The 57,061-nt window shown below is 50.7% G+C and carries 55 protein-coding genes and 1 tRNA gene (2 of these 56 cut by a window edge); 30 read left to right on the forward strand and 26 right to left on the reverse strand.

Translation table 11 applies throughout. The features are described from left to right. The 5 genes from GBAG_RS06550 to rmf all read left to right on the forward strand — a co-directional run. Positions 1 to 810: the 3' portion of an ABC transporter ATP-binding protein gene (locus GBAG_RS06550; protein ID WP_034494352.1), read on the forward strand. 1,098 nt of this gene lie to the left of the window's left edge; only the last 810 of its 1,908 coding nucleotides appear in the window; the start codon falls outside the window, past its left edge; it ends in the stop codon at positions 808 to 810. Positions 811 to 826: 16 nt separating this feature from the next. Continuing rightward, positions 827 to 2,095 (forward strand): membrane integrity-associated transporter subunit PqiA, encoded by a 1,269-nt coding sequence (gene pqiA / locus GBAG_RS06555; protein WP_034494353.1) that lies wholly within the window; start codon positions 827 to 829, stop codon positions 2,093 to 2,095. Then, positions 2,085 to 3,725, forward strand: coding sequence for an intermembrane transport protein PqiB (gene pqiB / locus GBAG_RS06560; RefSeq protein WP_034494354.1), 1,641 nt, complete (start codon positions 2,085 to 2,087; stop codon positions 3,723 to 3,725). The genes pqiA and pqiB overlap by 11 nt, the downstream gene beginning before the upstream one ends. After that, positions 3,722 to 4,288, forward strand: coding sequence for a membrane integrity-associated transporter subunit PqiC (gene pqiC / locus GBAG_RS06565; RefSeq protein WP_034494355.1), 567 nt, complete (start codon positions 3,722 to 3,724; stop codon positions 4,286 to 4,288). The genes pqiB and pqiC overlap by 4 nt, the downstream gene beginning before the upstream one ends. Positions 4,289 to 4,545: 257 nt before the next feature. Then, entirely contained in the window at positions 4,546 to 4,713 is a 168-nt protein-coding gene (gene rmf / locus GBAG_RS22030) for a ribosome modulation factor (protein WP_034456319.1), read from the forward strand. 72 nt (positions 4,714 to 4,785) lie between these two features. Here rmf and fabA read toward each other — a convergent pair whose 3' ends face one another. Both fabA and GBAG_RS06575 read right to left on the reverse strand, forming a co-directional pair. Further along, entirely contained in the window at positions 4,786 to 5,304 is a 519-nt protein-coding gene (fabA, locus tag GBAG_RS06570; protein ID WP_034494356.1) for a bifunctional 3-hydroxydecanoyl-ACP dehydratase/trans-2-decenoyl-ACP isomerase, read from the reverse strand. A 68-nt stretch (positions 5,305 to 5,372) separates the two neighbouring features. Next, positions 5,373 to 7,127, reverse strand: coding sequence for an AAA family ATPase (locus GBAG_RS06575; protein ID WP_034494357.1), 1,755 nt, complete (start codon positions 7,125 to 7,127; stop codon positions 5,373 to 5,375). A gap of 175 nt (positions 7,128 to 7,302) precedes the next feature. Between GBAG_RS06575 and matP the strand changes: the two genes are divergently transcribed. Then, entirely contained in the window at positions 7,303 to 7,755 is a 453-nt protein-coding gene (gene matP, locus GBAG_RS06580) for a macrodomain Ter protein MatP (RefSeq protein WP_034494358.1), read from the forward strand. Between the two features lie 96 nt (positions 7,756 to 7,851). On the opposite strand, the gene ompA is transcribed toward matP, so the two are convergent. After that, positions 7,852 to 8,922 carry a porin OmpA gene (ompA, locus tag GBAG_RS06585; protein ID WP_156104860.1) on the reverse strand — a complete coding sequence of 357 codons (1,071 nt, stop codon included), beginning with the start codon at positions 8,920 to 8,922 and terminating at the stop codon, positions 7,852 to 7,854. A 360-nt stretch (positions 8,923 to 9,282) separates the two neighbouring features. After that, entirely contained in the window at positions 9,283 to 9,780 is a 498-nt protein-coding gene (gene sulA / locus GBAG_RS06590) for an SOS-induced cell division inhibitor SulA (protein WP_034494359.1), read from the reverse strand. 220 nt (positions 9,781 to 10,000) lie between these two features. On the opposite strand from sulA, the gene GBAG_RS06595 reads away from it, so the two are divergent. After that, on the forward strand, positions 10,001 to 10,615 hold the full coding sequence (locus tag GBAG_RS06595) for a TfoX/Sxy family DNA transformation protein (protein ID WP_034494613.1): 615 nt from the start codon (positions 10,001 to 10,003) through the stop codon (positions 10,613 to 10,615). On the opposite strand, the gene yccS is transcribed toward GBAG_RS06595, so the two are convergent. Both yccS and GBAG_RS06605 read right to left on the reverse strand, forming a co-directional pair. Next, the gene (yccS, locus tag GBAG_RS06600; RefSeq protein WP_034494360.1) at positions 10,612 to 12,747 is read right to left on the reverse strand and encodes a YccS family putative transporter; all 2,136 of its coding nucleotides are present in this window, start codon (positions 12,745 to 12,747) and stop codon (positions 10,612 to 10,614) included. The two genes, GBAG_RS06595 and yccS, sit on opposite strands and share 4 nt — an antisense overlap. Before the next feature lie 24 nt (positions 12,748 to 12,771). Then, a complete protein-coding gene (locus GBAG_RS06605) occupies positions 12,772 to 13,218 on the reverse strand; it encodes a YccF domain-containing protein (RefSeq protein ID WP_034494361.1) in 447 nt (148 codons plus the stop codon). A 124-nt stretch (positions 13,219 to 13,342) separates the two neighbouring features. On the opposite strand from GBAG_RS06605, the gene helD reads away from it, so the two are divergent. After that, positions 13,343 to 15,397 carry a DNA helicase IV gene (helD, locus tag GBAG_RS06610; protein ID WP_034494362.1) on the forward strand — a complete coding sequence of 685 codons (2,055 nt, stop codon included), beginning with the start codon at positions 13,343 to 13,345 and terminating at the stop codon, positions 15,395 to 15,397. Here helD and mgsA read toward each other — a convergent pair whose 3' ends face one another. Then, a complete protein-coding gene (mgsA, locus tag GBAG_RS06615) occupies positions 15,398 to 15,856 on the reverse strand; it encodes a methylglyoxal synthase (RefSeq protein ID WP_034494364.1) in 459 nt (152 codons plus the stop codon). A gap of 95 nt (positions 15,857 to 15,951) precedes the next feature. After that, positions 15,952 to 16,617, reverse strand: a complete 666-nt coding sequence (gene csgI / locus GBAG_RS06620; RefSeq protein ID WP_034494365.1) for a curli synthesis inhibitor — start codon at positions 16,615 to 16,617, stop codon at positions 15,952 to 15,954. 186 nt (positions 16,618 to 16,803) lie between these two features. Here csgI and GBAG_RS06625 point away from each other — a divergent pair, with 186 nt between their 5' ends. Further along, positions 16,804 to 17,217: a CoA-binding protein gene (locus GBAG_RS06625; RefSeq protein ID WP_034494366.1), complete on the forward strand. Its 414-nt coding sequence runs from the start codon at positions 16,804 to 16,806 to the stop codon at positions 17,215 to 17,217. A 36-nt stretch (positions 17,218 to 17,253) separates the two neighbouring features. On the opposite strand, the gene hspQ is transcribed toward GBAG_RS06625, so the two are convergent. Then, positions 17,254 to 17,571 carry a heat shock protein HspQ gene (gene hspQ / locus GBAG_RS06630; protein WP_034494367.1) on the reverse strand — a complete coding sequence of 106 codons (318 nt, stop codon included), beginning with the start codon at positions 17,569 to 17,571 and terminating at the stop codon, positions 17,254 to 17,256. Between the two features lie 60 nt (positions 17,572 to 17,631). Next, the gene (gene rlmI, locus GBAG_RS06635; protein ID WP_034494368.1) at positions 17,632 to 18,822 is read right to left on the reverse strand and encodes a 23S rRNA (cytosine(1962)-C(5))-methyltransferase RlmI; all 1,191 of its coding nucleotides are present in this window, start codon (positions 18,820 to 18,822) and stop codon (positions 17,632 to 17,634) included. A 90-nt stretch (positions 18,823 to 18,912) separates the two neighbouring features. Between rlmI and yccX the strand changes: the two genes are divergently transcribed. Beyond that, positions 18,913 to 19,194: an acylphosphatase gene (gene yccX / locus GBAG_RS06640; protein WP_034494369.1), complete on the forward strand. Its 282-nt coding sequence runs from the start codon at positions 18,913 to 18,915 to the stop codon at positions 19,192 to 19,194. Here the strand turns inward: yccX and tusE are convergent. After that, positions 19,191 to 19,520, reverse strand: coding sequence for a sulfurtransferase TusE (gene tusE / locus GBAG_RS06645; RefSeq protein ID WP_034494614.1), 330 nt, complete (start codon positions 19,518 to 19,520; stop codon positions 19,191 to 19,193). The two genes, yccX and tusE, sit on opposite strands and share 4 nt — an antisense overlap. 107 nt (positions 19,521 to 19,627) lie before the next feature. Beyond that, positions 19,628 to 20,287 carry an FtsH protease modulator YccA gene (gene yccA / locus GBAG_RS06650; RefSeq protein WP_034494370.1) on the reverse strand — a complete coding sequence of 220 codons (660 nt, stop codon included), beginning with the start codon at positions 20,285 to 20,287 and terminating at the stop codon, positions 19,628 to 19,630. Positions 20,288 to 20,537: 250 nt separating this feature from the next. Between yccA and GBAG_RS06655 the strand changes: the two genes are divergently transcribed. Together GBAG_RS06655 and GBAG_RS06660 are read left to right on the forward strand one after the other, a co-directional pair. Continuing rightward, on the forward strand, positions 20,538 to 22,139 hold the full coding sequence (locus GBAG_RS06655; RefSeq protein WP_246864860.1) for an ABC transporter substrate-binding protein: 1,602 nt from the start codon (positions 20,538 to 20,540) through the stop codon (positions 22,137 to 22,139). Positions 22,140 to 22,302: 163 nt separating this feature from the next. Continuing rightward, positions 22,303 to 22,390 (forward strand) — tRNA-Ser (locus tag GBAG_RS06660). A 44-nt stretch (positions 22,391 to 22,434) separates the two neighbouring features. Here GBAG_RS06660 and GBAG_RS06665 read toward each other — a convergent pair. Further along, positions 22,435 to 23,226 (reverse strand): SDR family NAD(P)-dependent oxidoreductase, encoded by a 792-nt coding sequence (locus GBAG_RS06665; protein ID WP_034494372.1) that lies wholly within the window; start codon positions 23,224 to 23,226, stop codon positions 22,435 to 22,437. Between the two features lie 172 nt (positions 23,227 to 23,398). Further along, the gene (locus tag GBAG_RS06670) at positions 23,399 to 23,854 is read right to left on the reverse strand and encodes a winged helix-turn-helix transcriptional regulator (protein WP_034494374.1); all 456 of its coding nucleotides are present in this window, start codon (positions 23,852 to 23,854) and stop codon (positions 23,399 to 23,401) included. Between the two features lie 168 nt (positions 23,855 to 24,022). On the opposite strand from GBAG_RS06670, the gene agp reads away from it, so the two are divergent. Continuing rightward, on the forward strand, positions 24,023 to 25,273 hold the full coding sequence (gene agp / locus GBAG_RS06675) for a bifunctional glucose-1-phosphatase/inositol phosphatase (protein ID WP_034494376.1): 1,251 nt from the start codon (positions 24,023 to 24,025) through the stop codon (positions 25,271 to 25,273). Positions 25,274 to 25,312: 39 nt separating this feature from the next. Here agp and GBAG_RS06680 read toward each other — a convergent pair whose 3' ends face one another. Then, a complete protein-coding gene (locus GBAG_RS06680; protein WP_034494378.1) occupies positions 25,313 to 25,540 on the reverse strand; it encodes a YccJ family protein in 228 nt (75 codons plus the stop codon). 19 nt (positions 25,541 to 25,559) lie between these two features. Beyond that, positions 25,560 to 26,156 (reverse strand): NAD(P)H:quinone oxidoreductase, encoded by a 597-nt coding sequence (gene wrbA, locus GBAG_RS06685; protein WP_034494379.1) that lies wholly within the window; start codon positions 26,154 to 26,156, stop codon positions 25,560 to 25,562. Between the two features lie 512 nt (positions 26,157 to 26,668). On the opposite strand from wrbA, the gene GBAG_RS06690 reads away from it, so the two are divergent. Together GBAG_RS06690 and GBAG_RS06695 are read left to right on the forward strand one after the other, a co-directional pair. Further along, positions 26,669 to 26,845, forward strand: a complete 177-nt coding sequence (locus GBAG_RS06690) for a con-10 family general stress protein (protein ID WP_034456279.1) — start codon at positions 26,669 to 26,671, stop codon at positions 26,843 to 26,845. 125 nt (positions 26,846 to 26,970) lie between these two features. Beyond that, positions 26,971 to 27,879, forward strand: coding sequence for a DMT family transporter (locus tag GBAG_RS06695; protein ID WP_034494381.1), 909 nt, complete (start codon positions 26,971 to 26,973; stop codon positions 27,877 to 27,879). A 91-nt stretch (positions 27,880 to 27,970) separates the two neighbouring features. Here GBAG_RS06695 and rutG read toward each other — a convergent pair whose 3' ends face one another. From rutG to rutA, 7 genes are read right to left on the reverse strand one after another with little or no spacing between them, the layout of a single operon-like run. Then, positions 27,971 to 29,290, reverse strand: a complete 1,320-nt coding sequence (gene rutG / locus GBAG_RS06700) for a pyrimidine utilization transport protein G (RefSeq protein ID WP_034494382.1) — start codon at positions 29,288 to 29,290, stop codon at positions 27,971 to 27,973. 28 nt (positions 29,291 to 29,318) lie between these two features. Further along, positions 29,319 to 29,807, reverse strand: coding sequence for an NADH-dependent FMN reductase RutF (gene rutF / locus GBAG_RS06705; RefSeq protein WP_034494384.1), 489 nt, complete (start codon positions 29,805 to 29,807; stop codon positions 29,319 to 29,321). 9 nt (positions 29,808 to 29,816) lie between these two features. Then, positions 29,817 to 30,407: a malonic semialdehyde reductase gene (locus GBAG_RS06710; RefSeq protein ID WP_034494385.1), complete on the reverse strand. Its 591-nt coding sequence runs from the start codon at positions 30,405 to 30,407 to the stop codon at positions 29,817 to 29,819. Continuing rightward, a complete protein-coding gene (gene rutD / locus GBAG_RS06715) occupies positions 30,404 to 31,216 on the reverse strand; it encodes a pyrimidine utilization protein D (protein WP_034494388.1) in 813 nt (270 codons plus the stop codon). Before rutD ends, GBAG_RS06710 begins: the two co-directional genes overlap by 4 nt. Positions 31,217 to 31,219: 3 nt before the next feature. Continuing rightward, entirely contained in the window at positions 31,220 to 31,606 is a 387-nt protein-coding gene (gene rutC / locus GBAG_RS06720; protein WP_034494390.1) for a pyrimidine utilization protein C, read from the reverse strand. A 14-nt stretch (positions 31,607 to 31,620) separates the two neighbouring features. After that, complete coding sequence (gene rutB, locus GBAG_RS06725) at positions 31,621 to 32,319, reverse strand: pyrimidine utilization protein B (RefSeq protein WP_034494391.1); 699 nt, start codon at positions 32,317 to 32,319, stop codon at positions 31,621 to 31,623. After that, positions 32,319 to 33,410 (reverse strand): pyrimidine utilization protein A, encoded by a 1,092-nt coding sequence (gene rutA, locus GBAG_RS06730; protein ID WP_034494392.1) that lies wholly within the window; start codon positions 33,408 to 33,410, stop codon positions 32,319 to 32,321. Before rutA ends, rutB begins: the two co-directional genes overlap by 1 nt. 255 nt (positions 33,411 to 33,665) lie before the next feature. Between rutA and rutR the strand changes: the two genes are divergently transcribed. Beyond that, a complete protein-coding gene (rutR, locus tag GBAG_RS06735; RefSeq protein WP_034494395.1) occupies positions 33,666 to 34,310 on the forward strand; it encodes an HTH-type transcriptional regulator RutR in 645 nt (214 codons plus the stop codon). On the opposite strand, the gene GBAG_RS06740 is transcribed toward rutR, so the two are convergent. Both GBAG_RS06740 and putA read right to left on the reverse strand, forming a co-directional pair. Further along, positions 34,307 to 34,705: a lysozyme inhibitor LprI family protein gene (locus GBAG_RS06740; protein ID WP_034494397.1), complete on the reverse strand. Its 399-nt coding sequence runs from the start codon at positions 34,703 to 34,705 to the stop codon at positions 34,307 to 34,309. The genes rutR and GBAG_RS06740 overlap by 4 nt on opposite strands. A 58-nt stretch (positions 34,706 to 34,763) precedes the next feature. Next, positions 34,764 to 38,726: a trifunctional transcriptional regulator/proline dehydrogenase/L-glutamate gamma-semialdehyde dehydrogenase gene (gene putA, locus GBAG_RS06745; protein ID WP_034494398.1), complete on the reverse strand. Its 3,963-nt coding sequence runs from the start codon at positions 38,724 to 38,726 to the stop codon at positions 34,764 to 34,766. 394 nt (positions 38,727 to 39,120) lie between these two features. Here putA and putP point away from each other — a divergent pair, with 394 nt between their 5' ends. The 11 genes from putP (at position 39,121) to chbG (ending at position 51,067) form a co-directional block, all read left to right on the forward strand. After that, complete coding sequence (gene putP / locus GBAG_RS06750; RefSeq protein ID WP_034494400.1) at positions 39,121 to 40,629, forward strand: sodium/proline symporter PutP; 1,509 nt, start codon at positions 39,121 to 39,123, stop codon at positions 40,627 to 40,629. A 174-nt stretch (positions 40,630 to 40,803) separates the two neighbouring features. Then, positions 40,804 to 41,637 (forward strand): iron uptake transporter permease EfeU, encoded by an 834-nt coding sequence (gene efeU / locus GBAG_RS06755; protein WP_034494401.1) that lies wholly within the window; start codon positions 40,804 to 40,806, stop codon positions 41,635 to 41,637. A gap of 33 nt (positions 41,638 to 41,670) precedes the next feature. After that, positions 41,671 to 42,795, forward strand: a complete 1,125-nt coding sequence (gene efeO, locus GBAG_RS06760) for an iron uptake system protein EfeO (RefSeq protein WP_034494403.1) — start codon at positions 41,671 to 41,673, stop codon at positions 42,793 to 42,795. Between the two features lie 18 nt (positions 42,796 to 42,813). After that, positions 42,814 to 44,097, forward strand: a complete 1,284-nt coding sequence (efeB, locus tag GBAG_RS06765) for an iron uptake transporter deferrochelatase/peroxidase subunit (protein WP_034494405.1) — start codon at positions 42,814 to 42,816, stop codon at positions 44,095 to 44,097. A gap of 625 nt (positions 44,098 to 44,722) precedes the next feature. After that, positions 44,723 to 45,511, forward strand: coding sequence for a phosphate starvation-inducible protein PhoH (gene phoH / locus GBAG_RS06770; RefSeq protein ID WP_034494406.1), 789 nt, complete (start codon positions 44,723 to 44,725; stop codon positions 45,509 to 45,511). Between the two features lie 262 nt (positions 45,512 to 45,773). Next, on the forward strand, positions 45,774 to 46,100 hold the full coding sequence (locus GBAG_RS06775) for a PTS sugar transporter subunit IIB (protein WP_034494407.1): 327 nt from the start codon (positions 45,774 to 45,776) through the stop codon (positions 46,098 to 46,100). Positions 46,101 to 46,186: 86 nt separating this feature from the next. After that, complete coding sequence (gene chbC, locus GBAG_RS06780) at positions 46,187 to 47,545, forward strand: PTS N,N'-diacetylchitobiose transporter subunit IIC (RefSeq protein ID WP_034456264.1); 1,359 nt, start codon at positions 46,187 to 46,189, stop codon at positions 47,543 to 47,545. A gap of 66 nt (positions 47,546 to 47,611) precedes the next feature. Beyond that, positions 47,612 to 47,959, forward strand: a complete 348-nt coding sequence (chbA, locus tag GBAG_RS06785; protein ID WP_034494408.1) for a PTS N,N'-diacetylchitobiose transporter subunit IIA — start codon at positions 47,612 to 47,614, stop codon at positions 47,957 to 47,959. Between the two features lie 12 nt (positions 47,960 to 47,971). Continuing rightward, a complete protein-coding gene (gene chbR / locus GBAG_RS06790; protein ID WP_034494409.1) occupies positions 47,972 to 48,808 on the forward strand; it encodes a transcriptional regulator ChbR in 837 nt (278 codons plus the stop codon). Between the two features lie 109 nt (positions 48,809 to 48,917). Next, the gene (locus GBAG_RS06795) at positions 48,918 to 50,261 is read left to right on the forward strand and encodes a 6-phospho-beta-glucosidase (RefSeq protein WP_034494411.1); all 1,344 of its coding nucleotides are present in this window, start codon (positions 48,918 to 48,920) and stop codon (positions 50,259 to 50,261) included. A 44-nt stretch (positions 50,262 to 50,305) separates the two neighbouring features. Continuing rightward, on the forward strand, positions 50,306 to 51,067 hold the full coding sequence (gene chbG / locus GBAG_RS06800) for a chitin disaccharide deacetylase (RefSeq protein ID WP_034494412.1): 762 nt from the start codon (positions 50,306 to 50,308) through the stop codon (positions 51,065 to 51,067). A 101-nt stretch (positions 51,068 to 51,168) separates the two neighbouring features. Here the strand turns inward: chbG and GBAG_RS06805 are convergent, their stop codons facing one another. Then, positions 51,169 to 51,786, reverse strand: a complete 618-nt coding sequence (locus GBAG_RS06805; RefSeq protein ID WP_034494413.1) for a TetR family transcriptional regulator — start codon at positions 51,784 to 51,786, stop codon at positions 51,169 to 51,171. Between the two features lie 239 nt (positions 51,787 to 52,025). Between GBAG_RS06805 and GBAG_RS06810 the strand changes: the two genes are divergently transcribed. The 3 genes from GBAG_RS06810 to GBAG_RS06820 form a co-directional block, all read left to right on the forward strand. Then, positions 52,026 to 55,136 (forward strand): efflux RND transporter permease subunit, encoded by a 3,111-nt coding sequence (locus tag GBAG_RS06810; RefSeq protein ID WP_034494414.1) that lies wholly within the window; start codon positions 52,026 to 52,028, stop codon positions 55,134 to 55,136. Positions 55,137 to 55,212: 76 nt separating this feature from the next. Next, the gene (locus tag GBAG_RS06815) at positions 55,213 to 56,367 is read left to right on the forward strand and encodes an efflux RND transporter periplasmic adaptor subunit (protein ID WP_034494415.1); all 1,155 of its coding nucleotides are present in this window, start codon (positions 55,213 to 55,215) and stop codon (positions 56,365 to 56,367) included. A 13-nt stretch (positions 56,368 to 56,380) separates the two neighbouring features. Next, a protein-coding gene (locus GBAG_RS06820) for an efflux RND transporter permease subunit (protein ID WP_034494417.1) crosses the window boundary here: on the forward strand, positions 56,381 to 57,061 show its start. Its footprint extends 2,433 nt past the window's final position; 681 of the gene's 3,114 nt are visible here — the first part of the coding sequence; it begins with the start codon at positions 56,381 to 56,383; the stop codon falls past the right edge of the window.

The raw sequence follows: 57,061 nt of genomic DNA on the forward strand, positions 1-57,061 counted from the left end.
GATCAGCTGAAAGCGGATAGCGGGCGCGTGCATTGCGGTACCAAGCTTGAAGTGGCGTACTTTGACCAGCACCGTGCTGAGCTTGATCCTGATCGTACGGTAATGGACAATCTGGCGGAAGGTAAGCAAGAAGTGATGGTGAATGGTAAGCCACGCCATGTACTGGGCTACTTGCAGGACTTCCTTTTCCACCCGAAACGCGCCATGACTCCGGTTCGTGCGTTGTCTGGTGGTGAGCGTAACCGCCTTTTACTGGCGAAGTTATTCCTAAAACCAAGCAACTTGATGATTCTCGATGAACCGACGAATGACCTGGATGTCGAAACGCTCGAATTACTTGAAGAGTTGATTGATGGTTACCAGGGAACGGTCATGTTGGTGAGCCACGATCGTCAATTCGTTGATAACACAGTGACCGAATGCTGGATTTTTGAAGGTGAAGGTAAAATCGGTCGCTATGTGGGCGGTTATCATGATGCTAAAGGTCAGCAAGCTTCTGCTCAATCTTTACGCCACTCTGTGGCAGATAAAGCGCAAAACAACCAGCCTGCTAAGGCGGAAGTTGTTAAACGCGCAAGTAGCAAGCTAAGCTATAACCTGCAACGTGAATTAGAGCAATTACCGCAACGTCTTGAACAACTTGAGGCGGAGCTGGAAGCCCTACAAGCGAAGGTCGGGGATGCTGAGTTCTTTAACCAGCCACACGATGTGACGCAAAAAACATTGAGTGATATGTCCAACGCAGAAAAAGCACTGGAAGAGGCTTTTGAGCGCTGGGAATATCTGGAAGCTCTGAAAAACGGCGCGTAACCCAAGGAGACCCGATATGTGTGCCACGCATCATCATCGTTCACACATATTGTGTTCACAATGTGACCTACTAGTTGCGCTACCGATATTGGAGGACGGCCATAAGGCCGTCTGTCCACGTTGCGGTACAACACTTCTCACTCAGTGGTCCTCACCACGCCAACGTCCTACAGCTTATGCGCTAGCAGCTCTGTTTATGTTGTTGCTCGCCAATCTATTTCCCTTCATCAACATGAAAGTAGCAGGACTCAGCAGTGAAGTTTCGCTGCTTGAAATTCCAGGCGTCATGTTCAACGAAGACTACGCAAGCCTTGGCACTTTCTTTATGGTCTTTGTGCAGGCAGTGCCTACGTTCTGTTTAATTACGATTTTGTTATTGGTTAATCAGGTGGCATTACCACTGACGTTTAAAAAGCGTCTGGCACGAATCCTGTTCCAGCTAAAGTCCTGGGGTATGGCCGAAATTTTTCTCGCGGGCGTTTTGGTCAGTTTCGTCAAATTAATGGCTTACGGCGACATTGGCGTCGGGAGCAGTTTTATTCCGTGGTGCTTGTTCTGTGTGTTGCAACTTCGGGCATTCCAGTGTGTGGACCGGCGTTGGCTTTGGGATGATATTGCGCCTGAACCGGCGATTTCGGTACCGCTTAAAGTCGGTGTATCAGGCCTTCACCAGGGGTTGCGTTCTTGTTCATGCTGCACAGCAATCGTGCCAGAGGAGCAGGAAATTTGTCCACGCTGTGAAACCAAAGGATATGTTCGTCGCCGTCATAGCTTGCAATGGACACTCGCTCTGCTGTTGACTTCAATTATGCTGTACCTACCCGCAAATATATTGCCCATCATGATAACCGAAGTGTTGGGCAGCAAAATCCCGTCGACGATTATTGCCGGGGTTATCTTGTTGTGGAGCGAAGGCTCTTATCCGGTTGCTGGCGTTATTTTTATCGCCAGTATTTTGGTTCCGACACTGAAAATGTTAGCGATTGCCTGGTTGTGCTGGGATGCTAAAGGCCACGGTCAGCGTGACAGTGAAAGAATGCATTTGATCTACGAGGTGGTCGAATTTGTCGGGCGTTGGTCAATGATCGATGTGTTCGTTATAGCGGTATTATCGGCCCTGGTGCGTATGGGAGGATTGATGAGTATCTACCCGGCGATCGGTGCCGTGATGTTTGCATTAGTAGTGATTTTGACAATGTTTGCAGCGATGACCTTTGACCCTCGCTTGTCCTGGGATCGCGCACCGGATTCAACTCATGAGGAGTCGTCTGAGCATGGAAAATAAAAGCGGGGAAGCAAAAGTCGCAAAGGTGAAAAATTGGTCCCCGGTATGGATTTTCCCTATCGTAACCGTGCTAATCGGCGCGTGGATCTTATTTTATCACTACAGCCATCAAGGCCCGGAAGTGACGCTGATTACCACGAATGCCGAAGGTATTGAAGGTGGGAAAACCATGATTAAAAGCCGAAGCGTTAATGTCGGTGTCGTGGAAAGCGCTGTCCTGTCCGATGATTTGCTGCATGTCGAAATTACGGCACGTTTAAATTCCGGTATGGAAAAACTTCTGCACAAAGACTCAGTGTTTTGGGTGGTGAAACCGCAGGTCGGCCGCGAAGGTATTTCTGGCCTGGGTACGTTACTCTCGGGTGCCTATATCGAACTGCAGCCGGGGACGAAAGGCTCAAAAGTGGAACGTTATGATTTACTGGATGCTCCGCCGCTGGCACCGCCGGATGCAAAAGGCATTCGTATTACGCTCGATAGCAATAAAGCAGGGCAGCTCTCTCCTGGCGACCCGGTTCTGTTCCGGGGTTATCGCGTCGGTTCAGTTGAAACCAGCACTTTCGATGCTGCAAAACGTAGTATCAGCTATCAGCTGTTTATCAGCGCGCCAAACGATCGTCTGGTCACCAGTAATGTGCGTTTCTGGAAAGACAGTGGGATCGCCGTGGATATGTCATCCCAGGGGATGCGTGTCGAAATGGGTTCTCTCACCACGCTGTTTAGCGGCGGTGTGAGTTTTGACGTGCCGGAAGGTTGGGATCTTGGCAAACCTGTGAAAGCAGGCAGCGAATTCAATCTGTTTGATGATCAGAAAAGTATTCAGGACTCCTTGTATACCGATCACATTGATTACCTGATGTTCTTTAAAGATTCCGTGCGTGGTCTGCAACCAGGGGCACCTGTTGAATTCCGTGGTATACGCCTCGGGACAGTGGCGAAAGTGCCATTCTTCACCGAAGGCATGCGTCAGAAAATCAACGATGATTTCCGTATCCCGGTTCTGATCCGTCTTGAACCTGAACGTTTGCAGAATCTTGTTGGTGATGACATCCATATTCAGGACAACATGACCTCGTTAATTAAACGTGGTTTGCGGGCTTCGATGAAAACCGGCAGCCTGGTGACTGGGGCACTGTTTATCGATCTTGATTTCAACCCTAAAGCACCGCCTGTTACCGATTTGCCGACCTTTAACGGTTATCCAATTATCCCAACGATGAGCGGAGGCCTGGCGCAAATCCAACAGCGCTTGCTGGAAACTCTGGATAAGATTAATAACTTGCCATTGAATCCGATGATTGAGCAAACCACCAATTCGCTTGCCGAAAGTCAGCGAACCATGAAGCACTTGCAGCAGACCCTCGATAATCTGAACAAGATTACGTCGAACAAGTCGATGCAATCATTGCCTGAGGATATGCAGTCAACGCTTCGTGAGCTCAATCGCAGCATGCAAGGCTTCCAGCCAGGCTCTGCTGCTTATAACAAGATGGTGGCGGATATGCAGCGTCTTGACCAGGTTCTGCGTGAATTGCAGCCGGTGCTACGAACGCTGAACGATAAGAGTAATTCGCTTATCTTTGAAGCGAAGGATAAAAAAGATCCCCAGCCGAAGAGGGCAAAAGAATGAAAAGATGGCTTCCATTGATTGCTGCATTAGCCTTAACGGCCTGTAGCAGCAGCGACGAAGGAAAAACGTATTACCAACTGCCTCAAAGCTCAACGCCTGCTGTGCAGGCTGTGAGCCAGCCTGGCACCCACTTGTTATGGGTGGAACAAGTGGCGGTTCCTGATTACCTCGCCGGAAACGGCGTGGTTTATCAAACCAGTGATGTTCAGTATGTCATCGCTACCAGCAACTTGTGGGCGAGTCCTTTAGATCAGCAACTACGTAATACGCTGGTGAGCAATCTGAGCAGTGCATTACCCGGTTGGGTGGTGGCTTCACAACCGTTGGGCAGCCTTCAGGATACTCTGAATGTTAATGTGACGGGTTTCCACGGACGCTATGACGGCAAGGTGATTGTGAGCGGTGAATGGTTGCTCAATCATCAGGGGCAATTGATTAAACGCCCGTTCCATGTGGAACTTAAGCAGCAAGAAGATGGTTATGATGCAATGGTGAAAACCTTAGCGCAGGCCTGGCAGCAAGAGGCGCAAAGCATTGCCAGCCAGTTAAACCGTATTAATTAATTTTCTTAAGTAGCACAAAAAAGCTGCGTCTTTCCGCTGTAAAGCGGGGCGCAGCTTTTCTTTTGGCATTAACCTATTACCCGACCCATCTCACATTTTTATCTCAAATATCATCACGTGTAGCTCACATTTATGACATTGGCGTGAATTTTGCGCATTGACGATGGCTGTTTTTGGAGGTATTCGTTATATGTGCTTGCACATTTTGCAGGCACTGTTTTCTTTCCACCAGATTAAAGAAATGAGGGAAACGAGGCATGAAGAGACAAAAACGAGATCGCCTGGAACGGGCTCATCAACGTGGTTATCAAGCAGGTATCGTCGGACGTTCCAAAGAGATGTGTCCTTATCAGACACTGAATCAAAGGTCGTACTGGATGGGAGGCTGGCGAGAAGCCATGGAAGACAGGGCGGTTACCGCGTAATCACTGTCTCTTTAGAAAAAGAAACCTCCGCATGGCGGAGGTTTCGCGTTTCAGAGCTTTATACAATCAGACTTAGAAAGCAGTAGTGTCTTTGAACAGACCTACTTTCAGATCGGTAGCGGTGTAAATTACACGGCCGTCAACCAACACTTCACCATCTGCCAGGCCCATAATCAGGCGGCGATTAATAACGCGTTTGAAGTGAATACGGTAGCTGACTTTTTTTGCAGTTGGCAGGATCTGACCCGCAAGTTTAACTTCACCCACGCCCAGCGCACGGCCTTTGCCTTCGCCGCCTAACCAGCCCAGATAGAAGCCTACCAACTGCCACATCGCATCCAGACCCAGGCAACCAGGCATTACCGGATCGCCGATAAAGTGGCAACCAAAGAACCACAGGTCAGGATTGATATCCAGTTCTGCTTCAACGTAACCTTTATCGAAGTTACCGCCGTCTTCAGTCATCTTGACTACGCGGTCCATCATCAGCATGGATGGCGCAGGCAAACGTGGGCCTTCAGCACCAAACAGTTCGCCACGACCAGAGGCAAGAAGATCTTCTTTTGTATAGGATTCGCGTTTATCTACCATGTTTACAGTAAGCCTTTTTATAATGAAGCACGCATGTTAGCTAACACGTGTACGCTCAACAAGTCCGATCAGTTTTGATTGAACCAGTTAAGCCAACGTAATGGCCATGGATAACGGTGCCGAATATCTTGCGCAGATGCCTGAGCGATTCGCTCTTGCACCGCACGCAACAGCGTATTTTGCCCTTCGCCATCCCAGGGCAGGTTTGTTAATAAGGGTAGTGCATCCGTGACATCGTCGATGGCCCAAATCGTGAATTGCCCTTGTTCTACGGCATCCAGAACATCCTGGTGCAGACAAAGGTGACGCACATTAGAAACCGGGATAATCACGCCTTGCTTGCCGTTAAACTCACGTTGCTGGCAAATACGGAAGAAGCCTTCGATTTTCTCATTCAGGCCACCAACAGGTTGCACACGACCAAACTGATCGACTGAACCTGTCACCGCGATATGCTGATAAATAGGCACATTAGCCAGCGCACTGATTAACGCGCACAGTTCGGCCATTGAAGCGCTATCACCGTCGACTTCGCTGTAAGACTGCTCGAAAGTCAGCGAGGCGGAGAAGGGGATTTGCTGATCAAGCTGCAATTCTGACATCAAAAATGCCTGCATGATCATCATGCCTTTCGCATGAATATTACCGCCCAACTCAGCTTTGCGCTCAACGTCGGTAAATTCACCATCACCCACATGCACAACACAACTAATGCGCGAAGGTTCGCCGAATGCACGTGGATGACCAGGGAATTCAATGACCGACAAGGCGTTTATCTGGCCAACCATTTCACCTTCTGTTTCGATCAGGATCTGCTCAAGCAGGATTTCGTCCTGCATGCGTTCAGCCAGATAACCTTCACGCCATTCGCGCTGCGCTAGCATTTGCGTCAGCTCTTCGGCACCAAAGCTTTCATTTTCAGTGAATGCGGCAACTTCACGTAGCTGGCGGCTAATCCATGACGGGCACAGCGGCAGAGTTTCCTGGTCGCCGGTATAACGCACGGCTTCACGGATGAGTGGCTGCCAGGCATCCGCTGCAGGAACTGGCAGGGATTTTGATTGCGCAACGGCATAAATCCACTGGCACCACAACGCCATATCATCGGCAGAGGCGATCTGCAGATTCTCTTCAAACTCGCTGTAAATGGCCGAAGTCGCCAGTTCAGGTTCCATGTCCTGGAAATCAGCCAACGATTCACGTTCACCCACCAGCACCAGTTTCAGGCTTAATGGCAGTGATGGAATGTTAACGGGCAATGGACGAGTTTCATCCTGGGAAATCCAGTCGAAACGGCCTTGAATGACCATTTGTTTAAGGCGCAACCACAGTAGCGGTTGTGCTAAAACACTGCGCAATGACAGCACCAGAATGCCACCATTTGCGCGGTGAACCAGACCCGGTGTCAGCGTGATTTCACCCGCGAACTGACGCACGCAACCGAAAAGTTGTTCCGCTTCAATCCAGTCAGCGGCAACGACTTCAGACTGGCCTGCAAAATTGTCTTCAGCTGTTTCGGCAGGGCGTAGCGTGATGCGCGAGCCTTCAATCAGGTAATGTCCGCCTGTCAGAGCGTTATCCTGCGACCAGCATTCACGTGCTGCTGCGGTAATGAGATTAAGGTACTCGGCTTCTTCAGCGGCTTTTACCAGCATCAGATCGGCCGAGGCTACCGGTTGGCTTAGCTGCACAAGTCCATAAGACAGACGAGGTTGTACAGCGGAGAAAGGGGCAGTTTCGGAATCATAAGGCTGTGCAAAGATTTCCTGATAGCTTTCGGTATCAGGTACAAGAGCACGCCATTCAAGTCGATTAGTCGTCAAAGTCGCTATTTATTAATTAGATGTCAAAGGCGCGATTATACAAGAATAGCCAGGGCAGCACACGGTTTATGCGGAGCGGCAAGTTTACTTAGCTCACAGCTTTCATTTTTCAGGTAAGCGAAAATAGAAAAAACTGTTATTCTGAAGTGAGTTACACGGTCACACTGAGACAACAATGAAATATCAACAGTTGGAAAATCTCGAGAGCGGCTGGAAGTGGAAGTATCTGGTTAAAAAACACCGCGAAGGCGAGCTAATCACACGTTATATCGAGGCGAGTGCAGCGAAAGAAGCTGTTGATGAGTTGTTACGCTTAGAGAATGAACCGGTGCGTGTGTTGAGCTGGATAGAGCAGCATATGAATCCAGAACTTCACAACCGCATGAAACAAACTATCCGTGCGCGTCGTAAACGGCACTTTAATGCCGAGCATCAGCATACGCGTAAAAAATCCATCGACCTGGAATATCTGGTCTGGCAGCGTTTAGCTGGCCTTGCTCATCGGCGTGGATGCACACTGTCGGAAACGATTGTACAGTTGATTGAAGATGCGGAGCGTAAAGAACAATACGCCAATCAGATGTCATCTCTCAAACAAGATCTGCAGGCATTGCTGGGCAAAGAATAAGAGCAGTTGTTGTGACGCTGTGCTTCTCTATTCCTGGTTACTTAGAATTCAGAAACAAAAAACCCCGCCGAAGCGGGGTTTTTTTATAACGGTAACTTATGCCGCAGGCTGAGTTACAACGTCTTTGATACCTTTAACTTCGATCTCAACGCGACGATCTGGAGCCAGGCAATCAATCAGTTTAGCTTTAGGAGCTACGTTATCACAGGTGTTGCCAGTAACTGGGTTAGATTCGCCCATACCGCGTGGGGAGATCTTGTTAGCTGGGATACCTTTAGAGATCAGGTAATCAACAACAGACTGTGCACGTTTGTCAGACAGTTTCTGGTTGTATTCATCAGAACCGATACGGTCTGTGAAGCCCAGAACAACTACTGAACCATCTTTCGGATCAAGGTTGCTCAGCTGAGTATACAGCTGATCCAGAGCTTGTTGACCTTCTGGCTTCAGAGTTGCTTTGTTGAAGTTGAACAGAACGTCAGACTTCAGGGTGAAGTGCTTGGTCTGTACTTCTGGAGCTGGAGCTGGAGCTGGAGCTACAACTGGAGCTGCATCGTACTGGCCGAAACGGTAAGAAACACCCAGGCTCAGCATGCCGTTGTCTGGACGAGTACCAACTGTTTGTGCGTCACCGATGTTGCTAACCCACTGGTAATCCAGACGAGTTGCGATATCACGGGTGATTGCGTATTCAAGACCAACTGCCGCCAACGGGGAAACACCAGTGTCGTGGTTGCTCACACGAGTAGTGCCGTTGTCGTAGTTGCCTTTGGAGTCTGCACGCCAAACCATACCACCCAGACGAGTGTAGATGTCCAGTTCGTCAGTGATTGGGTAGCTCAGTTTAGCAGCCAGTTGAACGCCTTGCGCTTTGAAAGCACCGTTATCAACGCTGCCGGTATAAGCCATACGGCCCAACCAGTCATAACCCATTTCCAGACCAACGTACGGGTTAACCTGGTAACCACCGAAGGCACCAGCACCCAGTTGGCTGTTGTGAGTTGAACCATTGTTGTTCTGATAGCCGTTTCCGTAGAAACCGGTGTCATGGAACTGGGACCAACCCAACTTACCACCTGCATACCAGGTGTTATCTTTCGGTGCGGCCTGCGCTACGGTAGCGAAGCCAGCCAGTGCCACTGCAATCGCGATAGCTGTCTTTTTCATTTTTTGCGCCTCATTATCATCCAAAAAGGCCATGAGCTTTAAAATCGCTCTAAAGCCCAGGGTTAAATCCTTCGCCCGAGTTTATGCTCACTTGTTACTCTACCGATCAATCGGTGTTATGGAAGAGCAACCCTGGCGAGCTAAAGTCTACAACGTAGTTGAAAACTTACAAGTGTGATGTCCGTCAGGCATATGAAAAAAAACGACTTGTGTACACATTTTCTAACAAGTTCGCGCAGAATTTATACTCAAAGATTTCTGGAGAATGCCGCTACAAGCGGCTTGAGACGCGGTTCCACTATGAATCATAAAGATTTGTCAGGAGCTGAAGAAAAGTTCCAGGATTTCTCTTAAATTTACTTAATGATACAAACTAGAATGAATTTTTAGGCCAGTTCGTGGTCGACACCCTGTTTTGGAGGTGTGCATCGGACGCATTATGAAGCCGATCGCATTACCCATTTCAGCTGCTGATGATAGCTGCAAATGTTCTTCATCTGTTAATTCTTTAGGCAACCAACCGATGACCACGCTGTAATTTCCAGTCTGCAATGCTTTTACCATAGCATCTACGGTGAAAAGTGGATCTAACTGGCTCACCTGCATGACTTTTGTAAGTGGAAGACCTGCCGATTTAACCCATTGACGACTCAATTTTTGCTGTGGCGTTAGCCAAAGCTGCCAACGTGACTGTTGACCAAGTTGCTGGAGCAGGGGCAACAGCACCAGTTGCGTAACCCATGGCTGATCTTCGCTATAGATCACTTCACTAATCAACCCTTTAGTATTGTTACCTGCTGATGACTGAGTCAAAGAAGAAAGAGGGGCAACGTGAGTTAGAACGTTATGTGATTGCATAGTTAATCCCGCCTGATGGGTTACTGTATGAATATACAGTAATGCCTGTCAGGCCAAAGATCAATCTAAATTTCGGAAAGCATATCGCAATTTCTTCACGTAAATCTGCGGAATGCGAAAATGTGATTGCCGTCTGTCATCAGGTTACCTATTTTCGTGTTACTGGAAACAGTAACAAGCCGCAATGATGTGTTATAGCATGATATTTAAGGATATATTCATGAAAAAGCGATCTTATACAAGGATTCATCAATCGAAAGAATGCTTATCCCCGCTAGGGGATATCAGCCATCGTTCATTATTTGGAGGCTATAGTCTGACGGTCGATAATGTCGTGTTTGCCATGGTTTCTGAAGGGGAACTTTACTTAAGAGCTTGTGAGCAGTCAGAGGTATATTTTGTTAAGAGGGCGGCAGCGCCATTGCTCTATAACAAACGTGGGCGGACGATTGAACTTAATTACTTCCGTGTTGATGAAGGGTTGTGGAACGATCAAGAAACGCTTTTAAAACTCTCATCGGATGCATTGTTTAGCGCCCGCCGTGAAAAATCCCGCCATAAATCTCATCAACGACTCAAGGATCTCCCGAATTTAACCCACAGTCTGGAGATGATGCTGTGGGAAGCCGGTATTGCGGATGTCAGAACGCTACATGCTTACGGTGCGAAGCGGTCATGGATAAAGTTGAGGAGCGTGAATAAAGGGCTGGGAGTCAGAGTACTACTGGCCCTGGCGGGGGCGATTTGCGGTATTCATGAAGCAGCACTCCCGGCGACGACGCGCCAGGAGTTAGTTGAGTGGGGGCAGCTATATGAACAACGGCAGGCGGGTTAATCGTACTGCTGTGTGACAAGCTGCTGGAGGCGCGAGATTTCTGGTAAAAGTGCAACCAACAGGCCAATTTGCTGAAGGACTAACGGCTCTTTGGTCTCTGGTTGCGGCTCCAGTGAAGTTATCCGCTCGGACAACCCTTGCAAGGCTTTTTGAACGCGTTCTTCATCGGCAGGCAGATGATGCAGTGCATCATCGACGTAACAGACGGCATCATCAAGCAGCAACAAAATATCTTCATTGGTCAGCATTTCGCGGTGCGCGCCCAACGCCGAAATATAACTGTTAAATGTATGATTGAGGCACAATAAGCGAAATGCCGTTTCTCGCGCTTCCGGCGTGACTCTGGGCTCTGAGGACATGTTCGATACCACAGATGCCAGCTCCGCATCCTTGTTGTGTGCATCCCGGCGCGCAATACGATACTCCAGTCGGTTATCACGGCCTTGATGATATTGCTCGAGAATGGCATCCAGATAGCGGCAATTGGCATTGAATGCCCGCTCTACAACTAATGGCAGCCGACGGAATCGCCAGTCAGGCCAGATGTAACTCACCGCCGCCCATGCGATCCCACATCCCAAAAGGGTGTCGAAAATTCGCGGCATTGCGACTTCAAAACCTTCGCCCAACAAGTTGAAACACAGCAACACCAGCAACGTGATGAACATAGTGGCGTGAGCGTATTGCACGTTGCGGAAGGCAAAAAACAGCACGCCGGTGATAACAATTAAAACCAGTTGCCCTTCGAGCGACGGCACAAAATAGAGAACCGGTAAACCAACTGCCACGCCGACTAACGTGCCAATTATACGAAGCGCTAAGCGGCGACGAGTGGCACTGTAGTTAGGCTGGCAAACAAACAGGCTGGTCAGAAGTATCCAGTAGCCATGTTTTAGCCCGGTTAACTGAATAAACGCGTAGCCTACGCACAGCACCACAGACATGCGTACCGCATGGCGGAATAAAGCAGACTCCGGCGTCAGATTTCGCTTCAGCCGTTGCCACATATCACCAAAGCCGGTCAAACGGTCATCAAGCAGGCGGTTTTCGATATTATTTTCCGGTGCTGCCAGCGCCTGCTCAGACTCAATTGTCGCCAGTTGAGCGTCAATTGCGCGCAAGTTACTCACCAGATAACCCAGTGCTTTTAATTCGCTCGCCAGCGCCGGGTCAGTTTTCAGCCTTTCAATCGCAGCGTCCAGATGTGTAAATGCACGCTCAAAGCGTGGATCGTGTTGGTATTTCAACCGCAGTAAAACAGATCGCGAGAGCTGCAAACAGGCTTGAGATTGCAGGGACAGCAGGCGTTGAAAGCGGAACATAATATCGCTGTAGCGGAATTTGTCGCGCAGCGCCTGGTATTGAATATGTGATGAACTTGCGCGTTCATGAATATCCTGGGCGACAAAATAGTAGTGCAGCGTTCGGCGTGTGCCGCGCTGCCCACGATCGCCACGTAAACGCGTCAATAAAGAACCTTTGGTCTGATTTAACGTTGTCACCAACTGGCTGTTAGCCATGGCAAGCTCAAGCATTGGAGCCTGGCTTTCTTCTTCGATATCGGGGTCAAAAAGCGTAGCTTTAACTTCCAGATAACGAGCGAGGCTTTCATAACAACGCGCCAAGTTATCTTGCAGCGGGCGGATGGGGAAAATCAGATGGCCTGCCAGAGTCAGCAAGTTGTACCAGATTGCACCTGCCAGCAGCAGAATCGGTTGTTGATACCAGTGGTCATATAAAGAAATACCCAACATGGTATAGATGGCAATGAGCAGCGCGCCAAAGGCGATGGTGGCATAACGCTGGCCTAAACCGCCCAGCAGAATAAATCCGCTGGTGGAAATCATCAATCCAATGCCAAACAGCAGCGGCCATGGGTACAGCAACTCCACAGACGCCGAAGCAATAAAGAAACTCACCAGGGTAATCAGAAGATTTCGCAAGCGCCCGGCCAGCCGGTCATCTAAATCGGCAAGGGCTGCGGCAACCACACCCAGGGTTAGTGGAATAGTGAGCTTAACTTCACCTAACCACCAGGGCAGGGCAGCAGTGCCAGTGAGCGCAATAAAAATGCGCAAGTTATACAGCCAGGCACTGTTCCAGGTATAACGACGCAGAATTGGACTAAGCATTAATACTCACTATTCTTGTCAGAATTACTGGAAACGACGGCGGGCGTTAGCTTCACGCGCAGCCTGTGCGACTTCGACAGAAACGACACGGCGGCCCACAGGCCAAAGCGCGATAACAGCGATTTTGAAATTAGCGATCCCCACAGGGATACCGATAATGGTGATGCATTGGGCAATACCAGTGGCGATATGAAGTAAGCATAACCACCAGCCGAAAAATATCAGCCAAATAATGTTCAGCAATGTGCCGCCGGTATTCAGAATGGCGCTTTTCCCTTGAGGGTTGAGTTCGTCGACATGCACCGCTTCGTTACCGTATGGTACGAAAGAGAGTTTAGTAATCTCCCAGCAGGATCGTGTCAGGGGCAACGTGAAAATAAAAATGATACTGACCAGAGTGGCCAGCAACCAGGATAGGGTGGTCAGAAAACCGCCGAGTACAAAGTTCAAGACATTTAGGACTGTACGCATAATCACTCTTATTTAGGGTGTAAATAAATAACCACAACAATTGTAACGCGTTTTTACTCTGGAGCGTCATTCCTTCGCCGGGTAAACTTAACCACAATCACCATTCTGGATCAGGCAAAGCGTAATGGAATTAAAAGCGACCTCTCTTGGCAAACATTTAGCACAGCACCCATACAATCGTGTGAAATTACTGGCTGCGGGTGTAGAGGTGAAAGGAGAACGTCACGAATACCTTATTCCATTCAATCAGTTAATTGCTATCAATTGCAAGCGTGGCCTGGTCTGGGGCGAGCTGGAATTTGTGTTGCCGGATGACAAAGTGGTGCGTTTGCATGGTACAGAATGGAATGAAACCCAGCGCTTTTATCATCATCTTGATCAGTTATGGCAGAGCTGGAGTGTCGAGATGAGTGAAGTTGCGGCGCAGGTGCTTCAACAGCAGTATGCCGAGATTACGCGCCGCATCCAGCAGGAAAAATGGTTCAAACGCAGCGATATGCAGGCATTGCAGCAAAATGTACGCGTCGCTTTTTCTGCATTGCCACTCCCGCAGGCAAGGCTGGAGGATTTCGATAATTGCCGCGAATTATGGATGCATTGCAAAGCCTGGCTTGAACAAGGTGAGACTCGTCGCCATCAGCGTAATACCGCGTATACCAATCATATGCTTGAAAAGCATGCTGATTTTTTCCAGAAAATAGAAAGCTCACCGCTCAATCATTCTCAGGCACGCGCAGTGGTCAACGGCGAAGACTCACTTTTGGTGTTAGCGGGAGCCGGGAGTGGCAAAACTTCGGTATTGGTGGCTCGTGCGGGGTGGTTACTGCAACGTGGCGAGGCCAGCGAAGATCAAATCTTGTTATTGGCATTTGGTCGCAAAGCCGCTCAGGAGATGGACGAGCGTATCGCTGAACGTCTCCATACCGACGCGATTTCAGCTCGTACCTTCCATGCTCTGGCGTTGCATATTATCCAGCAAGGCAGCAAAAAAGCGCCGCGCGTCAGCGAACTTGAATCCGATACCAACGCACGCCACCAACTACTGATTGAAAGCTGGCAGCAGCAATGTCGAGAGAAAAAAGCGCAGGCGAAAGGCTGGCGTGAATGGTTGCGCGACGAGTTGCAGTGGGACGTGCCGGAAGGCGAATACTGGAAAGACGAGCGTCTGGCGAAACGTCTGGCCAGTCGATTAGATCGTTGGCTTGGCCTTATGCGAATGCACGGCGGCTCGCAGGCTGACATGATTGCCTCAGCGCCAGAAGACATTCGAGATCTCTTCGCTAAACGCGTCAAGCTCATGGCGCCGTTATTAAAAACCTGGAAGACGGCACTGAAAGCCGAAGAGGCTGTCGATTTCTCAGGGCTGATTCATCAGGCCATTAATGTGCTGGAAAAAGGGCGATTTATCAGTCCGTGGAAGCATATTTTAGTTGATGAATTTCAGGATATTTCGCCTCAACGGGCAGCATTACTGGCGGCGCTGAGAAAACAAAACTCGCATACTTCGCTGTACGCGGTGGGCGATGACTGGCAGGCAATTTATCGTTTCAGCGGTGCAGAAATGTCGTTGACAACCGCATTCGCTCAAAACTTTGGCGATGCAGATCAATGTGCGCTGGATACGACGTACCGCTTCAATGATCGCATCGGCGAGATTGCTAATCGTTTTGTGCAGCAGAATCCACATCAACTTGCTAAGCCGCTGAACAGCCTGTCAAAAGGTGATAAAAAAGCCGTAACGTTATTGGCCGACGATCAACTCGAAGCGCTGCTCGACAAAATGAGTGGTTATGTTCAGCCTCAAGAACGCATTCTGGTGCTGGCGCGTTACCATCATTTACGCCCGGCGATTCTGGAAAAAGCCGCAACGCGTTGGCCTAAACTGGCCGTCGATTTTATGACGATTCATGCCAGCAAAGGGCAGCAAGCAGACTATGTTGTGGTTCTGGGATTGCAGCAGGGGAAAGATGGTTTCCCGGCAGTGGCACGCGAATCTGTCATGGAAGAGGCGTTGTTGCCGCAACCTGAAGACTATCCTGATGCGGAAGAGCGGCGGTTGTTGTACGTGGCGATGACGCGGGCCCGTCATCGTGTCTGGCTGTTATTCAACAAACACGAACCGTCCAGTTTTGTCGATATTCTTAAACAGCTTGGCGTGCCCGCAGCCAATCGACCGTAATTATTTCAGTCGATCTGCCAGATAGCGTGGGTAATCCGGGATTAGAATTTCAACTGACTGGTCAAAGCCTGGCGATTGAATAATAAAATCAGCGGTCGATAAATTGGTCGCAACCGGGATGTTCCACACTGTCGCCAGGCGCAGTAACGCTTTAACGTCCGGGTCATGTGGAACGGCGTTAAGCGGGTCCCAGAAGAAAATCAGCACATCAATTTTCCCTTCAGAGATCAGTGCCCCAACTTGCTGATCGCCGCCCATCGGGCCGCTTAGCATGGCGTTGACATCCAGACCGCTGCCACGCTGAATCAGATTTCCTGTGGTGCCGGTTGCGTACAACACATGATGGGTGAGAGTGGCTTTATGGCGCTCAACCCATTTCAGCAGCGCGTCTTTGCAGTGATCGTGCGCAACCAGCGCAATATGTTTTTGTTCCGCCAGCGTGCGGGTCGTTAATTCCATTGCTTAATCCTGATTGATTAAAATTGCCTACAGCTTACTGAAAGCCACTGATGCTGCAAGAGAAGGGTGTCAAAAATGCAGGATTAGCAAAGCAATTATTGCGTTGGGTTATCTTTTACCCATTGTAAGAAACGCTCACGAGTCGATTTGTCTGCCTGTAAAAACCAGTATCGCAGGCGTTGCTCCGTTAAGGTTTCTGACTGCCGGGGTGGAGTATCAAGCTCGGATGATTTCGAGAGCAACTCGCTATCATCCGCCATCATTGTAGCGAAACCTTTTATCGACGCCGTTTTTCCCGCCTTGTTGTAAAACTGAGTATCTCGCTCGTAATCAATTCCCTGAGATGTGGCTTTGATCGGCAAAATATCAATTTTCAAGGGGATCACGGCGGCGTCACCATCCAATAATTGCAGATGCGGAGCGTGGTCGAATTCATCACTTTCTTTATCATTCTCTAAACGGGGCAGATTAAAATTAACCTGGCTAACTTCTTTGGTATCGAAGCTCACTACCAACGGTGGCGAGATATAAAGCCGTTGTTCACGCGTGCTGGTACGAATATTTTTTTCAACCCGAAACACCAGTTGATGCGGGCCATTATCCAGCTCAAGACTATCCGCGCCTCGCAGTAAAGAACTGGAAACTTTTTTCCCATCAAGCACCAGCAAATCGATATCCGTAGACAAACGTAACGTTGTTGACCACGCTTCAGGCGGTAACATAAGCAAACAACATATCGCTATGAAGAACCAGGTTCTCATCAATGACTCCTGCCTCAAGTAAATTGGGCTATCCGTAGCTGAATGTATCAAAATTTTTCACATCGCCCGCTCATTAACATATAGACATATTTCCAGGATTTGCTCTACTACGTCCGTATGGGAAAGATGGTGAGTCAGGAAGGGATGGCATACACTTTTGATTACTGAGTCCCAGCGGAGAGTGTGATGAAACAGGCAGATATCGAAACTATTCTAAAAAGCACCCGAACAATTGCTCTGGTTGGGGCGAGTGATAAGCCCGACCGGCCAAGCTATCGCGTGATGGCGTATTTGCTCGACCAGGGTTATGAAGTGATTCCTGTGTCGCCGAAAGTGGCGGGTAAAACGCTTTTAGGCCAGCAGGGTTATGGCACGTTGGCTGAAATTCCTAAAAAAATCGATATGGTGGATGTATTCCGCAATTCTGAAGCTGCGTGGGAAGTGGCGCGAGAAGCGATTGCCATTGGCGCAAAAACGTTGTGGATGCAATTGGGCGTCATCAATGAACAAGCCGCCGTACTGGCGCAAGATGCTGGGCTGAACGTGGTCATGGATAAATGCCCGGCGATAGAAATTCCGAGATTGGGTCTGGCTAAATAATTAAATAATAAAAAACCCCACAGCGTGGGGTTTTTGCTAATTACGTAGGCGAGGTGCCTGAAGTTGCTGCCGTATCGAAGCCGCCAATTCATCCATCGACGGTTGTTCGGGATGCTCGTCTTGTGACTCCCCACTTAACTGGGCTTCAGCAAGATAGGTATGCACCGCCTGGCCATCATCATCTTCCATCACTACATGATACCAGGGGGCACTACGGAGGACATCGTTGTCGGCCAGATCATCTTCCGCAGGTTCATCCAGAGAATATTCCGGGTCGATATCGACCACCACCCCCAGATAACCCAGCAAAGAATGTCGTACTTGCTGGCCAATGCCGAATTTGCTGGCAATCATAGTCACCTCCTGAGAAACATTACCTGCCATTAATGTGCGGGCAACATTCCATTTTTCAAGTTACATGATGCGACAGGCAAACCCTTTCAGATACAGCCCTTCCGGGTAGGTCGCGATCACTGGGTGATCGGCGGCCTGGCGGAACTGCTCTATAAATTGTACATCACGCCCGGCATCAACGGCGGCATCAGCGATGATTTTCTGGAATAAATCTGTCGTCATCAGTCCAGAACAAGAGAACGTCATCAGAATGCCACCCGGATTCAACAGCTGGATGGCCAGCATGTTGATATCTTTATAGCCGCGGCAAGCACCCATCAATTGGCTCTTGTTTTCGACAAACTTCGGTGGGTCCATCACGATAACGTCGAACTTCTCACCCTGGTCGCGATACTTGCGCAGCAGTTTAAATACATCATCACGCAAGAACTCAGCTTTGCTCAAATCGAGTTTGTTCAGCTCAACGTTTTGCTTCGCAACATCAAGCGCATCCTGAGAGGTGTCCACGCTGACAACCTGGCTACATCCGCCCATCAAAGCAGAAACCGCAAAACCACCGGTATAAGAGAAACAGTTCAGCACACGCTTATCTTTCACATACTGGCGAGTGGCAAAACGGCTGTCACGCTGGTCAAGGTAGTAACCCGTTTTATGGCCGCCTTTGATATCGACCAGCAACTTCATGCCGTGCTCTTCAATTGGCAATAAATCAGGTGGCAGTTCACCGCTGACCGGGCCTTGCGTTAATTCCATACCTTCTTTCTTACGCACCGCTACGTCAGAACGGTCGTAAATCGCGCATTCTGGGTAGAGGTTTTGCAAAGCAGCAACCAGTGCCGGGCGCTGATATTCCGCACCGGCTGAAAGCAATTGCAGCACTAAAAAATTGCCGAAACGATCGATAGTGACGCCTGGCATTCCATCGGACTCGCCTGCAATCAGGCGATAGCTGTCCAGCCCGTCACGCGCGGCGAGCCATTCGCGCCAAAGTTGCGCCTGCTTTAAACGACGAATGAAGAATTCAATATCAATGCTTTCGTTGGCATCAAATGTCCAGACGCGAGCACGAATTTGCGACGATGGGGAATAAGCGGCGCGGGCTAACCATTTGCCCTGGCTATCCACGACATCAATCGTTTCACCAAGGTTGGCTTTGCCTTCCATGCGTGCAACGGCACCAGAAAACACCCACGGATGACGGCGCAATAACGATTTTTCGCGCCCTTTGGTTAACACTAAACGTACACTCATAATTTGCTATGCTTTCTTGCTAATAATTGGGCGTCATTTTCCGGCTTACACCGGCTAAATGCAACGCAAGAACCCGAAACGGAGGAAGTTATGGCCACAGTATGCACACTTGCCTGGGTCCACGGCCTGGTTCAGGGCGTCGGTTTTCGTTACAGCACCCAGCGCGAGGGGTTAAAACTGGGGTTAACCGGTTATGCCCGCAATATGGATGACGGTAGCGTTGAGGTATTGGCCTGCGGTGAAGCGCAACAGGTTGAGGCGCTCATCGCATGGCTAAAAGCTGGGGGGCCGCGCAGTGCCAGGGTGGATAAAGTGCTGACAGAACCTCACCAACCTGACCGCCAATGGACAGACTTTAGTATTCGCTACTAAATGCATTTCACCGGCTTTGGTAGGCCAGCAATTTTCGTTGCCTGCTTAGCCGGCCCTTTTGGAAACAATCGATACAGATAACGGCTATTGCCTTTTTCGTCTCCGAATTTGTTTGCCATGGCTTTAACCAGCATCCGAATTGCCGGGGAAGTATTAAATTCGAGATAAAACTCGCGCACGAATCTCACCACTTCCCAGTGCTCTACGGCAAGCGTAATGCCTTCTTTGGCGGCAATCGCTTCGGCAAGCGGTTCGCTCCACTCCTGGCTATTTTTAAGATAACCATCGGCATCGGTTTCTATCTCACGGCCTTCAAACATCAACATCATTATTCTTTGCTCCAGACAAACTGGGCGCAGTGTAGCAAATTTACCGGGCCAGAAAAAACAAAGCCCCGCAGATGCGAGGCTTGGGTGTGAGGTGCTCTGTGCGATTAATCGCGGCTTGCGAAGCCCAGAATGCTCAACAGGCTGATGAAGATATTGTACAGAGAAACGTACAAGCTCACCGTTGCGCGAATGTAGTTGGTTTCGCCACCACGGATGATATTGCTGGTTTCAAACAAAATCGCACCGGATGAAATCAGAATAAACACCGCGCTTATTGCCAGATGCAGAGCAGGCAATTGCAGGAAGATGTTTGCCACCATACCGATAAGCACGACAACCACGCCCGCCATCAGCATACCGCCGAGGAAGGACATGTCTTTTTTGGTGGTCAGCACATAAGCAGAGCAGCTGAAGAACACCAGTGCGGTGCCGCCCAGCGCCATGCCAATGACATCGCCCATACCGGCAGAGATGTAGGAATTCAGCATTGGCCCAAGGATATACCCCAGGAATCCCGTAAAGGCGAACGCAGCCAGAATACCGGTCGGCTTATCCGCCAGGCGATAGGTTAAAAACATCAGCCCATACATGCCGACCAGCGTCAGAATCAAACCTGGGGATGGCAGCATCAGCACGGTGCTGGCGGTTGCGGTAATCGCAGAAAACGCCAGCGTCAGGCTGAGCAGGAAATAGGTATTACGCAGTACCTTGTGGGTACTCAGCAGTGACGAACGGTCACGCGAGGAAGTAATTATGCGATCCATTCAGAAACTCTCTCTTATAGCAGTGGTTATAGTGAATGAGAGTAATGGCCTCCTTTATTGCAATAAAGTCCTTTTACCCATCTTTACCTTGCCGGGCATTATTTCACAGACCAGACCTCCGTCATAAAACTCACTTATATGTGGCTGAAATTTATTGCTTTATCTATTTCGGCTGCTAAGAGTGTTAACCGTACCGTCGTTAATAACTCAAATAAGGCGTGTTATGAAAACAAATAACCACATCACATTTATGAAATCGTTTATCGCAATTGGACTGGCTAGTGCAATTTCAGGTGCCTGGGCGGCTAACGTTCCAGCAGGAACCGAACTGGCTGCGAAACAGGAACTAGTACGCAACAATGGCAGCGAACCGGCTTCACTTGATCCTCATAAAGTAGAAAGTAGTGTGGAGTCGGCAATTATCAGTGATTTTTTTGAAGGGCTGGTAGAGGTACGCAACGATGGTTCCATCGAGCCAAGACTGGCCGACAAGTGGGAACAAAAAAGCAGCACGGAATGGGTTTTCCATCTTCGCCCAGGTATTAAATGGTCCAACGGTGAGCCGATCACTGCTGAAGATGTGGTCTGGAGTTGGCAGCGCCTTGTTGATCCTAAAATAGGATCACCTTATGCGAGCTATCTCGGCAATATGCATGTGGAAAATGCGGCGGATATTGCAGAGGGTAAAAAATCTCCTGATACGTTAGGTGTGAAAGCGTTAGATGCAACCACGCTACAAGTTACGCTGACTCAACCTACTGCCGCCTTCCTCGCAATGCTCGCTCACACCTCGCTGGTGGTGGTTGATAAAGCCGTCGTTGAGAAGTTTGGCGACAAATGGACGCAACCGGCCAATTTTGTCAGCAGTGGGCCATACACACTTTCTGATTGGGTAGTAAACGAAAAAGTTATCGGGGTGCGTAATAAAAACTATTGGGACGATAGCCACACCGTAATTAACAAAGTGACTTATTTACCCATTGCTTCTGAAACCTCAGACATCAACCGCTATAAAGCCGGTGAAATTGATATTGTTTTGACTGTGCCGCAAACGCTGTACGCTTCACTGAAGAAATCTATACCCGATCAAGTCCATGTGACGCCTAAGCTTGCGACCTACTACTACCAATTTAATACCACTAAAGCGCCATTTAACGACCCGCGTGTGCGGCGTGCGCTGAACATGGCACTGGATAAAGACATCATCGCTGAAAAAGTGCTGGGGCAGGGGCAAATCCCGGCCTGGGTCATCAGCCAGAAAGATATTGGTGGTGTTGAACTCAAATCACCTGATTACGCCAGTTGGAGCCATGAGAAGCGTGTAGCGGAAGCGAAAAAGCTTCTGGAAGAAGCGGGGTTTAATGCCACCCATCCGTTGAAATTCAATCTGTTGTACAACACCTCTGAATCGCATCAACGCATTGCCATTGCCGCCAGTTCAATGTGGAGCAAAAACCTGGGAGTTGAAGCGAAACTGCAAAACCAGGAATGGAAAACCATGCTTGATACGATGCACAGCGGGACATTTGACGTGGTGCGTTATGCATGGATTGCTGATTACGACGATGCAGCGACATTCCTGAATAACTTCCGCACTGGCGATAGCGAAAATACCTCGGAGTACAGCAATGCCGCTTTTGATGACGCACTAAAAAATGCAGCCAAAGCAGACAATGTGGAACAGCGCGGTAAGTTCTACCAACAAGCCGAAGATAAACTGGCGGAAGATGTGCCAGCCATTCCGGTTTATCACTATGTGCTGGTCCAGTTAGTGAAACCTTATGTCGGCGGATACGCGCCAAACAACCTTGGTTTCTACTACACCAAAGATATGTACATCAAAAAACATTGATAGTCGGCGCGTTGCAGGCGGCAAAACTTGCAACAAATTCTGATGTTAAATTACTCAAGTTGTTGGCGTTTCACTCAAACAGCGCGAGTTTGGTGATTTATCAGGCGAACGAACAAAATCGTGCTTTACAGGAAGTATGGGGATGTTTATAGTTCGCCTCGTTGGAAGCGTGGCCGAGTGGTTGAAGGCACCGGTCTTGAAAACCGGCGATCCGAAAGGGTTCTAGAGTTCGAATCTCTACGCTTCCACCAACATTCAAGCCCTAGCTTAGAAATAAGCTGGGGCTTTTTCGTTTTTACTTCTGGTAACGCGGTGCCGGAACGCCCGTCAGGCAGCTTTCAAAAACAGCCAGTCGCGCTGATTCATAGGCTTCCCATTTCGCCAGGTCATGCAGAGGCGGAATCGTCACCGCTTCGCCTTGATCCAGGCCCGCTAACGCCGCATCGACCAGATTCTCCGTGGTCATGATGGCGGCGGGTGGCAGATTTTCCATAGAAACACCGGACACCTCCCAGATTTCTGTCGCCGTCATGGCGGGCAATACCGCCTGAATCTTCACGTTGGTACCCGCCACTTCCTCCTGCAAACCTCTTGTGAAATTCAGCACATAACCCTTGGTGCCGCTGTACACCGAACTTCCTGCGCGCGCATGCAGCGAAACGACCGAGGCAACGTTAATCAGCGTGCCGCTGTTTTGTGCCTGAAAACGGGTGAGGGCGGCAAGGCTCAGGCGTGTCAGCGCGGTGATATTAAGCGCTATATCGGCCTGATGTAACTCAGCGCTGCCTGCCGTAAATGGCGCAAGGTGTGCGACACCGGCATTATTGACCAACACACTTATCCGTTCATTGCTGCGAAGTGACTTTTCCACCGCCTGCATGCCGCTCTCCTTTGCGAGATCGGCGGTTAATGTCTGAACGTTGATACCGTGCAGAGATTCCAGTTTTGCTGCCAGTTCACGCAGGCGATCTTCGCGACGTGCAACCAACAGCAGATCGTATCCGCGAGCGGCGAAGCGCTCTGCATAAACCGCGCCAATGCCTGAAGATGCGCCGGTAATTACTGCAACAGAAGGGGAAGTGGTCATGGCAAAGCCTCGTGGGTGAAAGTAAATTTTAGGTTTCATTATGAAACTAAATTAAAAATAGATTTAATGGTTTTATAATGCAACCAAATTATGCGGAATTTTTTCTTTCTGCGTTTGTTGGAGAGGAATGGATGGGGCGGATAAATAGAACTTTTATCCACCCTTCAACAGGTTACTCGACGGGAATAGCTGGGATTTGTGCGACCACTTCTTCAGGGGCGAGAGTGCGTCCATCCTGTGCTTGTAGCGTGAGTTTACGCAGAGGTTGATGCAGTTCGTCGTCAACCAACACGCTGCATTTTTCGTGGCTATCAAACAGATAATCGCCACCCCATTGCGCCAGCGCAACCAGCACTGTTTGCAGGGCGCGGCCTTTTTCAGTTAACACATATTCATTCCATGCGCTGCCGTCGGTTGCGGGGCGAACCGTCAAAATGTCTTGCTCAACCAGTTGTTTTAAGCGCTGAGTCAGCATGTTTTTGGCGATGCCGAGGTTTTTTTGGAACTCACCAAAACGCGTCAGGCCGTTCAGTGCATCGCGCACAATCAGCAACGACCACCAGTCACCGATGATATCAAGCGACCGGGCTACCGGGCAGATACTGCCTTCCATACTTTTGCGTTTCATTTGACCTCCACAGCACATCATTTGGTTTTATTATAAAACCCATTATCCATATTGAATAGTTTTCCTTCTTCCTCTGTTTTTGCGACAGGCTCAAAAGGCGGTTGCGCTATTTTCTGCCAAACTGAATGCGGCACTTCATTCGTGCCATAACATCTTGAGGATAAAGGGATGAATAAAAAAACGATTGCAACATTACTGGCTATGGCTTACTTCGCACCTGCACTGGCGCACGCCGAAACCGCGCCACAGGGTTACAAACTTGAACAAGTGTTGCTGATGAGTCGCCATAACTTGCGCGCCCCACTGGCTAACAATGGCAGCGTGCTGGAACAATCCACGGCTCAGTCATGGCCTGAATGGGATGTGCCGGGTGGGCAGCTCACCACTAAAGGCGGCGTGCTGGAAGTGTATATGGGCCATTACTTACGTGAATGGCTTGCCGAACAAGGGCTGGTCAAAAGTGGTGAATGCCCAACGCCACAAAGCGTTTACGCCTACGCTAACAGCTTGCAACGCACCGTCGCTACGGCGCAGTTTTTTATCACCGGGGCGTTTCCTGGATGTGATGTTCCTGTCCATCATCAGGAAAAAATGGGCACCATGGACCCAACCTTCAACCCGGTCATCACCAATGATTCGCCTGAGTTTAAGCAAGCCGCTCTGAAGGCGATGGAAACCCAGCGCGAGCACTTCAAACTGGACGACAGCTACCAGCTACTGGAGCAAATTGTCGCATTCAAAGATTCGCCAGGTTGCAAAGAAAAACAGGTGTGTGACCTGACCGCGCAGAAAGACAAATTTAGCGCCAATGCCACAGAAGAACCTGGCGTGAGTGGCCCACTCAAAGTCGGTAACTCGCTGGTAGATGCGTTTACGCTGCAATATTACGAAGGCTTCCCGGTAGATAACGTCGCCTGGGGGAAAATCAAAACCGACCAGCAGTGGAAGGTATTATCCCAGCTGAAAAATAGTTATCAGGACACGCTGTTTACCTCGCCACAAGTGGCGCGAAATGTCGCCGCACCGCTGATCAAATACATTCAGAAAGCGTTGGCGGGCAATGATAATAAAGGGCCAAAAATCACGTTGCTGGTTGGGCATGACTCCAACATTGCGTCGCTGCTGACGGCACTGGATTTCAAACCTTATCAATTGCCTGAGCAATATGAACGTACGCCAATTGGCGGGAAAATCATGTTCCAGCGTTGGCATGATGCGGATAACAATCGTGAATTGATGAAGGTGGAGTACGTCTATCAAAGCACCGAGCAGTTGCGTAAAGCGGATGTATTAAGCCTGCAACAACCTCCGCAGCGTGTGACGCTCCAGCTTAACGGTTGTCCGACCGATGCGAATGGTTTTTGCCCGTGGGATAAATTTACCGAAGTGTTAGCGCAATCGGTGAGTCAGGCGAAGTAAAAGAAAGGGGATCCCCCGCCGTGAGCGGGGGAAATCGGACTACACGTTTTTCCGCTCGATGGTTTGCTCGCCCCAAAATAGCGAATCTTTATCCGTTTTTTCAAATGCCAACGTTAAGACTTCGTCGTTGCCATCTTCCCAAATTTTCTCAGCTAATTTTTCGTCGTATTTTGCCACTTCAAAAATAGCCTCTGCTATTTCAGGAGAAGTGTTTCTCAAACTCGCCCATTCACCAACATGATGAACTTTTGATTGTTGATTCTGCATGCTCTCCTCCGTAATGAATTTAACCGTTCAGTTTAACCGCCAGTCGCGCGACGTGTTCGCCCTGGAAGCGCGCAATCGACAGCTCTTCCTGGCTCGGCTGGCGCGAACCGTCTGCTCCGGCAATCGTTGTTGCACCGTAAGGCGTCCCACCACGAACCTGTGAAACATCAAACAATTCTTGTGCCGCGTAACCGATAGGGACAATCACCATGCCGTGGTGGGCAAGTGTGGTCCAGGTTGAAGAGATGGTATGTTCCTGGCCGCCGCCAGTGCCGGTTGAACTAAACACGCTGGCAAGTTTGCCGTGTAAAGCGCCAGATGCCCATAAGCCACCCGTTTGATCGAGGAAGGTGCGCATCTGCCCGGACATATTGCCAAAGCGGGTTGGAGTGCCAAAAATAATCGCGTCGTAATCGGCAAGCTCTTGTGGTGTGGCTTGCGGGGCATTTTGCGTCTTACCCCCGGCTTTTAAGAATGCATCGGCGGGCATGGTTTCCGGGACGCGTTTCACCGTTACCTCTACGCCATCAACCTTCTGTGCACCTTCTGCCACAGCGTGTGCCATGGTTTCGATGTGTCCGTACATTGAATAATAAAGCACCAGAACTTTAGCCATTTCGCTTCACTCCTTACCTGTGTCGCAGCGTTTGCTGCCGTACTTTAAAGATAAGTGCTGTGGCTCAGACTGCAACCTTGAGTGCCGATTCCTTGATCCTTCACAATATGGCAGGCATTTGAGGGGAAATGTCGCATTACGTCACATTTTCCTGAGGTGACTATTTCACTAAAAATAAGAAAGTCTTATGGATTAAGCGGCGAAAAAATCACCCATTCTGGCGATTACATGTTGCAAGATATTACGATTAACTGGTCAATTACCCTCACTGCACTAAGCTTACTTCCACGCGGCAACGTTAATACTCGTCATATTTCAAGCCGCAGGGGTGTTGGCTTCACTCACTTACCCGAATCACTTACTTATGTAAGCTCATCGGGATTAGTTCCCTTGCCGCCTTCCTGCGACTCGAATTATTTAGAGTATGTTTTGTTCGCGCGGTGAAAGAATCTTCTTTGACCGAATGCAATATGATCTCTTAACTATTTCGCAATCCAATCTGGAGGTTAGAAATGGCAAACCATCGTGGTGGGTCAGGTAATTTCGCTGAAGACCGTGAAAGAGCATCAGAAGCAGGTCGCAAAGGTGGCCAGCATAGTGGCGGGAACTTCAAAAATGACCCGCAACGTGCCTCAGAAGCAGGCCAGAAAGGGGGCAAAAATAGCCACGGCAAAGGTAGCAGTAAGTAATCATACGCAGCCTGGTTAACCCCAACCGCCGGTGAAAGCCGGCGGTTTTATTTTGTCTGTCCCATTGCGCGGCCCCCCGTCGCACAGCACACTATCCGGCTTGCTTATTCCGCTTCGGTATTTCCATGTCAGCCCTATTGCGCCGTTACCAATTTGCCATAAAACCCCAGGAAGCCATCCTGATCCTCATTACCATGTTTTGGGGTGGGACATTCCTTGCCGTGTCATATGCGATGACGATGAGCGGGCCGTTCTTTTTCGTCGGATTACGCTTTGCCACCGCCGCGCTGGCGGTTGGTTTGCTGTCACTAAAAACACTGCGCGGCCTGACCTGGCTTGAGGTCAAAGCTGGTGTGTTTATCGGGGTGTCGATTGCGATAGGTTACAGCATGCAAACCTGGGGTCTACAGACCATTCCCAGCAGCAAATCCGCATTTATTACCGCGATGTACGTGCCGCTGGTGCCCGTTCTGCAATGGATTTGTCTGGGCAGAATGCCGGGTGTGATGTCCTGGATTGGCGTAGCACTTGCGTTTATCGGCCTGATTTTTCTTGCCGGGCCGGACGGCACCTCGTTAACGCTTGGCGCGGGTGAAATTATCACGCTGATTAGCGCCCTGGCGATTGCCGCAGAAATCATTCTTATCAGCGCCTGGGCGGGGAAAGTGGATATTAAACGCGTCACGATTGTGCAGCTTGCAACCGCCTCGATTGTTGCGTTTGCCACCATGATTCCGGCTGGCGAAAGTGTTCCTGCATTTACTCCTGATTTGCTGGCTATTGCGTTAGGTCTTGGGATTTTCAGCGCCATTATTCAAGTGACGATGAACTGGGCGCAACGCAGCGTTTCCCCGACGCGAGCGACGGTGATTTATACCGGTGAACCGGTTTGGGCAGGTATTTTCGGGCGTATTGCCGGAGAACGATTACCCGTTTTGGCACTACTGGGTGGCGCGTTGATTGTGCTGGGCGTGTTGGTCAGCGAGCTAAAACTCAAACGCAAAAAGAAGCAGGAATCACTCTCAGCATTGTAGAGACCGGATATGTCTGTTTTGTCGGGGGTCGCTACGCTAGCCCGACCTACAACGACTTACTGTAGGTCGGATAAGCGAAGCGTCATCCGACTTATGGAACGACTGCGCCGTCGGCAATAACCACCGGGCGGCGGCTCAAAATAGCGTTCAGTATAATCGCGCCAAAAGTAGCCGTCCCAATCCCGCCGAGCGTGAAACCACCGATCGTTAAGGCGAAATCACCCGCCCCCAATACCAGCGTTACCGCCACCATAATCAGGTTGCCGTTCTGGCTTAAATCAACATTGTGCTGCACCCAAATCCGTGCCCCCGCTACGGCTATCAAGCCAAACACCACAATAGATGCGCCGCCAATCACTGGCCCCGGAATAGTATGGATAAGCGCGCCAAATTTTGGTGAAAAACCCAATAACATAGCGATGCCGGAGGCGGCGACAAACACGAGTGTTGAATAGACTTTTGTCACCGCCATCACACCGATATTTTCCGCGTAAGTCGTCACGCCGCTGCCGCCGACCGAGCCTGAAAGCATGGTTGCCAGGCCATCGCCGACAAACGCTTTGCCGATGTACGGGTCCATATTTTTACCCGTCATCCCGGCAACGGCTTTTAAATGTCCGAGGTTTTCTGCCACCAGAATCACCGCCACGGGCGCTATCAGCATCATCGCCTGCACGTTAAACGTCGGTGAAGTCATTTGCGGAATACCGAACCATGCCGCAGCACCAATCAGCGCAAAATCCACCGGTTTACCGAAGCCAAAACCATTTGCCAGCACCGCGTAAATGGCGCAGGCGAGAATGAGGCCAATCAGAATTAACAAGCGTTGGATCATGCCTCGGGTAAACACCGCAACCAGCCCGATACACATCACCGTCATGACCGCCATCCAGCTATCGAAGCTGCTGGCGGAAACGCCCCGCACCGCAATGGGTGCCAGATTCAGGCCGATGGCCATCACCACTGCACCGGTCACTACGGGAGGCATCAGCCGTTCAATCCAGCGCGTTCCGGCCTTCATCACCACAAACCCAATCAGCGTATACACCAGGCCACAGGCGATAATTCCGCCGAGCGCCACGCTTAAATGCGGGTTTAAGCCTTGCCCGTTAAAGCCGGTCACTGCAATCACCACGCCGACAAACGCGGCACTCGAGCCTAAGTAACTCGGTACGCGCCCTCCGGTGACCAGGAAGAATAGCAGCGTCCCAACCCCCGACATTAATATCGACAAATTAGGATCAAGCCCCATCAAAAGCGGCATCAGTACCGTTGCGCCAAACATTGCCACCGCATGCTGCACGCCCATCACCAGCGTTTGACCGAGCGGCAGCGTTTCATCCGGGGCGATGACTCCGCCTTCCGTTATCGCAGATTTTTTACGCCATTGTGGAAACCAGGAATTCGCCATACTCATCTCCAGAGGGAACACGTTTCGGCTAACAGGCAGGCCGCATCAGTTGGTGATAGCCACGGTCAAACCACACCAGACCGTGGGACTCGTCGTTACGTTCAAGAGCCACTAATTCACAGAATAAAATGTCATGCGTGCCCACACTGACGACCTGGCTGATACGGCAATCAAAAGAGACAATGGCCCCTTCAAGTTGCGGACAACCTGTCGCACCGTTTCGCCAGCGCGCGGCGGAAAAGCGCTCGGTCATGGCGGTTTTTCCGCCAAACAGATTGGATAACGCTTCGTGTCCGGCGGCCAGAGTGTTGACACATAGCGCCTCGTTGCGGTTAAAAATCGGCCACACCGAAGCGCTACGATTCAGGCAAACCAGCAGGGTTGGCGGGTCATCTGTGACGCTGCACACCGCTGATGCGGTAAAGCCCGCGCGTCCGGCAGGGCCGTCGGTGGTGACGATATTCACCGCCGCCCCCAGGCACGACATCGCATCGCGGAAGATTTGTTTCTCAATCATCTTTGCTCCTTAAGCCACGCGGCAAGCGGCTTCAAACGCTAAACGTGGCAGACGCGTATGGGCTTTTGCCGGGTCGCCATAACCGATGTTTATCAGCAAATTACTTTTCCAGCCGTTGGCGCTGAAAAACTCCGTATCGACTTTTTCACGGTCAAACCCGGACATCGGCCCGGTGTCGAAACCGAGCGCCCGACAGGCCGCAATCAGATAGGCCGCTTGCATGGAGCTGTTGCGAAATGCCGTTTCTTCTGCCAGCTCCGGGCTTGAGGTAAACCAGGCGCGGGCGTCGGCGTAAGGGAACAACGTCGGCAATTGTTCAAAGAAAGCAGGATCCCAGGCCACGATGGCGGTCACAGGCGCGCTCATGGTTTTGTCGATATTGCCTGATGACAGCGCGGATTTAAGACGTGCTTTTGCCTCCGGGCTGCGGATAAATAAAAAGCGTGCAGGCGAACAGTTGGCGGAGGTTGGGCCAAGGCGCATCAGGTTATAAATCTCGGCAAGCTGGGTATCACTCACCGGTTTATCCAGCCACGCGCTGTGGGTTCGAGCGCCGGTAAACAGCGTTTCCAGCGCCTCGCTTGAGAGGGCATGACTCATACATTTTCCTTCTGAAAAGAGGGTTCGATTTGCTGCAAAGCGCTCATTGCGCTCAGAAACCGTTGATTAAAATTGTTCGCGTCAGTGACGTTGCAGGCGTGTCCACCCCACGGCATCACTTCAAGCGTGCTTTCAGGCAGCGCTTCATGTAATTCCACAGAACAATTCCACGGCACCAGAAGATCGTCGCGGGAGCAAATCAGCAGCACCGGCTGGTGAATATGTGCGGCTGTGTCGTGGAAATCAGCCGCTTTCAGCGCATTCAGGCGGCGAGTCAGATTTTCAGCTCCCTGAAAGTGCGCATTGTGCATCGCTTCTTCGGCCTCGAGGCACGGCTGATTCGCCGCCATCCAGTCTGCCGGGTAGAGAAAAAGCGGTTGAGCCTGCAAATAGGCGGTTGGGCCACTATCGCGCAGCAGCGTTTCACGCACCGCAAAACAGCGCCGTGTATGGGCATTGAGCTGCAACCAGCCATTAATTATCGCAATGCGATCAATAGACGCCGGGTAGTCCAACGCCAGTTGCAGGGCGACCAGCCCGCCGAGCGCATGTCCGAGCACGCTGTAATGCGTAATGCCCTGTTGCAACACGGCGCTGTGGATTTCATAAGCCATATCGGCAAGCGAGTAATCATTGGGTAGCGGCTCGCGGTTCACGCCAGTTCCGCGCTGGTCGTACACCACCAGTTGGTAATGTTCGCTCAGTGCCGCTCGTTGTGGCAGCCAGTAATTGCCAGTTCCTCCAAGCCCCGCAATCAAGAGCAGAACGGGGGCGTCGGGGAAGGGCGCTGGAGTCAGCTCAATTTGCATAAGCTATTTCCCGATATGAGCGACGCTGGCGATTTCAACCAACGCATCGGGTTTTACCAGCCCGCACTGAATGCAGAAGCGGGCCGGTTTTTCACCGGGGAAAAACTCGGCGTACACTTCGTTGATGGCGGCGTAGTTGCTCCAGTCGGTGATGAAAATTGAGTTAAACGTCACGTCATCCAGGGTGCCGCCTGCGGTTTCAATCACCGATTTTATGGTTTCCAGCACATGGCGCGTCTGGGCTTTGGCGTCTCCGACATACACCACATTGTTTTGCTTATCGAACGGCAACGTGCCGGAGACATACACCACGCCATCGGCCAGCGTGCCCGGTACAAATGGCGCAATAGGGGTTGTGGTTCCCGGCGGAATAATCACAGTTTTCGGCATCGGCATTCTCCTGTTCAGGCAATTCGGGCAAGGGATGGCGGCTGTAACGCCTGGCAAAACGTGCCGACGTCGCTCACCCAACCAAAGAAGGTTTCAATATTGAAAAGTGCGGCTTGCTGCGCAAACGCAGGCCCGGCCTGATGCGTGGCGTCGGCTAAAACCACGCCAAAATATTCGAGGAAAAAGCCATCGCGTAGTGTCGATTCCACGCAAACGTTGGTGGCGATACCGGTAAACACCAGGTGGCGAATACCCCGCGACCGCAAAATGCTATCCAGCGGCGTGTTAAAGAAACCGCTGTAACGAGGTTTGGGCAGCACGATATCACCCGGCTGCGGCACCAGTTCGTCCACCAGTTGGTAATCCCAGCTGCCTTTTGCCAGCAGTTTTCCCTGTAATTCCGGCTGCTTGCGCATGGTTTTGAGAGCGTTGGACTTGTGGAAATTCGGCGAACCTGGCCCGCCAGCTTCGACATAATCGCTGTCCCAACCGTTCTGGAACCAGACAATCAACATGCCAGCTTCCCTAGCGGCGGCCACCGCTGTTTTAATGTTTTCGATAACCGGTTTGGTTGCTGAAACATCAAAGCCCGCAAGGTCCAGATAACCGCCCTGGCTTGCGTAAGCATTTTGCATATCGACGACGATCAGCGCCGTTTGTTCAGCGGCAAAAGTGATGGCTTCGGGGCGAGCATCAAGAGTGATTTGTTTCATCACGCCACCTCGCGAGCAGAAGGGGAAAGATGCGTACGCGACTGCATCAGCGGTTGGATTTTTTCGCCGAAAGCTTCAATGCCAGCGAGGAAATCATCAAAGGTGAGCAGTACGCCTTCGGCACCGGGAACGGTGGCGACTTCATCCAGTAGACGGGCGACGGTGGCGTAAGAGCCCACCAGGGTGCCCATGTTGATATTCACGGCTGAAGTGGGGTCTGCCATCTGGCGCACGTTGGTATCGGAACCGGAACGCGTGTCTTTTTGACTTTGTTCGGTCAACCACGCCAGCGCTTCTTCATCGGCACCCGCTTTGTAGTGCTCCCATTTGGCCCGGGCGGCCTCGTCGGTTTCATCGGCGATAATCATAAACAGTACGTAGGAACCGACATCGCGCCCGGTTATTTGCGCCGCTTCAACCATGCGCGCGGCAGTGGGAGCGAAGGCGGTTGGCGTATTTACACCTTTGCCAAAGCAGAAGTTGTAGTCGGCATATTCGGCAGAAAATGCCATGCCAGCGTCGCTCTGCCCAGCGCAAATCATTTTTACTGGCTGAGAGGGACGCGGGCTTAAGCGGCAATCGTTCATGGTGAAAAACTCACCTTTTAAATCACTTTGCCCGGTTCCCCACAAATCGCGCAGTACCGTGGCGTATTCAGAAAGGTAGTCGTAGCGACGAGCGAAATATTCATCGCCCGGCCAGATGCCCATTTGCTCGTATTCCGGCTTCTGCCAGCCGGTCACCAGATTCACCCCAAAGCGCCCCGGTGCGATGGAATCAATGGTCGACGCCATTCGCGCCACGATGGCAGGCGGCAATGTGAGCGTGGCCGCTGTCGCGTAGATCTTAATTTTGGATGTCACCGCCGCAAGCCCTGCCATCAGACTGAATGACTCGAGGTTATGATCCCAAAATTCAGTTTTGCCGCCAAAGCCGCGCAGTTTGATCATCGAGAGGGCAAAGTCGAAATCGTAATATTCGGCTTTTTGCACAATCGCTTTGTTCAGCTCAAACGTGGGCATGTATTGCGGCGCGTTAGTAGAAATTAACCAGCCGTTGTTGCCGATAGGAACAAATACGCCAATTTTCATCACAAGCCTCTCTGGAAATGGTTGCTTTCAGTTGAGTCTTTGCAAGCCGGATGCCAGGTTGGAAAACTGGTTTGTTATCATCATGTTGATAATTGGTTTCTATTTTTGATGTATTAAAATCAGACTGTTTGGTCAAAATTAGTGCACAAAAAACAGGCGTCAGTGCGCGTTCAGGGTGCAAAGGGGCGCAAACAGATCGTTGTCGCAAGGCGCTTTTGCTATGCTGTTGGGCAAAACCGAATAAAGAGAAATGGCATGGCACAAGGTGGCGCAGCAACCAAAGAAACCGGACGGCGCGTGCGTGCGGTCGCAGCGAAAAAGCAGGCAATTCTGGCTGCGGGACTGGAGTTTTTCTCCCAGTTTGGCATTCACGGCACCAGCATCGAGCAGGTCGCTGAGCGTGCCGAAGTGTCGAAAACCAATCTTCTCTATTATTACCCTTCCAAAGAAGCGCTCTACGTCGCGGTGCTCAAACAAATTCTGGATATCTGGCTGGCGCCGTTGCGTGCTTTTCGTGAAGATTTACAGCCGCTGGTGGCGATAGGCGAATACATCCGTTTGAAACTTGAAGTTTCACGTGATTACCCGCAGGCCTCGCGCTTGTTCTGCCTCGAAATGCTGCAAGGCGCACCGTTGCTGAAAGAAGAATTAACCGGGGATTTAAAAACGCTGGTGGATGAAAAATCGGCCATTATTGCCGGTTGGGTCGAGAGCGGAAAACTGGCGGCGGTAGACCCGCACCATTTGATTTTTATGCTGTGGGCAACCACTCAGCACTACGCTGACTTCGCAAGCCAGGTTGAAGCGGTGGCGGGCAGCAATCTTCAGGACGAGGCGTTTTTCCGCCGCACGGTTGAAAACGTGCAGCGGATGATTATCGAAGGTATTCGGGTGCGTTAATTTGAGCCTGGATGGAAAACACAGCTTACGTCGCCTTCTTCGCAATTGAGCGTGCTTTTCAGCAGCTCCGTGCGCTCACGGGTTTTGTCTGTCATACATTGTGCGTGCACCATTGGGGCGACGGATGCGCCGTCAGCGCCAGAGGTTAAGAATGCACAGTCGGCATCGCGAAAAGCAATCCACGCATTTTGCGCCGCTTTGAGCTGGGTTTTCTGAGTATCCGTGGCGAGCTTCATTGCCTTCTGATAAGTCTGATTGAGCAAATCATCCTGCTTTTTATATTCTTTGCCGTAACACTCATTCAGTCCAGCCTGCGATGTCTCGTTATCGCAACTGTCGGCAAGCACATTGGCGCTTAATAACAGGCAAGAAATAAGTAAACAAACGCGTTTCATCATCATTCCTCGAAGAAAAAAGGCTCCCAAAATGGAGCCTTTTTAGCGTAGTGAAAACTTAGCCGATTGTCATCAAACTGGCGTTGCCGCCTGCGGCTGCGGTGTTCACACTCAGCGAACGCTCAACGTACAAACGCTCTAACAACAGGTTGGTTTCACCGCGAGCAAAGCCCTGCACCGAAACAATCGCACCGTCGCGTGCCGCCACTTTCTCGCACAGCAAACGTAGCTGGTCGGAATCACCGTGGTAAATCACCGCATCAAACGACTGGCTTAACAGCGCATCTTCTTTGGCGAAGTCGATGTGTTTTTGTACCAGTGTCGGCAGCGATTTTGCCAGTTCACGATGCAGTTTATCGTCAGCCCACAGCGCACGGCTGCCAACACTAGTGACTGCCGCCAGTTGCACCAGCGCGTCTTGCTCGTTATCGGCGATACATAACACGCGTTCACGCGGCATTAACGCGTAGGTATTGCGCTCGCCCGTTGGCCCCGGTAGTTGGCGTAAAGTGCCGCTTTGTGCCAGCTGTGCGAAACGTTCGCAAATTGCAGATAATTCGCCTTTCTTCACTGACCACTGCGTCAGCGCCTGGTGGGCTTCCTGGAGGCGGGCTTTCAGCGTGGTATCCACAGGCAGCTCCGCATCCTGACGGCTAAAGGTGGTTTGCAGCGCGCTATCCGGGCGGTTAGCCAGCAGGCGATACAAATACAGCGGGCCACCGGCTTTCGGACCTGTACCGGATAAACCTTCACCGCCAAACGGCTGCACGCCGACGACTGCACCAACCATATTGCGGTTCACGTACATATTGCCGACGTGCGCCGAACCGGTCACTTGCGCGATGGTCTCGTCGATACGGGTATGTACACCCAGCGTCAGGCCGTACCCGGCGGCGTTGATTTGATTAATCAATGCTTCCAGGTTGTTGCGGTTGTAGCGCACCACGTGCAGCACCGGGCCAAACACCTCTTTTTGCATTTCATCGAAGCTTTCCAGCTCAATCAGCGTCGGTGCGACAAAAGTGCCACTCTGCCACTCTTTTGCATCCACGCTGTTTTCACGCGCGGCCTGGAATACTTTGCGGCCTTTACCACGCAGCGTCTGGATGTGTTTCTCGATATTCTCTTTGGCCTCGCTGTCAATCACCGGGCCGATGTCTGTTGTCAGGCGGCCTGGGTTGCCCATGCGGCATTCCGCCATCGCGCCGCGCAGCATTTGCAGCGTGTGCTCGGCGACATCTTCCTGAATACACAGGACGCGCAGGGCAGAACAACGCTGGCCCGCGCTATCAAAGGCGGAGGCAAGCACATCAACTACCACTTGTTCGGTGAGCGCGGAAGAATCGACGATCATCGCGTTCAGACCACCCGTTTCGGCAATCAGCGGAGTCGGGCGGCCTTGCGCGTCAAGACGGTCAGCGATATTGCGTTGCAGTAAAGTGGCGACCTCGGTGGAGCCGGTAAACATCACGCCACGCACGCGGGCATCACCGGTCAGCTGCGCGCCGACGGTTTCACCCCGGCCAGGCAGCAGTTGCAGCACGCCCGCAGGCACACCAGCTTCGAGCAAAATAGCGATACCCTGCGCGGCAATCAGCGGAGTTTGTTCGGCCGGTTTTGCCAGCACGCTGTTACCCGCAGCAAGGGCGGCGGCAATTTGGCCGCTAAAGATAGCCAGCGGGAAGTTCCACGGGCTGATACACACTACCGGGCCGAGCGGGCGATGGGTTTCGTTATCGAAATCATCGCGTACCTGGCCTGCGTAGTAATGCAGGAAATCGACCGCTTCACGCACTTCGGCAATCGCATTGCTGAAGGTTTTACCGGCTTCGCGCACCAGAATGCCAATCAACTGCTGCATCTGACCTTCCATGATCACCGCTGCACGCTCAAGAATCGCGGCGCGTTCTTGCGGCGGCGTGGCGAACCAGATTGGCGCGTTGTTTACCGCGCTTTCCAGCGCCTTTGAAACTTCATCGGCTGTCGCTTCACGGGTAAAGCCCACGATATCGGTGGGTTCCGCCGGGTTCTTCACCGCAACCATATCGCCTGGTGCAACAGGGTTTTCCAGAATCGGCAGCGCCTGCCATTTTTGTGCCGCACTGTTCAGCAGAGCAGAAGAGAGCGAGGCCAGGCGGTGTTCGTTCGCCAGATCCAGCCCGCCGGAGTTGGTTCGACCGCTGCCGTATAGCTCTTTTGGCAAGGGGATTTTTGGATGTGGCAGGCCAAGTTGACCTTCTTTGCCTGCAATGCCTTCGATGGCGGTGACAGGGTCAGCGACTAATTCGTCGAGCGGTAGCGTGTTATCGGCGATACGGTTAACAAACGAGGTGTTCGCGCCGTTTTCCAGCAGGCGGCGCACCAGGTACGCCAGTAACGTTTCATGGGTGCCGACCGGGGCATAAATGCGGCAAGGGCGGTTCAGTTTTCCGTCGGCAATTTTGCCCACCACTTGATCATAAAGCGGCTCGCCCATGCCGTGCAGGCACTGGAATTCGTACTGGCCCGGGTAGTAGTTTTGCCCGGCGAGGTTGTAAATGGCCGCCAGCGTGTGGGCGTTGTGGGTCGCAAACTGCGGGTAAATCAGGTTCGGTACGGCCAGCAGTTTTTTGGCGCAGGCCAGATATGAGATATCGGTGTATACCTTGCGTGTGTAAACCGGGTAGCCTTCCAGGCCGTCCATTTGCGCACGTTTGATTTCACTGTCCCAATATGCACCTTTCACCAGGCGAATCATCAGGCGGCGACGACTGCGGGAGGCGAGGTCAACCAGGTAATCAATCACGAACGGGCAGCGTTTTTGGTACGCCTGAATCACGAAGCCAATACCGTTCCAGCCCGCCAGTTCTGGCTCAAAGCAGAGTTTTTCCAGCAGATCGAGGGAGATCTCCAGGCGATCGGCTTCTTCGGCGTCAATGTTGATGCCCACGTCGTACTGGCGTGCCAGCAGCGTCAAAGATTTCAGGCGCGGATATAACTCTTCCATCACGCGGTCGTACTGCGCGCGGCTGTAACGCGGATGCAGCGCAGAAAGTTTAATGGAAATGCCTGGGCCTTCGTAAATACCGCGCCCGTTTGAGGCTTTACCAATCGCGTGAATTGCCTGCTGATAAGAAACCATGTACGCCTGCGCGTCGGCGGCGGTCAGTGCCGCTTCACCCAGCATATCGTAGGAGTAGCGGAAACCTTTTTCTTCCAGTTTGCGGGCGTTGGCGAGCGCCTCGGCGATGGTTTCGCCGGTCACAAACTGCTCGCCCATCAGGCGCATTGCCATATCCACGCCTTTGCGGATTAACGGCTCGCCACTCTTGCTGATTATACGGTTTAGCGAGTGGGACAAACTGGCTTCGTTGTGGGTGGAAACCAGACGGCCAGTAAACAACAAGCCCCAGGTCGCTGCGTTCACAAATAGCGACGGGCTGCGGCCAATATGCGAGTGCCAGTTGCCGTTGCTGATCTTGTCGCGGATTAACGCATCACGCGTCGCTTTGTCCGGAATGCGCAATAAAGCTTCGGCGAGACACATTAATGCCACACCTTCTTGCGAAGAAAGTGAAAATTCCTGCAATAAACCCTGTACCATGCCCGCCCGGCCTGTTGCGCTCTTCTGATTACGCAATTTATCGGCGAGCTGATAAGCCAGTTTGTGGGTTTGTTCGGCGATCACCGGGGAGAGGCGAGCTTGCTCGAGGATCATGGGCACCGCGTCGGTTTCCGGGCGACGCCAGGCGGCGGTAATTGCGGCGCGCGTGACCGACTGCGGAAGAATTTGCTCAGCGAAATCAAGGAACGGCTGGTGCGTTTCTTCAACGTGCGGTACGGCTTCTTCACTTTCGTTGGCGGCACCCGCCAGCAGAGCCGGGAGTTCTGGCAATTCGTCGTTGTTTTCCAGGCGTTCAAGATAGTTAAAAATCGCCTGTTTAATTAGCCAGTGCGGTGTGCGGTCAATGCGTGAAGCGGCTTCTTTAATGCGCTCGCGAGTCGATTCGTCGAGCTTAACACCCATGGTAGTGCTGCCCATGCCTGTCACTCCTTTATACCCGTTGTCCTTCAAGCCGAAGGAAGGGAATTAAATGGGGGGATTGATAAAAGTTACCCGGCAATATCTACCATGTTGCAACTTTGTGCAACCTTGTTAAATGTGAGCTGGATAGCAAGCTGGGAAATAGATTGAATTGTTAAATTTGGCCTAAGAAAGCGAGCGGGCTAATTATTCGCAGACAGGGTGAATTTACCGACACAGTTAACAGTTTAAGAGGGTGCAACCGTGAAAAGCGTGAGCGAGTGCAACCTCCAGGAAAAAGCTATTTTTTGTACGGTGAATTTATTGTGAATAACGTGTTAAAACGCTTGCGAGATGAAATTAATAAAAACCTGTGCTGCGTTCCGGCATGGCAAAAATCTGGAGAACTTGCATGACTATGAGTACACCAATGCTGGTGACTTTCTTTATCTACATCTTCGGCATGATATTGATAGGGTTTATCGCCTGGCGTTCAACCAAAAACTTCGATGACTATATTCTGGGCGGTCGCAGCCTGGGAAGTCTGGTCACCGCATTATCAGCAGGCGCATCCGACATGAGCGGCTGGTTGCTGATGGGCTTGCCCGGCGCGATCTTCCTTTCCGGTATATCGGAAAGCTGGATTGCCATCGGCCTGACCGTGGGCGCCTACATCAACTGGAAACTGGTTGCGGGCCGTCTGCGCGTTCACACTGAAGTGAACAACAATGCGCTGACGCTGCCGGATTATTTCACCGGGCGTTTTGAAGATAAGAGTCGCATCCTGCGTATTATCTCGGCGTTGGTGATTTTGCTGTTCTTCACCATCTATTGTGCGTCTGGCATCGTGGCGGGGGCGCGTCTGTTCGAAAGCACCTTTGGCATGAGCTACGAAACCGCACTGTGGGCGGGTGCTGCAGCCACAATCATTTATACCTTCGTTGGCGGGTTCCTGGCGGTGAGCTGGACCGACACAGTACAAGCAAGCCTGATGATTTTCGCCCTGATCCTGACTCCAATCATGGTAGTGATTGCCGTCGGCGGGTTTGACGATTCCATGGCGGTTATCAAGCAAAAAAGCATCGAAAACGTTGATATGCTTAAGGGCCTGAACTTCGTGGCGATTATCTCGCTGATGGGCTGGGGGCTGGGCTACTTTGGTCAGCCGCATATTCTGGCGCGTTTCATGGCGGCAGACTCGCATCACACCATCGTTAAAGCGCGTCGCATCAGTATGACGTGGATGGTTTTGTGCCTGGCGGGCGCGTGTGCCGTGGGCTTCTTCGGTATCGCGTATTTCAACAACAACCCGGCGCTTGCGGGCGCGGTGAACCAGAATGGCGAGCGAGTGTTCATTGAACTGGCGCAGCTGCTGTTCAACCCGTGGATAGCTGGCATCTTGCTGTCGGCCATTCTGGCGGCGGTAATGTCCACTCTGAGCTGCCAGTTACTGGTGTGTTCAAGTGCAATCACTGAGGACTTGTACAAAGCCTTCTTCCGCAAAGACGCGGGGCAGAAAGAGTTGGTGTGGGTAGGGCGTTTCATGGTGTTGGTGGTAGCGCTGATCGCCATCGCGCTGGCGGCAAACCCTGAAAACCGTGTGCTGGGCCTGGTGAGCTATGCCTGGGCAGGCTTTGGTGCCGCGTTTGGCCCGGTTGTGCTGTTCTCGGTAATGTGGTCACGCATGACGCGCAACGGCGCACTGGCGGGGATGATCATCGGGGCAGTGACGGTCATCGTCTGGAAACAGTTCGGTTGGTTGGGTCTGTACGAAATCATCCCTGGTTTCGTCTTCGGCAGCATCGGCATTGTGGTTGTTAGCCTGCTGGGTAAAGCGCCAAGTGCCACCATGCAAAAACGCTTTGAACAAGCGGATGAGATTTACCACACCGCGCCACCAACAAAGTTACAGCCTGAGTAAAATTCAGGGACTGCACATTCTCTCAAAGGCCGCATTCAGCGGCCTTTTTTACAAGTGTACATAAATAACCAAATTATCTTCTTGTGTTTATTTTTGCCGTAATGATAATCACAATCGTTTTGGTTTACTTTTCTTTACGTCTTTTGACCTGAGTTCACAGTTGGGGTGTCAGGAATGTTTGTTCCGTTTCTCATAATGTTACGCGAAGGCCTGGAGGCCGCGCTGATTGTTAGCTTGATTGCAAGCTATCTCAAGCGTACACAACGCGGCCAGTGGATTGGTGTGATGTGGATTGGCGTTGTGGCGGCAGCCGCGCTCTGCCTGGGCCTGGGTATTTTCATTAATGAAACCACCGGTGAATTTCCGCAAAAAGAACAGGAGCTGTTCGAAGGCATCGTGGCGGTTATCGCTGTCTTCATTTTGACCTGGATGGTGTTCTGGATGCGCAAAGTGTCGCGCAATGTGAAAGGGCAGCTAGAACAGAAAGTTGACGAAGCACTGCACAGCAAAGGCAACCACGGCTGGGCGCTGATTTTAATGGTGTTCTTCGCCGTCGCCCGTGAAGGCCTCGAGTCTGTATTCTTCTTGCTGGCAGCGTTCCAGCAGGATGTCGGCATCATGCCGCCGCTTGGCGCAATGCTCGGTTTGGGCACCGCTATCGTGCTGGGTTTCTTGCTTTACTGGGGCGGTATTCGCCTGAATCTGGCCGTGTTCTTTAAATGGACGAGCCTGTTTATTTTGCTGGTGGCAGCAGGGCTTGCGGCGGGAGCGGTTCGTGCGTTCCACGAAGCGGGGCTCTGGAACCACTTCCAGGATATTGCATTTGATCTCAGTAATGTTCTTTCAACGCATTCCCTGACCGGAACGCTGCTCGAAGGTATTTTTGGTTACCAGGAGACGCCGACAGTTAGCGAAGTGGCGATGTACTTTATTTACCTGATTCCGGCGCTGGTGCTGTTCTGCATTCCTCCACGCATGAATACTCAGGCGACAAATAACGTTCGTTAGTTACAACATACTAATTTTTGAAAGGGATTGGCCATGACTACACATTTTCGCCTTAAAGCCTTGCACGCAGCGCTGTTCGCGTTCGCTTCTTCTACTTTCGCGGTACAAGCCGCTGATGTTCCTCAGGTAAAAGTGACTGTCACCGATAAACAGTGCGAACCGATGAACATTACGGTTAATGCCGGGAAAACCCAGTTCATCATTCAGAACAACAGCCAGAAAGCGCTGGAGTGGGAAATCCTGAAAGGTGTGATGGTGGTTGAAGAGCGCGAAAACATCGCCCCTGGTTTCTCGCAGAAAATGACCGCTAACCTGCAAGCGGGCGAATACGATATGACCTGCGGCTTGTTAAGCAACCCGAAAGGCAAACTTATTGTTAAAGCGGCAGGGGAGCAGACAGCACCGAAGAACGATCTGATGGCACTGGCTGGCCCGATCACCGAATACAAAGCGTATGTCACCGCACAAGTTGCCGAGCTAGTGAAAGGCACCAAAGCGTTTACTGACGCAGTAAAAGCGGGCGATGTCGAAAAAGCCAAATCCTTGTATGCGCCAACGCGCCAGTACTACGAGCGTATCGAACCGATTGCAGAACTGTTCTCTGACCTCGACGGCAGCATTGACGCCCGTGAAGATGATTACGAGCAGAAAGCCAATGATCCAAAATTCACCGGTTTCCACCGTCTTGAAAAAGCGCTGTTTGCGGATAACACCACCAAAGGCATGGAAAAATATGCCGAGCAGTTGAATACCGACGTGCTGGATTTACAGACGCGCATCTCTGAGCTCGCATTCCCGCCGAGTAAAGTGGTGGGTGGCGCGGCTGGCCTGATTGAAGAAGTTGCGGCGAGCAAAATCAGCGGTGAAGAAGACCGTTACAGTCACACCGACCTGTGGGACTTCCAGGCAAACGTCGATGGCGCACAGAAAATCGTTAATCTTCTGCGTCCGTTGCTGACCAAAGATAACGCGCCGTTGCTGGCGAAAGTGGATGCCAACTTCAAGAAAGTGGACACCATTCTGGCAAAATATCGCACCAAAGATGGCTTCGAGACTTACGACAAACTGACTGATGCCGATCGTAATGCTCTGAAAGGGCCGGTAACCGCACTGGCGGAAGACCTGTCTCAACTGCGCGGCGTTCTGGGTCTGGACTAGGTTTCGGGATAACGTTTTATGGAAGATAAAAACAAAAACGGCGGGCATATTCCGGCTCGCCGTCGGTTGCTGAAAGGTTTGGGCGCGCTCGGTGGCACCCTCGCCGTTGCGGGCGGTTGCCCGGTGGCGCACGCTGCAAAACAAGAAACATCGCCAGGCACTTTGCCGCCAGACGCTCGCATGGAAAAACAGCCGTTTTACGGTGTGCATCAGGCGGGCGTGTTAACACCTCAACAAGCGGCCATGATGCTGGTGGCGTTTGATGTGCTGGCCAGCGACAAGGCAGATCTCGAACGTCTGTTTAAATTACTGACGGCGCGGTTTGATTTCCTCACCACCGGAGGCCCGGCACCGGATACACCCAATCCGCGCATGCCACCGATGGACTCCGGGATTCTGGGGGCGGAAATTTACCCTGATAACCTGACGATAACGTTGGCGACAGGTACGTCATTGTTTGACGAGCGCTTCGGTTTGCAGGGGCAAAAGCCTGCAAAACTGCAAAAAATGGAACGCTTCGCAAACGACTCGCTGGATGCCAGCCTGTGCCACGGTGATTTGCTGCTCCAGATTTGTGCTAATACCGCCGACACAGTGATTCATGCGTTGCGTGACATTATCAAACACACGCCTGATTTGCTTAGCGTGCGCTGGAAGCGGGAAGGGTTTATCTCTAACCACGCGGCACGTTCGCGCGGCAAAGAGACGCCTATCAACCTGTTGGGCTTTAAAGATGGTACGGCGAACCCAAACAGCGAAGATAAGCCGCTGATGGATGAAGTAGTTTGGGTGACGCAAAATCAACAAGAACCCGCATGGACAGTGGGTGGCAGCTATCAGGCCGTGCGCATTATCCAGTTCCATGTTGAGTCCTGGGATCGGACGCCACTCAAAGAGCAACAGACTATTTTTGGCCGCGATAAACACTCTGGCGCGCCGCTTGGTATGAAGAATGAGCACGACGAGCCGGATTATGCAGCCGATCCTGACGGCAACGTGATTGCGCTGGATGCTCATATTCGCCTGGCAAACCCGCGCACCAAAGAGACGCAATCCAATCTGATGATGCGCCGGGGCTATAGCTATTCGCTGGGTGTTTCCAAATCCGGGCAACTGGATATGGGGCTGTTGTTTGTCTGCTTCCAGCATGATCTTGAGAAAGGTTTTCTGGCGGTGCAGCAACGGTTAAACGGCGAGGCGCTGGAGGAGTATGTGAAGCCCATTGGCGGCGGGTATTTCTTCGTGATGCCAGGCGCTCGGGATAAGCAGCACTATTTAGGGCAGGGGCTGATTGAGGCGTAGTTTATTGATGTCGAAACCACCCTCATCCTAACCTTCTCCCTGAGGGAGAAGGGATTGACCGGTTTCTCCCTCTCCTGGGGGAAAGGGCCGGGGTGAGAGCAATCCTTCCCCTGCTAATTTTTTATTTGCTAACAATTTGCCTGCCTATAATTCAATCAATTTTTATCTACCTATATCATTGAAATAAAAATGACATTTTTTTATGTCATAACTTTGAATAGAAGGTGACGAAACGCGAATGTTGAATTAAAGTAAAATAAGTGTTGCATTTAAGATAAAATTTGATGTACTTAAAGCACGAGCGGTAGTTCCCGGCTGTGAATTTAAATCACATTGGAGATCGCGAATGGGTGGGTCCAGTACCGGACGATTGAACAAACTTCTTACCCGCACTATCCAGCGCGGAGGTGTCTCCTCCGGCTTCGCTATCTTCACCGCTAAAAAACCTAATCCTTTAACAACTCAATGTATTAACGATGCGCTAAGCGGCGTAACTCGTCTAACTGGTGCATCCTCTCAACCGGCAGTTCCTGGCTTAAAAGGAAGCCAAACCTCATCCGTTAGTGAACATAATCGCGCCCAATGTCGTGACGCGGGAAATGAAACCAACTGTAAGGTGCCATCCATGGGAAGACAGAAAGCAGTGATCAAAGCTCGTCGTGAAGCAAAACGTGTGCTGAGACGGGATTCGCGTAGCCACAAGCAACGCGAAGAGGAATCGGTCACATCGCTTGTGCAGATGAGCGGCGTTGAATCTATCGGCATGGCCAGGGATTGCCGTGATAATTCACCAATAGCGGCGCGAAATGAGGCTCAACAGCACTATCTTAATGCCATCGAGAAAAAGCAGCTGATCTTTGCCACGGGCGAAGCCGGTTGCGGCAAGACATATATCAGTGCGGCGAAAGCCGCTGAGGCCCTGATACATAAGGATGTCGACAGGATAATTGTTACCCGCCCGGTCCTGCAAGCTGACGAAGATCTCGGCTTCTTACCCGGGGATATTTCGGAAAAATTCGCCCCTTATTTCCGCCCGGTGTATGACATCCTGGTGCGACGTTTAGGGTCGTCTTTCATGCAGTACTGCCTGCGTCCCGAAATCGGCAAAGTAGAGATTGCGCCGTTCGCCTATATGCGCGGACGTACCTTCGAAAATGCGGTGGTTATTCTTGATGAGGCGCAGAACGTCACCGCAGCGCAAATGAAAATGTTCTTAACGCGCCTCGGGGAAAACGTGACGGTGATCGTCAATGGCGATATCACGCAATGTGATTTGCCACGGGGTGTTCAGTCCGGTCTGAGCGACGCTCTGCAACGTTTTGAAGAAGATGAAATGGTTGGTGTGATTCGTTTCGGCAAGCAAGATTGTGTGCGCTCAGCCCTTTGCCAGCGCACGTTGAATGCCTACGACTGATTTCTGGTGTCATTGAATTGTAAAGCCCAAACCCTGTTTGGGCTTTTTTCTTTGCGCGAATTATTTACCCAAAATGTGAAGGGTATCAAAACGGATGGTCAAGGAGAGACAATTTCAAGTCCTGCGTTATTATTCCCCGCCAGATTGTTGCCGTATACTTCTTTCAACCAGAAACAATCAGAACTTTCCAATCAGTCCCTTTTGCAGGCGTGGGTTGTGCTGATATCCGACATGCAGGCTGTTGCAACGTGAGGAATTTATTATGACGACTAAAAGACGTATCTACCTATTTTGTTCTGCCGGAATGTCCACCTCATTACTGGTATCAAAAATGAAGGCGCAGGCAGAGAAGTATGAAGTACCGGTGATTATCGAAGCCTGGCCTGAAACGCTGGCTGCTGAAAAGGGCAAAGATGCGGATCTGGTATTACTTGGACCGCAAATCGCTTACATGCTGCCAGAAATTAAAAAAGTATTACCCGGCAAGCCAGTAGAAGTTATTGATTCGGCAATGTACGGCAAAATTGATGGGTTAGGCGTGCTGAAAGCAGCCGTCGCATCGATCAAGAAAGCATCAGCAAACAACTAATTTTTTATTTTGTTTTATTTTTCCGTCAAAGAACGACCTTACACAACCTGGCCGCAAGACTCTTGCGGCAATAAAGGAAATTACAAATGAGTAAAGTCATTGATTCACTTGAAAAGATATTGCTTCCTTTCGCAGTGAAAATTGGGAAGCAACCGCACGTCAACGCAATTAAAAATGGTTTCATCAAATTAATGCCATTGACACTTGCCGGTGCCATGTTCGTATTAATTAATAACGTGTTTCTGAGTTTTGGCGCAGGTTCATTTTTCTATTCTTTAGGTATTCGTTTAGACCCCTCGACCATTGAAACCCTTAATGGGTTAAAAGCCATTGGCGGCAACGTATATAACGGTACGTTAGGTATTATGTCGCTAATGGCTCCTTTTTTCATTGGTATGGCACTTGCTGAAGAACGTAAAGTTGACCCACTGGCAGCCGGTTTATTATCCGTAGCGGCATTTATGACTGTTACTCCATATAGTGTTGGCGAAGCTTACGCTGTCGGCGCTAACTGGTTAGGTGGTCAGAATATTATTTCCGGTATTGTTATTGGTCTGGTCGTCGCGGAATTATTTACTTTTGTTATCCGCCGCAATTGGGTTATTACTTTGCCAGATAGCGTACCGACTTCGGTTTCGCGTTCCTTCTCTGCATTAATTCCAGGTTTTATTATCCTGTCTATTTTTGGGATTATTTCCTGGCTGCTGGCAAACCACGGTAGCAACTTCCACCAGATCATTATGGACTCCATCTCTACGCCGCTGGCGTCGATGGGTGCGGTAGTGGGTTGGGCGTACGTTATCTTCAACTCCCTGCTGTGGTTCTTCGGTGTGCATGGTTCGCTGGCGCTGACCGCGCTGGACAACGGCATCATGACTCCGTGGGCGCTGGAAAACATTGCAATCTACAACCAGTACGGCTCTGTACAAGCGGCACTTGACGCGGGTAAACAGTTCCACTTCTGGGCGAAACCAATGCTCGACTCCTACATCCTGTTGGGTGGTTCTGGTGCGACGCTTGGCTTGATTATCGCAATCTTCATGGTTTCACGTCGTGCAGATCACCGTCAGGTGGCGAAACTGGCACTGCCTTCAGGCATCTTCCAGATTAACGAACCTATCCTTTTCGGTCTGCCAATCATCATGAACCCGGTTATGTTTATCCCGTTCGTACTGGTTCAGCCGATTCTGGCAGCCATCACGCTTGCGGCTTACTCTCTGGGGATTATTCCTCCGGTCACAAACCTGGCTCCGTGGACCATGCCGACCGGCCTGGGCGCCTTCTTTAACAGTAATGGCAGTATCGCTGCTCTGTTAGTTGCGCTGTTCAACCTGGGTGTCGCGACATGTGTCTACATCCCGTTCGTTATCCTGTCTAACAAAGCGCAGGCTGTCATCGAAGAAGAAGAAAGCGAAGAAGATATTGCTAACGCACTGAAATTCTGATCTTAAGTTTTGGTTGGGGATGGCCCCCTGTCCCCAACCACTTTAAATTTACCGGGAGAGAATTTGATGTTTGATTTAGAAAACGTAGTCGATAACGAAGTCGATACTAACGATCTTGAAGAAGTGGTTATGGGTTTAATCATCAACTCAGGTCAGGCTCGCAGCCTTGCATACGGCGCACTGAAAATCGCTAAAACTGGCGATTTTGAAAAAGCCTGGGAGTTGATGGCCCAGTCGCGCGAAGCACTGAATGAAGCACACCTGGTGCAAACCAAACTGATTGAAGGTGACCAGGGCGAAGGCAAAACCAAAGTCAGCCTGGTGCTGGTCCATGCGCAAGACCATCTGATGACTTCTATGCTGGCGCGCGAGCTGGTGACAGAACTTATTGAGCTTCACGAAAAAATAAAATAAGTTGGAGTCCCTATGCAGCCACCGGTAATCAGTATGGAAATCAATACCGCTCGCGAGAGTCAACTTTTTGATGGTCAACATTTCCACATGTTCATCCACAACAAAGTCGAAAGTGTCTCCGGGTTGCACCAGCATGATTATTACGAATTCACGGTGGTGCTGACAGGACGTTATTACCAGGAAATCAACGGTAAACGTGTGCTGCTGGAAAGAGGGAGTTTTGTTTTCATCCCGCTCGGTTCTTACCATCAAAGTTTTTATGATTTTGGTGCGACCAGAATCCTGAATGTCGGTATCAGCAAGGCTTTCTTTGAACAGCATTATTTACCGTTATTTCCCGCTTGTTTTATTGCTTCACAGGTTTATCAGATTAAGAACGAATTTCTGACATATATCGAATCTGTGACGGCGTCATTAAATTTCCGTCAGGGTGAATTTAGTGAATTTCTTGAAATGGTGACGTTTTATATTGTGAATCGTCTGCGCCATCATAAAGAATCAGAATCAGGCGGAGATATTCCGGTCTGGCTAAAAAACACCGTTGAGCAGATGCATGGCAAGTCGATGTTTGGTGATAAAGCCTTAGTGAATATGGTGGAGCTGTCCGGTAAGTCGCAAGAGTATTTAACGCGCGCCACGCAACGCCATTACAGCAAAACACCGATGCAAATTATCAATGAGATAAGAATTGATTTTGCCAAGAAACAACTGGAGATCACGAACTATTCTGTTACCGATATTGCTTTCGAGTCTGGTTACAGCAGTGCCAGTATGTTTATTAAAAACTTTAAGAAGTTAACTTCTTTTACGCCGCAGCATTATCGGAAGCAGTTATACAGCATTAAGTGAGTTATTAAATATTCTGTAAATGTATTAGTGAGGGTTAAATATAATCCTCAATAATACATCTATATCGCTGTCTTAATTTACAGTGCAATAAACTTGTACCGGAGTCCTCATGAGTAAAAAATTGAAAGTCGTCACAATCGGTGGTGGTAGCAGCTATACACCTGAATTACTCGAAGGTTTTATTAAACGTTACGAAGAGTTGCCGATCACTGAATTATGGCTGGTTGATGTTGAAGCTGGAAAAGAGAAGCAAGATATTATCTTTGATCTTTGCTTACGCATGATTGAACGCGCGGCTGTGCCGATTGCGCTGTATAAAACCCTCGATCGTCGCGAAGCACTGGTTGATGCCGATTTCGTTACCACGCAATTGCGTGTCGGGCAGTTGAAAGCTCGTGAACTCGATGAACGTATCCCGTTAAGCTACGGCTATTTGGGCCAGGAAACTAACGGTGCTGGCGGCTTATTCAAAGGCCTGCGTACTATTCCGGTAATTTTCGACATCATTAATGATGTGAAAGAAATCTGCCCAGACGCGTGGGTCATCAACTTCACCAACCCGGCCGGTATGGTCACCGAGGCGGTTTATCGCCACACAGATTTTAAGAAGTTCATTGGCGTTTGTAACATCCCTGTGGGCATGAAAATGTTCATTAAAGATGTGCTGAAACTAGCCCCGACTGATGAACTGAATATTGACCTGTTCGGCCTGAACCACATGGTGTTCATCAAAGATGTCATCGTTAACGGAACCTCTCGTTTCGACGAGCTACTTGATGGCGTTGCATCCGGCACGCTGACTGCGGGTTCGGTCAAAAACATCTTTGACTTGCCGTTCAGTGAAGGCTTGATCCGTTCCCTGCGTTTGCTGCCGTGCTCTTATTTGCTCTACTACTTCAAGCAAAAAGAGATGCTGGCTATCGAAATGGGCGAGTTCTATAAAGGTGGCGCGCGTGCCACGGTTGTTCAGAAAGTTGAGAAACAATTGTTCGAGCTTTACAAAGATCCGGCTTTGAACGTGAAACCAAAAGAGCTGGAACTGCGTGGTGGTGCTTACTACTCTGACGCAGCTTGCGAAGTCATCAGCGATATCTACAACGACAAGCAAAGCGAGCATTACGTTAACGTGCCGCATCATGGTCATGTAGATAATATTCCGGCAGACTGGGCGGTTGAAATGACCTGTACAATCGGTCGCGATGGTGCAACGCCAACTCCGCGCATTACCCATTTTGACGAAAAAGTGCTGGGCCTGATTTACACCATCAAAGGCTTTGAAGTTGCGGCAAGTGAAGCGGCTCTGAGCGGTAACTTTAACGATGTTCTGCTGGCGCTCAACTTAAGCCCGCTGATTCATTCTGATAAAGACGCAGAAAAAATTGCCCGTGACTTGCTGCTGGCACACGAAGCGAATCTGCCAAACTTCGCACAGGCGATTGCTGCACTTAAATAACCGGAAGCCTTCCCTGCAAAGGGAAGGCACCTCGCGAGGCGACAATGGACAAGCTATTAATTGTTAACGCGGATGATTTTGGGCTATGTAAGGCACAGAATTACGGGATTATTGACGCATTTACCCGCGGGGTTGTGACTTCGACCACCGCTATGGTTAACGCCTCAGGTATTGAACATGCGGTGGCGCTGAGTGCGAAACATCCAGGTTTGGCGATTGGCATGCACTTTGTGTTGACGCTGGGCCGGCCTTTATCTGCTATGCCAGGCCTGGTGGATGATAAGGGTGAACTTGGCAAATGGATTTGGCAGCGCGCCGAAGAAGGCTCCCTGGTGCTGGCAGAAATTGAGCATGAGCTGGAATGCCAGTTTGCGAGATTTATCGAGTTGTTTGGCCGTATGCCAACCCATCTCGACAGCCATCACCACGTGCATATGATCCCGCAGATTTACCCTATCGTTGAAGCGTTTGCCAAAGAGAAGGGCGTGGCAATTCGTTTCGACTACGATGCCGCGTTACCAACTGAGCTTGAATGTGTGGGTGTGAAGACAGCCGAAGGTTTCGATAGCGGCTTTTATGGCGATGCCATTTCCGAAACGCTTTTCCTCGAAACCCTGGAAAGGTCAACAGCGCGCGGCGAGCAGTCACTCGAGATTATGTGTCACCCTTCATTTATTGATAACACGATACTCGCCAGCAAGTACTGTTACCCGCGTCTGGCGGAACTGGATGTGCTGACCTCGCCTTCGCTTAAATACGCGATTGCAGAGCGTGGATATCGCCTGGGAACGTTCAAAGATTTGTAATATTTGCATGGTGGATGACGCCTGCGGCTTATCCACCACGCAACATTCCCTGAAACGGGTAGGTCGGATAAGCGCAGCGTCATCCGACACTTATCACAGACTCACGCAGATTTCGTGAGCATCGCAATAAGGCTATCGACAACGTCCGGAGCCTGCTCGTAAAGATTGAGATTTTCTGGCTGCATCAGCCAGTTTTTGACTATCCCACTCAGGTAACCGTGAATAATTGTTATCGCCAATTCGACATTGGTGTTAACAGGAATTTGCCCTTTTGAAATACAATTGCGCAATAATTTTTTCATTCTTTCCCGATTAAACCAGTAACGCTCTCTTATTTCCCTCTCAGAATACATTTCCCCATTGAATTCGCACGTATGGTAAAGAATTTGTAGAAGTTCATGTTGGCGGCGATCTGTCGAAATGAATTTTAATGTCTCGATTATGATTTCACGTAATAGTTTTAAATCATTATCTGGGTTCTGGATTTTGAGTTTTCGCCTTATTTCCAATGCGATACACGACTGAATATTCCAGATTTCATTAAACAGTGAAACCTTGCTGTCAAAGTGCCAGTAAATCGCGCCGCGGGTCATCCCCGCTGCATCAGCGATGTCTGCAAGGGTCGTTGTGGAGACGCCATTTTTAGCAAATAGTGTGATTGCGACATCAAGAAGATGCTGACGCGTTTTTAACGCGTCGGCTTTTGTTTTTCGGGCCATAGGTAATTAACTCTTTATGGATATTAGTTACAAGAATTAACAGGTTTAAATATTATTTTTCTATTCTTGGTTCGATTGATAAAACTAAGAATTATTGTGTTCTTTAAAGTTTTTGATGTCCAGCCCTGGAATATAACTTTATACATACACGCATGAATCATTAATCCATAAAGCCTCTGTTAAGCTCGCCTGTTATATATCCGAAAACAGAGTTCGAGCTCTAACAGGGAAATCTTCACATGGCGAAGTTTTTTATCGAGCGCCCCATATTTGCCTGGGTGCTGGCCATCATTTTGATGTTGGCGGGGGTTCTGTCCATCATCAATTTGCCTGTGGCGCAGTACCCAACAATAGCCCCGCCAGCGGTAGCTATTAACGCAACTTATCCCGGTGCGGATGCCAGTACCGTCCAGGATACGGTGACGCAGGTTATCGAGCAAAATATGAATGGCCTCGATAACTTGATGTACATGTCCTCTACAAGCGATGCCTCAGGTAGTGTGACGGTCACGCTGACCTTTAAATCCGGCACCGATCCGGATATCGCTCAGGTTCAGGTGCAAAATAAACTTCAACTCGCGATGCCTTTATTGCCTCAGGAAGTTCAGCAGCAGGGGATCAGTGTTAAGAAATCCTCCAGCAGTTTCCTGATGGTTGCCGGGTTTATCTCGCAAGATGGCAGCATGAGTCAGGAGGATATTGCCGACTATATTTCCTCGAATATCAAAGATCCTATCAGCCGGACGGCTGGCGTAGGTGATGTGCAGCTTTTTGGTGCGCAGTATTCAATGCGTATCTGGCTTGATCCGATCCAACTGAACAAATATCAGCTCACAACGCTTGATGTCATTAACCAGATTAAAACTCAAAACGCGCAGGTTGCCGCCGGGCAACTTGGCGGTACTCCGGCCATACCAGGCCAGCAACTCAACGCATCTATTATTGCGCAGACGCGCTTGCGTGACCCCGAGCAATTTGGTCACATCCAGCTAAAAGTGAAACCAGACGGTGCGAAAGTCGAATTGCGCGATGTCGGGCGCATTGAGTTGGGTGGTGAAAACTACAACGTTATTGCGCGCTACAACGGCAAACCCGCTGCTGGCCTGGGGATTAAATTAGCCACCGGTGCGAATGCGCTGGATACCGCCAAAGCGGTGCAGGCGCAGATGGCCAAACTCAAACCCTATTTCCCACACGGATTGACAGTGGTTTATACCTACGACACCACGCCGTTTGTCAAAATCTCTATTCGCGAAGTCTTCAAAACATTGCTTGAGGCCATCGTGCTGGTTTTCCTGGTGATGTATCTGTTTTTACAGAACTTCCGCGCTACGTTAATTCCTACGATTGCCGTACCGGTAGTGTTACTGGGCACTTTCTCGATCCTCGCCGCCTTCGGCTATTCCATCAACACGCTCACGATGTTCGGCATGGTGCTGGCGATAGGCTTACTGGTGGACGATGCCATTGTGGTGGTGGAAAACGTTGAGCGCGTGATGGTGGAAGAGGGGCTGCCGCCGAAAGAAGCCACGCAAAAATCAATGGGGCAAATTCAGGGGGCATTAGTCGGAATTGCGATGGTGCTGTCGGCGGTGTTTATTCCGATGGCATTTTTTGGCGGTTCTACTGGCGTAATCTACCGCCAGTTCTCAATAACTATCGTTTCTGCGATGGCGCTGTCGGTGCTGGTTGCACTGATTCTGACGCCTGCACTTTGCGCGACCTTGCTCAAACCGGTGGCTAAAGGTAGCCATGGGAAAACTACCGGGCTGTTCGGCTGGTTTAACGCACGTTTCGAGCAAAGCACTCAGCATTACACTGACAGCGTGAAGCAAATTCTGCGTCGCACTGGCCGTTATATGGTGCTTTACGTGCTGATTGTGGGCGGAATGGTAGCCCTGTTCCTTCATTTACCCACCTCATTTTTACCGGAAGAAGATCAGGGCGTGTTCCTGACGATGGTCACGCTGCCTGCGGGAGCGACTCAGGCCAGAACTGAAAAAATCATGGACCAGATTACCGATTACTATCTGACCCATGAGTCGGCAAACGTCGAGTCCGTGTTTACCGTTAACGGCTTTAGCTTTAGTGGAAAGGGTCAGAATAACGGCCTGGCGTTTGTGCGACTGAAAGACTGGGACAAGCGTCCGGGGAAAGAAAATGAAGTGACCGCGATTGTAGGGCGTGCCACCCGCGCGTTTAGCAAAATTCATGATGGCATGGTCTTCGCGTTCAACCTGCCTGCCATTACCGAGCTGGGCACGGCAACGGGCTTTGATTTTGAGTTAATCGACCAGGCGAGCCTTGGGCACAATGCCCTGACAAAGGCGAGAAATCAGTTACTGGGGATGATTTCAAAACGCCCGGATATGCTGGTGCGGGTGCGTCCGAACGGTCTCGAAGACACACCGCAATTCAAGCTGGAAGTTGATCAGGAAAAAGCGCAGTCACTGGGCGTGAGCATTTCTGATATTAACCAGACTATTGCTACCGGCCTGGGTAGCACCTACGTCAACGACTTCATTGACCACGGACGAGTGAAAAAAGTCTATCTGCAGGGCCGGGCATCCAGCCGCATGTTGCCGCAGGATATTAACAGTTGGTATGTGCGCGGGAGTAGCGGGCAAATGGTGCCGTTTTCATCCTTTGCCAGTGCTCGTTGGATTTACGGTTCCCCTCGTCTGGAGCGTTACAACGGCCTGCCGTCCATGGAAATCCTCGGTGAAGCGACTCCGGGTAAAAGTACCGGTGAAGCCATGTTGTTGATGGAGGATCTGGCGACGAAATTGCCGAGCGGAATTGGCTTCGACTGGACAGGCATGTCTTATCAGGAGCGCTTATCCGGCAACCAGGCCCCAGCCCTTTACGCCATCTCTTTGCTGGTCGTTTTCTTATGTCTGGCGGCTCTTTATGAAAGCTGGTCCATTCCTTTCTCGGTCATGCTGGTGGTGCCGCTTGGCGTCATCGGAGCGCTGCTTGCCGCCACATTGCGCGGATTAAATAACGACGTTTATTTCCAGGTTGGGCTACTGACCACCATTGGCCTGTCGGCCAAAAACGCCATTTTGATTGTCGAGTTCGCCAAAGACCTGATGGACAAAGAAGGTAAAGGGTTAATCGAGGCAACGCTCGACGCAGTGCGCATGCGTTTGCGCCCGATTCTGATGACTTCCCTGGCCTTCATTCTTGGCGTAATGCCGTTAGTCATCAGCAGCGGAGCGGGGAGTGGCGCGCAAAATGCCGTGGGTACGGGCGTGATGGGCGGGATGGTTTCCGCCACGCTCCTGGCGGTCTTTTTTGTTCCAGTGTTCTTTGTGGTCATCAGCCGCCGTTTTGGAAAGTCGAAATAACAGGAATTCGCCGCCGGTGGAATGCTTCTGACGGCGACAAATCTTTACTTTAAGAATCAAGCTTTAAGGAATAGTAATGAAGAAATATGGTGAGTTCATCCTGCTGCCTTCCGTGCTGTTGTTAGCGGCGGGTGTATTAACGGGTTGTAATGATAAAGGCGACGAAAAGGCAGCAATGCCTGCGCCTCAGGTCAATGTGTATACCGTTACAGCCGCGCCGTTAGCGGTGACGACTGAACTTCCAGGACGCACCGATGCCTTCCGTGTGGCAGAAGTTCGCCCACAGGTCAGCGGTATTATTCTGAAGCGCAATTTTGTTGAAGGCAGCGATATTCAAGCGGGAAGTTCGCTCTATCAAATTGACCCGGCACCTTATCAGGCCGCATGGAACAGTGCGCAAGGCGCACTGGCTAAAGCTAAAGCGGCTGCAAATATCGCGCATTTAACGGTGAAACGTTACGTACCGCTGCTCGGGACAAATTACATCAGCAAACAAGAATACGACCAGGCCGTTGCGAATGCCCAGCAGGCTGATGCAGAAGTCACTGCGGCAAAAGCTGAAGTGGAAAATGCGCGAATTAATTTGGCCTACACCAAAGTCAGCTCGCCAATCGACGGGCGCATCGGTAAATCGAATGTCACCGAAGGGGCATTAGTGACTAACGGCCAGACTTCATCAATGGCAACTGTGCAACAGCTCGACCCGATTTACGTCGATGTCACCCAATCCAGCAATGATTTTATGCAACTCAAACAGTCGGTTGAGCAGGGAAGTCTGAAAAAGGCGAATGGCAAAACCGCAGTGCAACTGATGATGGAAGATGGCAAGCCTTACGCATTAAACGGTGAGCTGGAGTTCTCTGATGTGACGGTCGATCAGACAACCGGTTCTATCACTTTGCGTGCCGTGTTCCCCAACCCGCAGCACCAGTTGCTGCCGGGGATGTATGTGCGCGCGAAAATTGACGAAGGCATTCAACCTGAAGCGATTTTAGTGCCGCAGCAAGGTGTGACGCGTAATCCACGTGGAGATGCAACGGTGATGGTGGTTGACCAAAACAACAAAGCCGAAGTCCGTGAAGTGACTGCACCGCAGGCGATTGGCGATAAATGGCTGGTGACTAAAGGCGTTAAACCGGGTGACAAAGTGATTGTCAGCGGGCTTCAACGCGTTCGTCCTGGGGTTGCTGTACAGATAGTGCCGGATAGCGCTGCCGCTCAAACCCGCTAAGGTATCCTGGATAATGGCTAAGTTCTTTATTGAAAGACCTATCTTTGCCTGGGTGTTGGCGATCATCCTGATGATTGCCGGTGCGCTGGCAATCCTGCAACTTCCTGTCGCACAGTATCCGACTATTGCACCGCCTGCCGTCGCAGTGACGGCAACGTACCCTGGTGCAGATGCGCAGACGGTTCAGGACACCGTGACGCAGGTTATCGAACAGAACATGAACGGCATCGATAACCTGATGTATATGTCTTCCACCAGTGATTCCGCCGGCGGCGTGACCATCACTTTGACCTTTAAATCAGGCACCAGCCCGGATATTGCTCAGGTTCAGGTGCAGAACAAACTGCAACTGGCGATGCCGCTATTACCGCAAGAGGTGCAGCAGCAGGGGATTAGCGTTGAAAAGTCCTCCAGTAGTTTCTTACTGGTTGCCGGATTTATCTCCGATAACCCGGCGCTGACGCAGGATGATATTTCCGATTATGTGGCATCAAATATTAAAGATTCCATTAGCCGTACCAACGGCGTGGGGGATGTTCAACTGTTCGGTGCGCAGTACGCGATGCGTATCTGGCTGAATGCGGATGCGTTGAACAAGTATCAACTTAATCCGGGCGATGTCATTACGCAGCTAAAAATGCAGAACGACCAGGTCGCTGCTGGCCAACTCGGCGGTACGCCAGCGGTTAAAAAC

The organism is Buttiauxella agrestis ATCC 33320 (assembly GCF_000735355.1).
Lineage (GTDB): Bacteria > Pseudomonadota > Gammaproteobacteria > Enterobacterales > Enterobacteriaceae > Buttiauxella > Buttiauxella agrestis.

Excerpts from the sequence above, each read along its gene's own strand:
- GBAG_RS06775 (WP_034494407.1), top strand. The coding sequence starts at position 45,774 with ATGACGACTAAAAGACGTATCTACCTATTTTGTTCTGCCGGAATGTCC.
- rutB (WP_034494391.1), bottom strand. The coding sequence starts at position 32,319 with ATGAAACAAATCACTCTTGATGCTCGCCCCGAAGCCATCACTTTTGCC.
- chbA (WP_034494408.1), top strand. The coding sequence starts at position 47,612 with ATGTTTGATTTAGAAAACGTAGTCGATAACGAAGTCGATACTAACGAT.
- putP (WP_034494400.1), top strand. The coding sequence starts at position 39,121 with ATGACTATGAGTACACCAATGCTGGTGACTTTCTTTATCTACATCTTC.
- agp (WP_034494376.1), top strand. The coding sequence starts at position 24,023 with ATGAATAAAAAAACGATTGCAACATTACTGGCTATGGCTTACTTCGCA.
- rutD (WP_034494388.1), bottom strand. The coding sequence starts at position 31,216 with ATGCAAATTGAGCTGACTCCAGCGCCCTTCCCCGACGCCCCCGTTCTG.
- fabA (WP_034494356.1), bottom strand. The coding sequence starts at position 5,304 with ATGGTAGATAAACGCGAATCCTATACAAAAGAAGATCTTCTTGCCTCT.
- tusE (WP_034494614.1), bottom strand. The coding sequence starts at position 19,520 with ATGTTGATGTTTGAAGGCCGTGAGATAGAAACCGATGCCGATGGTTAT.
- csgI (WP_034494365.1), bottom strand. The coding sequence starts at position 16,617 with ATGAGAACCTGGTTCTTCATAGCGATATGTTGTTTGCTTATGTTACCG.
- GBAG_RS06625 (WP_034494366.1), top strand. The coding sequence starts at position 16,804 with ATGAAACAGGCAGATATCGAAACTATTCTAAAAAGCACCCGAACAATT.
- phoH (WP_034494406.1), top strand. The coding sequence starts at position 44,723 with ATGGGAAGACAGAAAGCAGTGATCAAAGCTCGTCGTGAAGCAAAACGT.
- rlmI (WP_034494368.1), bottom strand. The coding sequence starts at position 18,822 with ATGAGTGTACGTTTAGTGTTAACCAAAGGGCGCGAAAAATCGTTATTG.
- rutC (WP_034494390.1), bottom strand. The coding sequence starts at position 31,606 with ATGCCGAAAACTGTGATTATTCCGCCGGGAACCACAACCCCTATTGCG.
- GBAG_RS06595 (WP_034494613.1), top strand. The coding sequence starts at position 10,001 with ATGAAAAAGCGATCTTATACAAGGATTCATCAATCGAAAGAATGCTTA.
- chbG (WP_034494412.1), top strand. The coding sequence starts at position 50,306 with ATGGACAAGCTATTAATTGTTAACGCGGATGATTTTGGGCTATGTAAG.
- hspQ (WP_034494367.1), bottom strand. The coding sequence starts at position 17,571 with ATGATTGCCAGCAAATTCGGCATTGGCCAGCAAGTACGACATTCTTTG.
- GBAG_RS06695 (WP_034494381.1), top strand. The coding sequence starts at position 26,971 with ATGTCAGCCCTATTGCGCCGTTACCAATTTGCCATAAAACCCCAGGAA.
- GBAG_RS06665 (WP_034494372.1), bottom strand. The coding sequence starts at position 23,226 with ATGACCACTTCCCCTTCTGTTGCAGTAATTACCGGCGCATCTTCAGGC.
- yccX (WP_034494369.1), top strand. The coding sequence starts at position 18,913 with ATGGCCACAGTATGCACACTTGCCTGGGTCCACGGCCTGGTTCAGGGC.
- efeU (WP_034494401.1), top strand. The coding sequence starts at position 40,804 with ATGTTTGTTCCGTTTCTCATAATGTTACGCGAAGGCCTGGAGGCCGCG.
- matP (WP_034494358.1), top strand. The coding sequence starts at position 7,303 with ATGAAATATCAACAGTTGGAAAATCTCGAGAGCGGCTGGAAGTGGAAG.
- yccA (WP_034494370.1), bottom strand. The coding sequence starts at position 20,287 with ATGGATCGCATAATTACTTCCTCGCGTGACCGTTCGTCACTGCTGAGT.
- rutA (WP_034494392.1), bottom strand. The coding sequence starts at position 33,410 with ATGAAAATTGGCGTATTTGTTCCTATCGGCAACAACGGCTGGTTAATT.
- GBAG_RS06670 (WP_034494374.1), bottom strand. The coding sequence starts at position 23,854 with ATGAAACGCAAAAGTATGGAAGGCAGTATCTGCCCGGTAGCCCGGTCG.
- pqiB (WP_034494354.1), top strand. The coding sequence starts at position 2,085 with ATGGAAAATAAAAGCGGGGAAGCAAAAGTCGCAAAGGTGAAAAATTGG.
- GBAG_RS06740 (WP_034494397.1), bottom strand. The coding sequence starts at position 34,705 with ATGAAACGCGTTTGTTTACTTATTTCTTGCCTGTTATTAAGCGCCAAT.
- GBAG_RS06655 (WP_246864860.1), top strand. The coding sequence starts at position 20,538 with ATGAAATCGTTTATCGCAATTGGACTGGCTAGTGCAATTTCAGGTGCC.
- wrbA (WP_034494379.1), bottom strand. The coding sequence starts at position 26,156 with ATGGCTAAAGTTCTGGTGCTTTATTATTCAATGTACGGACACATCGAA.
- GBAG_RS06805 (WP_034494413.1), bottom strand. The coding sequence starts at position 51,786 with ATGGCCCGAAAAACAAAAGCCGACGCGTTAAAAACGCGTCAGCATCTT.
- helD (WP_034494362.1), top strand. The coding sequence starts at position 13,343 with ATGGAATTAAAAGCGACCTCTCTTGGCAAACATTTAGCACAGCACCCA.
- GBAG_RS06810 (WP_034494414.1), top strand. The coding sequence starts at position 52,026 with ATGGCGAAGTTTTTTATCGAGCGCCCCATATTTGCCTGGGTGCTGGCC.
- rutR (WP_034494395.1), top strand. The coding sequence starts at position 33,666 with ATGGCACAAGGTGGCGCAGCAACCAAAGAAACCGGACGGCGCGTGCGT.
- efeO (WP_034494403.1), top strand. The coding sequence starts at position 41,671 with ATGACTACACATTTTCGCCTTAAAGCCTTGCACGCAGCGCTGTTCGCG.
- pqiC (WP_034494355.1), top strand. The coding sequence starts at position 3,722 with ATGAAAAGATGGCTTCCATTGATTGCTGCATTAGCCTTAACGGCCTGT.
- mgsA (WP_034494364.1), bottom strand. The coding sequence starts at position 15,856 with ATGGAATTAACGACCCGCACGCTGGCGGAACAAAAACATATTGCGCTG.
- chbR (WP_034494409.1), top strand. The coding sequence starts at position 47,972 with ATGCAGCCACCGGTAATCAGTATGGAAATCAATACCGCTCGCGAGAGT.
- rutF (WP_034494384.1), bottom strand. The coding sequence starts at position 29,807 with ATGATTGAGAAACAAATCTTCCGCGATGCGATGTCGTGCCTGGGGGCG.
- sulA (WP_034494359.1), bottom strand. The coding sequence starts at position 9,780 with ATGCAATCACATAACGTTCTAACTCACGTTGCCCCTCTTTCTTCTTTG.
- chbC (WP_034456264.1), top strand. The coding sequence starts at position 46,187 with ATGAGTAAAGTCATTGATTCACTTGAAAAGATATTGCTTCCTTTCGCA.
- efeB (WP_034494405.1), top strand. The coding sequence starts at position 42,814 with ATGGAAGATAAAAACAAAAACGGCGGGCATATTCCGGCTCGCCGTCGG.
- GBAG_RS06680 (WP_034494378.1), bottom strand. The coding sequence starts at position 25,540 with ATGCAGAATCAACAATCAAAAGTTCATCATGTTGGTGAATGGGCGAGT.
- pqiA (WP_034494353.1), top strand. The coding sequence starts at position 827 with ATGTGTGCCACGCATCATCATCGTTCACACATATTGTGTTCACAATGT.
- ompA (WP_156104860.1), bottom strand. The coding sequence starts at position 8,922 with ATGAAAAAGACAGCTATCGCGATTGCAGTGGCACTGGCTGGCTTCGCT.
- GBAG_RS06690 (WP_034456279.1), top strand. The coding sequence starts at position 26,669 with ATGGCAAACCATCGTGGTGGGTCAGGTAATTTCGCTGAAGACCGTGAA.
- GBAG_RS06710 (WP_034494385.1), bottom strand. The coding sequence starts at position 30,407 with ATGAGTCATGCCCTCTCAAGCGAGGCGCTGGAAACGCTGTTTACCGGC.
- rmf (WP_034456319.1), top strand. The coding sequence starts at position 4,546 with ATGAAGAGACAAAAACGAGATCGCCTGGAACGGGCTCATCAACGTGGT.
- yccS (WP_034494360.1), bottom strand. The coding sequence starts at position 12,747 with ATGCTTAGTCCAATTCTGCGTCGTTATACCTGGAACAGTGCCTGGCTG.
- GBAG_RS06795 (WP_034494411.1), top strand. The coding sequence starts at position 48,918 with ATGAGTAAAAAATTGAAAGTCGTCACAATCGGTGGTGGTAGCAGCTAT.
- GBAG_RS06605 (WP_034494361.1), bottom strand. The coding sequence starts at position 13,218 with ATGCGTACAGTCCTAAATGTCTTGAACTTTGTACTCGGCGGTTTTCTG.
- putA (WP_034494398.1), bottom strand. The coding sequence starts at position 38,726 with ATGGGCAGCACTACCATGGGTGTTAAGCTCGACGAATCGACTCGCGAG.
- GBAG_RS06815 (WP_034494415.1), top strand. The coding sequence starts at position 55,213 with ATGAAGAAATATGGTGAGTTCATCCTGCTGCCTTCCGTGCTGTTGTTA.
- rutG (WP_034494382.1), bottom strand. The coding sequence starts at position 29,290 with ATGGCGAATTCCTGGTTTCCACAATGGCGTAAAAAATCTGCGATAACG.